Here is a 45,859-nt window from a genome sequence, read left to right on the forward strand (position 1 = left end):
TAGCTAATCACTATGAGGGATAAGATACAAGCTAGTACACCTAATGAGGTTCCACAACTCTGTTGCTAGCTCATTAGTCTCCCTCATCCAACGCCATTCTGTTTCTTTAAGATGATAATCAAAATACTCTTTTGATATACCGTTGAACTTTGCTAGTCTTCTTTTACAAAAATTCCAGAATGATTCTATTCCATTTATATGACATTGTCCTCTGGCAAATTCATTCGCTCCATGATTTACTCTAAAATGCTTTGAGTAACCAACATCTACCAAACCATTGTATCCACGCCAACCATCACTATAAATTACACTTTCAAGTGCAACTTTACCTAAGATAACTTGTTGTAATGTAGTCTTTTTACAATCAGGGACTATTTCTGTACTCGACCATTCCTTTCAAATATTCCAAATACAGGTTGTTTTAAAGTACCTCGACCTCGCTTCAACTTCCCATGAAAACCACGTTGTCTTTTTGCTCCAAAATAGCTCTCATCAACTTTAATAGAACCTACAAACTTTGCTCTTAAATCTGTCTGATGATCGTAGATTGCTTCTCTAAAAAGCATGTACCAATAGTTGATGGTCTTACGGTTCAAGTTAAGCAATAAGGCTGTTTTAGAAGCAGGAATATCAATGCAAAAGCACTGAATAATTTTTTTAATCTTATAGTTACTTAATTTGCTGTTTTCTATCATGATTCTGGACTAACATATCTATTCTGCTAGTCTAGAGCCTATTTTAAAATTAAAGGTTATTGCTCAAATCGACTTGAGTGTTCATTGGCTTATCTTGAGCATGCTTTCCCCAATTAAACTTCTGTGTACAGATGCCCAATCCAACAATAAACAGAGCAAGTAAACTGGTGTACGTCACTTCTTTGAAGTAGGTGCCTTCCACAAGCATGGTAATGAGCGCGCCAATAATAAATGCGATGGCAAGATAAGTGAGCCAAGGGAATAACCACATTTTAAAGTCAATCACTTGTCCTTCAGCTTCTAATTTTTTACGCATACGTAATTGTGAGAAGGCAATAGTCAAGTAGACATACAACGCTGCTGTACCTGTTGCTAACATGAAGATGTCATAGACATTCATACTTTCAGTAGCGGTAAGGTACGTCGCCACCAGAGCAAATAATGACGAGACCAGAACGCCCATCCATGGACTACCATTACGGTTGATTGAGCCGAAGCTTTTCGGTGCATCGCCACGTTTGGACAGTGAAAATAACATCCGTGAACAGGTATAAAGTGCCGAGTTAAAGCAGCTACATACCGAGGTCAGTACTACAAAATTTACAATGTGTTTTGCTTCTGGAATGCCAAGTGCTGACAAAGTCACACTATAGGTTCCCCACGTTGGATCTTTTAATAGTGGATTGTTATGTGGAATTAAGCATACGGTAATAAACATTGAACCGACATAGAACAACATAATTCGCCAAACCACAGAGTTAGACGCTTTACGGATTTCACGGGCAGGATTTTCTGATTCTGCCGCCGCAACCGTAACAATTTCAGCACCGATATAGGCAAACATAACCCCAAGTAAGGCGGTGATCACTGCCGAGAAACCGTTCGGCATGAAGCTGTCCGCAGTTAAATGCGTGATTCCTGATGCACTTGCTTGACCCCAAGGCCATAAATGCATGATAGCCAAGCTACCAATCACTAAGAAAATCATAATCGCGATTACTTTGATGAGTGCAAACCAAAACTCAAATTCACCATAGTTTTTAACATTTTGTAAGTTAACCAAAACTAAGGACACAATTACGACCAGCATGTAACCCCAGATCGGGATAAAGGGAAACCAACTGTTGAGAATTTTACCTGCGACATACGCTTCCCAACCCATCAGCAAAGCCCAAGAACACCAATACAACCAGCCAATGGTAAAACCAGCCCAACGGCCAATAGCACGATCTGCATAGGTTGAAAATGACCCACTGTCTGGATTGAGAACAGCCATTTCACCTAGCATGCGCATGATTAACAGAATGAGTAATCCACCAAACGCATAGGCCAAAACTGCAGCAGGGCCTGCCGAATAGATAACATTTCCCGAGCCGATGAACAGTGAACCACCAATGACACCCGCAATCGAGATCATGGTGAGATGACGCGACTTAAGTCCATTTTTTAAGCCTTGAGATGCATGCGGCACAGCGCTTTGTTTAGGTGCTTCCATATAATTTTCCTTAATCTTAAGGAAGTAGTTTCAAAATGGGCAAAGCCTTTTTCGGACTACTCATCCTTTAAAACTGTAACCGAATGATCAGAGGCTTTATCATTATTAAGGCAAAAATGAATAAATCTGATATTCCTGGCAAAGCGTGAAAAATCACACTTTGGCTACAAAACGGTTACATGTTGTTTATGTATGCACCTAATCTCTCTTTTTTGTTCTCAGTAAACGAGAGCCATTTTTTAGCATTTGGAAGGAGCCAATTGCAGCTAAAATGTGAAAAGCTGGGGAGCCAATGTTTACTCTCATCTCAATAATTTATAGAATGAAGCAGCAAAACTCAGCTTTGTAACTGCGGCTTTAGTCGCAAGTCGAAGGGTTGTAAGAAAACTTAAGTATCTAATTTATAAAAATAATCAACTCAGCGTACGAACTCCTGCATTTCGCAGACATTTGAGTAACACACCAAAAGCCACCAATATTTCCTGTTCACGGACACAGGCAAAGCCTAATAGTAGTCCTTTCTGCCGTGTTGAATAATGCTTGGTATAGTATTGTGACAGCGCTCGAACTTTTACGCCTTGATCAAGTGCATTGCTGGCAATCAACACATCATCCATGTTGCTCGGCAGCTTTAAAATCAAATGTAAACCAGCAGCTGTATTGTATTCATGCAGGAAGTCTGCCCCAAGATGACGTGTAATCAGATCGATTAAAAAGGCGTGACGCTTGCTATAGAGTAAACGCATACGACGAATATGTGCTTCATAATGGCCCTCACGGATAAACTCTGCCAAGACTTTTTGATCCAGTAAATGCCCACCTCGATACAACTCCGATGCCACAATACGCAGTGGTGAAAATAACTTTTTAGGGACCACCAAATAGCCAATCCGCAAAGCAGGATAGATGGTTTTACTGAAGGTTCCCATATAAATGACAGGTGCATCAGGTTCCAAACCTTGCAAAGAAGGGAAGGGCTGACCCGAGAAGCGGAACTCACTGTCATAGTCATCTTCCACAATCCAGCTTTTATGCTGGCGTGCGATGGCAATTAGTTGTTTACGTCGTTCTAAACTTAAGTGCGAGCCTAAAGGGTATTGATGTGAAGGCGTCACAAAAATCAGTTTAGGCGGGGTTTTTGGGTCTAGGTCAGGAATAATGCCTTCTTGATCGACAGGTAAGGAGCGTAGATTCACGCCATTAATGCGTAAAATATTACGTGCTCCCCAATAAGCAGGATCTTCAATCCAAACTTCATCGCCTGGGTCACTTAAGGTCCGTGAAACCAAATCGATCGCCTGATGTGTCCCTTCGGTAATAATGATTTGGTCTGCATCGCATTGCACCGAACGCGCAATTTTGAGGTATTCCGCTAGTTCTTGGCGCAGCTCTAAACAACCGCCTGCATTGCTATAAATAAGACTATTAATTTCAGGTTCACGGCTGAGGCGGGTCTGAATACGGCTAAAAATATGGTGTGGAAATTCTGTGACATCAGGTGCCCCGGGCACAAACGCACCCCATTGATAAGGCGATGCAGCTGAATAGCCGATGAGATAGGAACCTCGCTGCGACAAATTATAATTTTGCTGGGTCTTTTTTTCTTGAGCTTGATTATTGGTATTTTCAGCTTTTACCAAAAAGGATTCAGGCAGTTTTTCAGCCACCCACGTGCCTTGGCCTGTACGTGCTTGAACATAGCCTTGCGCTTGTAATTGTTCGTACGCACTGAGTACGGTATTGCGTGAGACTTTAATTTCTTTGGCTAAGTCACGTGATGCAGGTAAGCGGGTTCTGGGTGCGAGTACACTGTCAATAATGGCGTTGCGTAGGCAGCGAAACAACCGCAATTGTAGGGTTCCGTCAATATCTTGCTGTAATCGTTGCAGTAAATAATCTCCAAGCAAGCTACGCAATTGGCTCTCTCCTACAATATTTAAATGGCTTTTCGTGAGCGATTACCATAAATGCAAAATTATCTCGTCAGGCAGCCGTTGTAAAGCATTTCGCTTGTAGACGTTGGAAGCAAATAAATGCCCGCGACTAAGGGGCTGGAAATATACACAAGTCGCATCCAAAGCAAAAGTTTTTTTAGATGATTTACATAATCGAATACAACGGCTTGAAAATACAATTAGAAAAGCCTAAAGAAGGACATAAATGTTTTCTAGGTTAGCCTAGTCATTTGCTGAATTTTGGGCTTCTTTAGCATTTTGGGTGATTCGATTGAATACCGTAATGGCCCTCTTGAATAAGTATGCTTTTTAAAAATTTATATTTTTTAAATTATTAATTTTTAATAAATAAATATTTATTGTGGAGAATAATTATAAAGGGGGCGGGTGAATTGGCTCCATCTATCTGATGAAAAGTGGCTCTCGTCTAGTGCCAATAAAAGCGCAAAATGCAATAAACCCTACGTCCTTTGTATATCAGCAAAAAGCATGATCGGGACGCTGAAATTTTATAAATGTATGAATCAAGAATGAGGATACAAAATGGACAGTAAACACTCTGCACTGAACGCACGTAAACTAAAAGCGACTCCTCGTGGCGTTGGTGTCATGTGTCAATGGTATGCGGAGAAAGCAGAAAATTCCACCATTTGGGATGCTGAAGGGAATCAATATACTGACTTCGCGGGGGGTATTGCAGTACTGAACACAGGTCACCGTCATCCTAAAATTATTGCTGCTGTTACTGAACAATTGACTAAATTCACCCATACAGCGTACCAAGTTGTACCGTATGAAAGCTATGTTTCTTTAGCTGAACGTATTAATGCACGTGCACCAATTGCTGGTGAAGCGAAAACAACATTTTTCTCTACTGGTGCTGAAGCTGTAGAAAATGCAGTGAAAATTGCACGTTCTTACACAGGTCGTCACGGTATTGTGACTTTTGGTAACGGTTTCCACGGTCGTTCATTTATGACTATGGCAATGACGGGTAAAACTGCACCGTACAAACGTGACTTTGGTGTGATGCCTTCAGGTGTTTTCCATGCGCGCTACCCAGTAGAGTCAAAAGGCATTACTGTAGATGTTGCAATTGAAAGCATTGAAGACATTTTCGCAGAAGATATTGCGGCACATGATGTAGCAGCTATTGTGCTTGAACCTGTTCAAGGTGAAGGCGGTTTCAACGTTGTTCCTGCTGAATTCTTAAAGCGTTTACGTGCTTTGTGTGACCAACATGGTATTTTGATTATTGCAGATGAAGTACAGACAGGCTTTGCCCGTACTGGTAAGTTGTTTGCCATGGATCATTATGAAACCAAAGCCGATTTAATCACGATGGCGAAAAGTCTTGGTGGTGGTTTCCCAATCTCTGGCGTGGTTGGTCGTGCTAAAGTGATGGATGCACCAAACCCAGGTGGTCTAGGTGGTACTTATGCAGGTAACCCAGTGGCTGTGGCTTCTGCACATGCGGTACTGGACGTGATTGAAGAAGAAGGTCTTTGTGAACGTGCAAATGTATTGGGCGCAGAGTTGGTTGAAGTTCTAAACGAACTCAAACAATCTTCTTCTATTGTTCAAGATATTCGTGCTTTAGGCTCAATGGTTGCTGTTGAATTGGAAACGGCAGATCAAGCGAAAGCGATTCAAAACTATGCAATGCAAAATGGCTTGCTTATTTTGACCTGTGGTCGTTATGGTAATGTGATCCGTTTCTTATATCCTTTAACGATTCCTGCAGAACAATTCCGTGCTGGCTTAAACATTTTAAAACAAGGTTTTGCACTTTCTGCAGCAGCATAATTGAAGAGTAATGACTATGCTTCAAGCGCAATATAAAGATTTATTACAGCATCCAGATATTCGTTTTGATATGCCCGAAAATGGCGGTTACATCGAAGTCAAAGATGCCGCAACACTTGACACTTTGGCATGGGTGAAATCCCATGACCGCGCGTCAGTTGAGCAGGTGATTGCTCGTTCTCAAAAGGCACAAACTGCGTGGAAAGCGCAAACAGCGCTACAACGTGCTGATGTGCTTTGGGCTTGGTTTGATTTGATGCAGGAAAATAAAGAGTCATTGGCTCAAATTTTGACTGCTGAACAAGGTAAGCCTTTAGCAGAAGCACGTGGTGAAATTGGCTATGCTGCTTCATTTATTCGTTGGTTTGCAGAACAAGCACGTCGTATCGATGGTGATGTTTTAACACCAACACTGCCGAACCAGCGTTTGCTGGTAATCAAACAGGCGATTGGGGTTACGGCCGCAATTACGCCGTGGAACTTCCCCGCAGCAATGATCACACGTAAGGCCGCACCTGCCATTGCCGCAGGGTGCTCGATGATTGTGAAACCTGCTGAGCAAACGCCTTTAACGGCTTATGCTTTGGAAGTATTAGCGCTACGTGCAGGTTTGCCACAAGATGTGTTATTACACATCAGTGGTGATTCAAGCGAAGTGGGTAAAACATTGTGTGAAAGCGACACTGTGAAGAAGTTAAGCTTCACGGGTTCAACGCAAGTTGGCCGTATCTTAATGCAACAATGTGCGCCAACCATCAAAAAACTGTCTTTAGAGTTGGGCGGTAATGCACCTGTGTTGGTGTTTGACGATGCTAATCTTGAGCAAGCAGTACAAGGCATTATGGCCAGCAAATTCCGCAATAGCGGACAGACCTGTGTATGTGCTAACCGTATTTATGTGCAAGACGGTATTTATGATGCATTGGTTGAAAAGTTGACAGTTGCTGTTGCGAATTTAAAAGTCGGTGATGGCCGAGTTGAGACTTCAACTCAAGGCCCGCTGATTGATGAAGCTGCGATTGAAAAAGTACAGTCGCATATTGCCGATGCCATCAGTAAAGGTGCGCAGGTTAAAATTGGCGGTCAACGCTCAAGCCTAGGCGGTACTTTCTTTGAACCGACACTTTTAACAGAAGTGACACAAGAGATGAAAGTGGCGAAAGAGGAAACCTTTGGCCCATTGGCACCGCTGTTCCGTTTTAAAACGGAAGAAGAAGCGATTCAAATGGCGAATGACACTGAATTTGGTCTGGCAACCTACCTATTTACCCAAAACACAGCACGTCAGTGGCGTGTTGGTGAGGCGCTTGAGTACGGTATGGTCGGCATCAACACAGGTGCGATTTCAAATGAAGTAGCTCCCTTTGGTGGTGTGAAGCAGTCTGGCTTAGGTCGTGAAGGCTCTAAATTTGGTATCGATGAATATCTCGAAATGAAATATTTGTGTGTGGACTTATCTGTATAAGTCAGTCCAGTAACCATCAGTTAAAGAAATCAGTCTTGCCCATTCAAGGCTGATTTTTTTATGGGCGTATAAGGGGAGAGTCGATTTATTTTAAAATATTGTAAGGTCTAACAATGATCTGAAGTTATCTCTTGTTTCTACGAGAAATGATGTTTGATTTCAATTGCTCAACTATTCAATCGAAGGCTAGCCATAGGATACTTTCATACTGAATATCCTGTTTATATTTTAAGAGAAAATTCTATTTTTAGACCCTTTTATTTTTTAGAGGGATTACCAATGTTCTAATCCCATGAGGTTGAGATCAGAAATTTTTCCACCTAAAGAAAGATATATAAGAATTAAAAATATCAGTATGACTAAAACATATGCTCCCCGATGGTGTAGTATTTTTATCCTGCCATTTTCCTTATTTTCCTTGTAATTAAAAAAATAAATAATCTGTAAATATATTGCTATTAGAAAAGAAAGGTAAAAAAATGAATCAGAATAATTAGTGCAATAGAAAACATTGGTAGCCTTTACATAAAAAATAAGGATTTTTAACTCCAAATTTACTTAAATTTTTGTAAAAAAATTACATTATAGAGAGTATTTATTGTCTAGATGTAAATAAGAATTATCTATTTTTTTATTAATAATTTATAGACCTCATTCATAACTCATTTTTACGAAACCTAAATTGTAAACGCTAGCAGTTAAATTGAATCTCAAACCGAGTCTTTTCACTCTATGCCAATCTCGGTTATTCTTTTATGGATTTCTCGATTATACATTTTTAGTTCAGGATCCAATTTACAGTGTCTTTTGACTTTGAAGGCAATAGGCTAGATATACACAGTATAAATTTCCCTGATTACCTTTATTGACTTTACACTTTATAGGTAGAAAGCAAAATACTGGTTTCAGTGTTATAAATGCCTGAAATATTTCGAATTCTTTCTAAAATCCGATCAAAATTTTCTAAGCTGTCAGACTTCAATTCGACCAATAAATCCCACTTGCCATTGGTACTATGCAAGGTATGCACAGCAGGGTCGATTCTGAGCTCTTTGACCACTCCACTGGTCTTGGTGCCTTCCACCATAATATTCATCCAAGCACGGATACTATTTTTCTCAGCACCCGGTTTAATCCGTACGGTATAGCCTGTAATCAAACCACTGGTTTCCAGATATTCAATACGCTTTTGCACGGTATTTCGAGAGATATGGAGCTTGTTCGCAATCTCGGTAATCGAGATACGGGCATTGTCTTGTAGTAAGCCGAGAATTTGACTGTCCGTATCGTTCATTTTGATTTTTCCTGTTATCAATTTGATGAAATTTATTTCATTTTAATCAAATTTACAACTTTTTGGGCGCAATTTGATTTTTCATACTATGCGTATTGAGAAGCACTCTAGTGAGCGTTACATCGAGCTGAGGCGATGTGTTCTACAGGAGGTGTCTCATATCTATTTAATGGATTTGATTCAGCAAATTTTAAAGGGAAATATCATGTCTTTGTCATATGAAATGGACAATAGTGGCGCTTGGCAGACCTATCTTGCACAGATTAACCGTGTTGCGCCATATCTGGAAGACGACTTAATTCCATTCATCAACACTTTAAAGCGTCCAAAGCGCGCTTTGATTGTTGATGTGCCAATTGTGATGGACGATGGTTCAATTCAGCACTTCGAAGGCTATCGTGTACAGCACAATTTGTCACGTGGACCTGGTAAAGGCGGTATTCGTTACCATCCAGATGTTGAACTCAACGAAGTCATGGCACTCTCAGCGTGGATGACAATTAAAACTGCGGTTTTAAACTTACCGTATGGCGGTGCTAAAGGTGGTATCCGTGTAGACCCTCGCAAGTTGTCTCCACGAGAACTTGAACGTCTGACTCGTCGTTTTACCAGCGAAATTAGCCCAATCATCGGCCCACAAACCGATATTCCTGCTCCAGATGTAGGCACCAATGCAGACATTATGGGTTGGATGATGGACACCTATTCAAGCATTAAAGGTCATACCGTAACAGGTGTAGTAACAGGTAAGCCTGTGCACTTAGGTGGCTCTTTAGGTCGTGTCCGTGCGACGGGCCGTGGTGTGTTTGTGACAGGTTTAGAAGTGGCTAAGAAAATCAATCTTGCACTTGAAGGTAGCCGTGTAGCGATCCAAGGTTTCGGTAACGTGGGTAGTGAGGCTGCATACTTATTCTACAAAGCCAATGCGAAAGTGGTGTGTGTACAAGACCACACAGGTACGATCTTTAACGCAGAAGGCATGAATGTTAAGCAGTTACAGGACTATGTTGCGATTCATAAAGGTGTAGCAGGTTTCCCTGATGCCACTTTAATTGAAGACGAAGCATTCTGGACAGTGGACATGGATATTTTAATTCCTGCTGCTTTAGAAGGTCAGATTACCGCTGAACGTGCGCAGCACTTAACTGCGAAATTGGTCTTGGAAGGTGCGAACGGTCCAACCTATCCAGATGCAGAAGACATTCTGTTAGAGCGTCAAATCACGATAGTCCCGGATGTACTGTGTAACGCAGGCGGTGTAACTGTGAGTTACTTCGAATGGGTTCAAGACATGGCGAGCTATTTCTGGACAGAAGAAGAGATCAATCAGCGTTTAGACAAACTTATGGTGTCAGCAGTTGAAGACGTTTGGTTCACTTCGAGCGAAAAGCAGTGCAGCCTTCGTACAGCGGCATACATCTTGGCATGTCAACGTATCTTAAAAGCACGTAAAGAACGAGGAATTTTCCCAGGTTAAGGGGGAGTTTCGTGCCCTTCGGGGCACATTCAAGACAGAACAACATCAGATTTATTAAGGAAGAACAAACCATGAACCAGAATAGTCAACCTACTCGCCAAGATTTTAATCAGTATATGGTGCCAGTTTTTGCACCCGCTCAGTTTATTCCTGTGCGTGGCGAAGGTTCTCGTTTGTGGGATCAGCAAGGTAAAGAATATATTGATTTTGCAGGTGGTATTGCGGTCAATGCACTTGGGCATGCTCACCCTGTGGCGGTTAATGCTTTGGTTGAGCAAGGTCAAAAGCTCTGGCACATTGGCAATGGTTATACCAACGAACCCGTACTGGCACTTGCAAAACAATTGGTCGATAACACCTTTGCAGATAAAGTGTTCTTCTGTAACTCTGGTGCAGAAGCCAATGAAGCGGCTTTGAAACTTGCGCGCAAAGTGGGTCTACTTTCAGGCTCGGCGCGCAAAAATAAAATTATTGCATTCAAAAATGCTTTCCACGGTCGTACTTTATTTACGGTTACAGCTGGTGGTCAACCGAAATATTCACAAGACTTTGCACCGCTTCCAGAAGGTATTCAGCACTTACCATTCAATGACTTAGATGCAGTACGTGAAGCAATTGATGCAGACACTTGTGCAGTGATTGTTGAACCAATTCAAGGTGAAGGTGGTGTAATTACCGCAAATCCTGAATTCTTAAAAGGCTTACGTGAACTGTGTGACCAGCATGGTGCTGTACTGATTTTTGATGAAGTGCAAACAGGTGTGGGTCGTACAGGTGTTCTATATGCCTATATGAACACTGATGTGACTCCAGACATTTTAACCACAGCCAAAGCTCTCGGCGGTGGTTTCCCAATTGGTGCGATGATCACAACTGACAAATATGCCAACATGTTTGTGGTGGGTGACCATGGTACGACTTATGGCGGTAACCCCTTGGCATCTGCCGTAGCAAATGCTGTATTTGGTTTGATCAATACCCCAGAAGTGTTGAATGGTGTACGTACACGTGCGCAAATTTTTGCTGACGGCTTAAACCAGTTAAATGCACGCTATGGCTTATTTGAAGAAGTTCGTGGTCAAGGTTTATTAATTGGCTGTGTACTGAAAGCTGAATATGCAGGCAAAGCTAAAGACATCGTGACTTTGGCGGGTGAAGAAGGCTTATTGGCGCTGGTTGCAGGTCCAAACGTCGTTCGTTTTACACCATCATTAATTATTCCAGAAGCAGATATCGAAGCAGGTTTACAACGCTTTGAACGTGCGCTCGCGCGCTTTGCTGGCGCGTGATAGGCCACTGGTTATGATGATTGTTAGACATGCAGAGCATCGAGATTTAGATGATATCTACATTCTGGCGGGGAAGTCTGGCATTGGCCTGACTTCTTTACCCCAAAATAAAGAAATCTTATCGGCTCGTATTGCACGCACGCAAAAGACCTTAGCGGGTCAGGCAACACCGAGTGAACAGGGCTATTTATTTGTTTTAGAAGATACCTTGTTACAACGTGTGGTTGGCGTCAGTGCAATTGAAGTTTCAGTGGGTTTAACTGAGCCTTTTTATAACTACCATGTGGGCAAACAAGTCCATGCCTCACAAACTCTGAATGTTTATAAAACCTTAAATACGCTGTTTTTAAGCAATGACCATACTGGTTGTAGCGAACTCTGCACTCTGTTTTTAGACCCAGAGTACCGCAAAGACCAAAATGGAAAACTGCTGTCGAAGATCCGTTTTCTGTTTATCGCTGCTTTTAAACAGGCTTTTCAAAATAAGCTGATTGCGGAAATGCGTGGTTATTCCGATGAAAATGGTCGTTCGCCATTTTGGGATGCCTTAGGCCATCACTTTTTCAATATGGATTTCTCGACTGCGGATTACCTCAGTGGTATAGGGCAAAAAGTCTTTATTGCGGAGTTGATGCCACGTTTTCCTGTGTATATCGACTTGCTGCCGATGGCTGCGCAACAAGTAATTGCACAGGTGCATCCGCAGACGGTTCCAGCCTCTCGTGTGTTGGAGTCAGAAGGGCTGTGTTACCAAGGTTATGTCGATATTTTTGATGCAGGCCCGACACTTGAAGCCGAAGTCAGTAGCCTGCGTGCTGTCAAAGACAGTCACACTTGTGCAGTGAAAATCGTCGATAGCGTTCCAGATGATGCAGGGCGTTATTTGGTGGCAAATGATCGCTATCAAGACTATCGCGCGATTTTGATTCAGCATGCGGCTGAGTCAGACAGTTTAAGTTTAACGGTAGAACAAGCGCATGCCCTTGGTGTGCAAGCAGGGCAAAGCATTCGTATGTTGCCTTTAGATAAGATGGAGCAAAAATAATGTCACAAGGGAATCTATATATAAACGGGACATGGTCTCCAGCGCAAGGTGCGGCATGGTACAAACTCGATCCTGTTACGCAAGAAACAATTTGGCACGGTGCAGAAGCGACAGCTGAGCAAGTTGAACAAGCTTGTCAGTCTGCACGTGCTGCCTTTGCTGCTTGGGCACGTCGCCCTTTAGCTGAGCGTCTTGAAATTATTCAACGATTTGCCAGCTTGTTAGAACAAAACAAACAACAGCTTGCAACGATTATTAGTCGTGAAACCAGTAAGCCGATTTGGGAAACGTTGACTGAGGTTCAGTCGATGATTGGTAAGGTAGCGATTTCAGTGCGTGCTTATCACGAACGTACAGGTGAAAGTCTGACGGCAATGCCAGATGGTGCAGCGTCCTTACGTCACCGTCCGCATGGTGTGTTGGCTGTATTTGGCCCGTATAACTTCCCCGGTCACTTACCCAATGGTCACATCGTCCCTGCGCTGATTGCAGGCAACACTTTGGTCTTTAAACCAAGTGAATTGACGCCGTGGACTGCGGAAGAAACAGTCAAATTATGGCAAGAAGCGGGTTTACCTGCGGGTGTATTGAACTTGGTGCAAGGTGGCCGTAGCACAGGTGAGGCACTTGCACAATCGCATGAAATTGATGGTTTGTTATTCACAGGCAGTGCCAATACAGGTTATCACCTGCATAAACAATTGGCTGGTGCTCCAGAAAAAATTCTCGCTTTAGAAATGGGCGGTAATAACGCATTAATTATCGACGAGATTACCGACATTGATGCGGTGGTGAATTTAACCGTCCAATCTGCCTTTATTTCAGCAGGTCAGCGTTGTACCTGTGCACGCCGTTTAATCATTAAAAATGGCGCTGTAGGCGATGCCTTCATTCAACGTTTAGTTGAAGTCAGCCGTAACTTGGTGGTGGGTCAGTGGGATGCTCAGCCACAACCGTTTATGGGTGGTGTGATTTCATTGCATGCTGCGCAGCAAATTTTACAAGCACAACAACGCCTGATTGATTTAGGAGCGCAAGTTCTGCTCCCTGTGACTCAAGCGGATGCCAACAGTAGCTTGTTAAGTCCAGGTCTTTTAGATGTGACTCATGTGAGTGACGTACCTGACGAAGAATATTTTGGTCCATTGAGCTGTATCTATCGTTATGACCATTTCGATGAGGCTTTGGCACTAGCAAATGGCACTCGTTTTGGATTGTCGGTGGGTCTAGTTTCACCTGACCGTGCGCTGTTTGATCGTTTATTGATTGAAGCACGTGCAGGCATTGTGAACTGGAACAAACCATTAACAGGCGCATCAAGTGCTGCACCCTTTGGTGGTGTAGGTGCATCAGGAAACCATCGTGCCAGTGCTTTCTATGCCGCAGATTACTGCGCATGGCCAATGGCATCACTGGAAAGTCAGCAGGTAAGCCTACCTGAAAAATTATCGCCAGGCATTGTGCTGTAAGTCGACAAAAAGGGAGTTTAGAAATGTCAGGCTATGAAATTAATTTTGATGGTTTAGTCGGTCCAACACACCATTATGCGGGATTGTCATTCGGAAACGAGGCATCCACCAAAAACCAAAATAATATTTCCAACCCGAAGTTGGCTGCCAAGCAAGGTCTGTTAAAGATGAAAGCTTTGGCTGACATGGGTTTAAAGCAGGGTGTATTTGCACCGCAAGAACGCCCCCATGTCCCGACTCTACGAAAATTAGGTTTCCGTGAGGATGATCACAGTGTGATTGAACAAGCGATGCGTACTTCGCCTGCATTGTTATCCGCGTTGAGTTCTGCATCGTGCATGTGGACTGCCAATGCGGCAACGGTTTCACCGTCGGCGGACAGTGCAGATGGTCGTGTGCATTTTACTGCGGCGAATTTAAACAACAAATTCCACCGTTCGATTGAACATGACACCACATCGCGTGTTATGGCGGCGATGTTTAACGATGAACGTCACTTTGCCCATCACGAAGCTTTACCGCCAGTGGCATTGTTCGGTGATGAAGGCGCGGCGAATCATAACCGTTTAGGCGGTGCTTATGATCAAGCCAGCGTGCAAGTGTTTGTCTATGGTCAGCAGTTCCTCGGTGGAGGTATTGGACCGAAACACTATCCTGCGCGTCAATCTCTTGAGGCGAGTGAAGCAGTAGCACGTTTGCACCAGCTCAAAGCAGAACAAACGGTATTTATACAGCAGCATCCCGATGTGATTGACCAAGGCGTCTTCCACAACGACGTGATTGCGGTGAGTAACCAGAACGTCTTGTTCCACCATCAGCATGCATTTTTGAATCAGTCTAAAGCGTTGTCAGAAATTCGCGAAAAAATGGCATGCTTGGGTCACGAATTCGTGTCCATTGAAGTACCTGATCAGCGTGTTTCTGTGAAAGATGCGGTCAATACGTATTTGTTCAATAGTCAATTGCTCACGCGTGCCGATGGCGGGATGAGCATTGTGGTGCCTGAAGAATCACGTCAAAACCCAGCAGTGTGGGGTTATTTAAACGACATGATCCAAATGGGTACACCGATTGACGACATCAAGGTGTTTGACCTACGTGAAAGTATGCGCAATGGCGGTGGCCCTGCATGTTTACGTTTACGCGTGGCGGTGAATGAAGCAGAGCTAAATGCAATCAACCCAAACCTGTTCATGAATGATGCCTTGTTTACCCGTTTAAACACGTGGGTGGATCAGTACTACCGTGACCAGTTGGCGCAACAAGATTTGGCTGACCCGCAATTACTGATTGAAAGCCGTACTGCGTTAGATGAATTGACGCAAATTTTGAACTTAGGTTCGGTGTATCACTTCCAACGTTAAGCAATCGTGCAGGGAAAGCAGATGATAGATTTTCTAGGGGATGTTCTAGCACAACGTTTCCTGACAGTTACGCATGGCGTACAGCATGATTTTCGTTGGGAATGGTTGGCTGAAGGTGTTTTATCTTTTACGCCGAAACAGGCTTATGAAAAAGCAGTCGTGTTTTCCGCGGGTGTGCATGGCAATGAAACTGCGCCAATCGAGTTGTTGGCGCAGCTGAGTCAAGATTTGTTTGCAGGGGTATTAGAGCTCAAGGTTAAGTTATTGTTGATTTTAGGGAATCCTATCGCGATTCGCTCAGGGCAACGCTATGTTGAAAATGATATGAACCGCATGTTCTGCGGAGCCTATCAACAATTTACCGACACAGTTGAAGCGCAGCGGGTGGCGGTCTTAGAACAGATCGTCACCGCTTTTTTTAATGATAGTCCAGCTCAAGTACGACGCTATCATTACGATTTGCATACCGCGATTCGCCCATCTTTGTTGCCGACTTTTGCCTTATTTCCTTATCAAACCCATGACTATGATGCTGCGATGTTGGACAGCCTAAACGCTGCGGAATTGGATGCCTTAGTGTATCACAATGCCGTAGGTCGTACCTTTACACACTTTAGCAGCTCTCAGTTTCAAGCGGCCAGTTCGACGCTAGAACTTGGTCATGCAAAACCCTTTGGACAAAATGATTTGACAGCATTCGATGCGATTAATCATGTGCTTCGCGCTGTGGTGAGTGAGCAGTCCTTACCTGTGCGCCAAAAACAAGCAATTCAAATTTTTCGAGTCGTTGATTCGATCATCAAAACTGAAGAAGACTTCCAACTGAATTTGGCAGATGCTGCGCCTAATTTTTCTGTGTTTGAAACTGGTGCTGTCATTGCCTTACAACAGGGCAAACCGTATGTGACTGCACCAGAGCAGGTTCGGATTTTGTTTCCGAATACTCAAGTGAAAAAGGGATTAAGAGCAGGGCTGATCTTAACTGAGGTTTATTCAGGATGATTTTAATCAATTTATTAAATGTGCTGATGGTGGTTTATCGAACTTAAGTCGTTAAATTAATTTTCAATGGAATTGAATATATGGATATTGTTAAAAATATTAATTCAATATTTTTATCTACTGATTATAAGGTAACTTATGGTTGGTGGATTTTTTTGCGTTTATTATTTATTAAGTTATTATTTTTTAATAAAAAATATTTGAATTTGGCATAGGTTTTGCAAGTCGTGTAAACATTATTTAGTGGCTGATAAAGGATTAACTCTACTGGCTCTAAATAGTAAAAATTAATGTTATTGAAAGATAATATGTAGCTTAATTTGGACTGAAATGAAATAAGAAATTATTTTAAAAAAGTCCCATATTTACACCCGTTGGGCTGTAAATTGGAGTAAAAATATGATGAATGGAAAACAAGCCCATCAACAAAAAGAACCTTTAGAAGGTGATTTATTGGGTGGACATCATTACGAGTCAGTTGAGGAAGAACAACTGCAACGCTCACTAACCAATCGTCACATTCAGATGATTGCGATTGGTGGTGCGATTGGTACAGGTCTCTTTATGGGATCGGGTAAGACGTTGGCTGTGTCAGGTACATCCATTATTCTGACCTATTTAATTATTGGTTTCTTCTTCTTCTTCGTCATGCGTGCGATGGGGGAGTTACTGCTTTCCAATACCAACTATAAATCTTTTGCTGATTTTGCAACGGCATATTTGGGTCCATGGGCTGGCTTCTTTTTAGGGTGGTCGTACTGGCTTAGCTGGATTGTCACTGCAATTGCCGATGTGATTGTTATTGGGGGCTATGCACAGTTTTGGTTTCCTGATCTCCCCGCATGGATACCCGCTTTCACCTCCATTGCCATTTTGACTTTGTTGAATTTCGTTGCTGTAAAGTTATTTGGTGAAGTCGAGTTCTGGTTTGCTTTAATCAAGATTATCGCAATTATTTTATTCCTATGTGTTGGTATATATCTCATTACCATTGGATTTGTCTCTCCAGATGGTGTCAAAGCGTCGTTAGCTCATGTGGTTGAGAAAGAGTCTTTGTTCCCTTACGGTTTAACTGGCTTTTTAGCAGGGTTCCAAATTGCAGTATTTGCCTTTGTCGGCATTGAATTGGTGGGTACTACTGCGGCAGAAACCAAAGATCCGCATTATGCTTTACCACGTGCGATTAACTCGATTCCATTACGTATTTTATTGTTCTATATCGGTGCTTTGGTTTGTATTATTGCAGTCACTTCTTGGTCACAAATTTCTCCAGATAAAAGTCCATTTGTTGAAATGTTTACCTTAATTGGTTTGCCTGCGGCAGCCAGTATTGTCAACTTTGTGGTGGCAACCTCTGCCATGTCTTCTGCGAATAGTGGTGTGTTTGCGACCAGCCGTATGTTGTTTGGTTTGGCTGTAGAGAAAGATGCACCGAAAAGTTTTGCCAAACTGTCGAAAAGTAAAGTGCCTGTGCTGAGCCTTATATTTTCAATGTTCTGTGTAGTGGTAGGAACGTCGATTCTGTTTATTGTGCCGAATGTCATGACAGCATTCATTATCATTTCAGCCTTTACTTCTATTCTATGTATTTTTACTTTTACCATGATTATTTTGTCGTATCTGGCTTATCGTAAAAAAGACCCTGAATTACATGAGCAGTCAGCGTATAAAATGCCAGGTGGTCGATTCATGGCATGGTTTACCTTGTTATTCTTGATCTTTGTGGTGGCGATTTTAGCACTAGATCATGACACCATGATTTCATTGGCATTCTCCCCACTTTGGTTTATTGGCTTAGGTATTGCTTATTACTATAAAACGAAAAAATATGCAGAGCGCAGTTGGATTTTGACCCATGGTCGCCGCATTGAGCATGATGACATGCAAGAAAATAATTAGTGAAAAGTGAGAGAGGGTATTTACCCTCTCTTTTGTTATAACGATGAAGAGGGTTTTATTTTGAAAAAGTCGACATTATTTGCTTGTATGTTAGGTGCAGGCCTGTTGAACATCAATAGCAGTTTTGCAGCGCCTTTATTAACCACGCATATTTCAGCTAGCCAATCAGCCGCGCCTCAGGCCAATGCTTGGGTTGAAATTAATGTGCAGGCCTTTGAGCAAAATATTCAGACTTTGCAGCAGCAATTACAAGACAAAAGTCAAATTTGTGCGGTCATGAAAGCTGATGCGTATGGTCACGGGATTGAACTGTTGATGCCGAGTATTATGAAGCTGAATGTACCTTGTGTGGGGATTACCAGTAATGCCGAAGCGGCAATGGTACGTCAGTCTGGTTATCAGGGACGCCTATTAAGACTACGTGCAGCCACAGACCAAGAGATTCAAAATGCGGCTTCTTTAAATATGGAAGAGTTGTTGGGCAATTATGAGCAAGCACAACGTATGTCGCAATGGGCAAAACAACAGGGTCTAACCATTAAATACCATTTAGGTTTAAATGCAGGTGGTATGGACCGAAATGGTTTAGAGCTGAATAGTGAAATGGGCAAACAGCAAGCGCTACGTATGACCAAACTGCCAAATTTAAAGTTGGTGGGCATCATGACGCATTATGCGGTGGAAGATGAGCAATATGTGCGTGAGCATTTGGCGGCCTTTAACCAGCAAACGGACTGGTTGATTAAAAAAGCCAAATTAAAGCGAGAAGCGCTGATTTTACATACTGCAAATTCTTTTGCGACTTTAACGGTTCCAGAGTCACACTTAGATATGGTACGAGCAGGTGGCGTGATTTATGGTGACAGCCTTCCAGATCGGGTCGAATATAAAAAGCTGATGACCTTTAAAACTCAAGTGGCAACAGTCAATGCTTACTTGAAAGGCACAACAGTTGGCTATGACCAAACGTATACTTTGAAGCGTGATTCACTATTGGCGAACTTACCACTTGGTTATTCAGATGGTTATCGACGGGCTTTTAGTAACAAAGCTTATGTGTTGATTCGAGGGCATAAAGTACCTGTAGTTGGGCGTACCTCCATGAATACGACTATGGTGGATGTCACTGATTTTCCAGATATTCGTGCCAATGATGAAGTGGTCCTGTTCGGCGAACAAGGGGGTGCAACAGTGAAGCAAAGTGATTTGGAAGAATACAATGGCGCTTTGCTGGCAGATGTCTACACCATGTGGGGCAACTCTAATCCGAAGGTTGTGATGAAATAACCTTTTTAATTGAAAATGGTGTATTCACGGAAAGCTGTTCTAGTTCCTCTCGGCTGAATCATAGACCGATATATGATAAGAACTATGTAATTTTCTTTTGAGTATTAAAGAATATTACGTAGTTCGCGTGCGGTTTCTTGTAGTAAAGGCAGTATGTGTTGAATCAAATACTCTTTGGTTGTGCGCATGGTTGGCGAAACAATATTTGATCCTAGACAGTATCGTGGACAACAAATCCCTCTAAATTCTTGAAATATTTCTGTTCAAAGACTTCTGGGCTTAACCAGCCGTTTGCAGAATGTCTTCTGATTCGATTGTAATAAATCTCAATATAGTCAAACAAGACAGCATTCGCTTCTTTTCGAGTGGCAAATACACTGCCATGGACCACATGAACTTTCAATGTATGAAAGAAGCTTTCGGTCACTGCATTATCCCAGCAGTTTCCCCTGCGTGACATACTTTGAACGCAGTTATTCGTCAATAATAGCGCCCTAAAATCACGACTACAGTACTGTGAGCCTCGGTCCGAATGTACCATGACACCCATTGGATACCCCTGACGAGCCATTGCATAATGAAACGCATCACATACCAATTGACGGTCTATTCGATAGCTGGTTTGCCAACCGACAATACGACGGCTGAATAGATCCAGCATCACACATAAATACAGCCAACCTTGCTTAGTACGGATATAGGTAATATCTGTTGTCCAGATCTTATTGGGTTCATTGACCGTAAATTGACGATCTAACAAGTTAGGTGCTGTAGGCAAACGATGGTTTGAATAAGTCGTATGCTTATATTTACATGCAATCCTGCTACGTAAACCAAGCTTTTTAAGCATTCTTCCAACGGTTCGTTCGCTCATGCTGTAACCTAAATCATGCATGTCGTGCACCAATGAAGGTGCTCCTAAGCGGGCATGGTGTTGCCAATATACAGCTTTTAATTCAGTGTACTTCTGATTTACGTAAATCTGTCTCTTTCGCCAAGCATAGTAGCCCGAAGTGCTGACACCTAGGCATTTACAGGCAGAAGAAACCGTAATTTCAGTCACAGCTAGGCCTTGGATTACCGTATACTTTTCTTGGCATGATCTGTCAGGAAGTACACATGCGCCTTTTTTAAAATATCATTAGCTTCCCTGAGTTGTTTGACTTCTTTTTCTAAATCGAGAATACGCTGTTGTTCTGGCGAGAGCTGTCTTTTGCTGGAACCAGTGGGGTTGGTCTCACGAATCCATTTATCTAATGTTGAATAACCCACACCTAATTTCTGGGCGATAGCAGCCACAGATTCGTGCGAGTTTGAAAGTGCATAATCAATTGCTTGTTGTTTAAATTCTGGACTAAAGCGTTTAGCCATTTTTACATCTCCAAAGTTAACGTTACGTTATCTTTAGAGGGAATCATTAGACTTCTTGCGTTAGTCAAAATTTAAACAGCCCAAAGCTACATTTTATAAGGTTTTAGCCAATTCAAAAATTAGGTAAAACGATACTTTCGCAAGAGGTCTATTGTCCATTATTTTGGCTAGGATCAAGATTACAGTAGTAATCTTTAGTTCCTGAAATTTACTTGGGTGAAAAATGGGTTAAACATCTTTATTTTTATCAAAATAAAGATGAAGTTACCTTTGATTTCAACTTCTACCACCTCTTTTAAATAATTTTTATATTTTGGATTTATTTAACTTCAAGCACTAAAAATAATGAAAAACCGAATTTGTAAATTCGGTTTTTAAGCTTAAGCATGTAACACGGGCTGTGTATCTTGTTTTAAACTTTTTACAGCAGCTAAAAAATCTAGTTGCTGTGCTTGAATTTTCTCAACCCGATTAAACTGATGTTGAAACTTTTTTAAATATCTAACCCTAAGTTTTGATTTTGCATGAGATCTAACGCAGTTCTAACATCCTTTTGTAACAAATCCAAAGCAAAGGTTTGACTGCTACCATTCTCCTAGATAAATATCGTCTATTCTTTTTGTATACAGAGAACATTGAATAACTAAAATCCTTAACTAATTACATCTTAGATCAATTAGCAGCATTTTTTTGTGACAAAAAATGTCAATAAGTGAAAATTATTCCAATATAAGGACAACAAAATTACTCTTCACAAAAAAAATGTGACATATTTCATATTTTTATATATTTTTTTGTTTGTTAATGTGAAAATGCAATGACATTAGGTTTAAAAATGTATCAAAAAATGATTGAATCCGGAAAAAAATTGAGTTTGATTCCTCTATCCTTGCTCTTAATCTCAGGCTTTACAACCTACTCCTTCGCGAATAGCCAAGCTTTAATTGCTGATATGAAAGTGTTTCAGATAGAGGCAAACCAAAAAGTAAAAAAAGAATTAAGAGTAACCGATCAAGTAAAGCCGAAAGCATTGCTTGAGTACGAAGTTGAATATTCAAATATATCGAGTCAAAGTCTGAAAAATTTAAAGTTGAATCTTCCACTTCCTGCGGATGTAGCTTACACAGGGCAAAGCTTACCCAAAGATGCCTATGCGTCTGTAGATGGCAAAAGTTTTGCTAAGGTCCCATTAACCCGTATGGAAAATGGCAAAAAAGTAAATGTCCCACTGGCTGAATATCGCGTTTTGCAATGGAATGTGAGTGAGTTAAAACCGAAACAGAAAATTATTGTTTCTGCTCAAGTCCAAGTTAATACATCTAAATAAAATTTTTAATTGGTCAATATCGACTTTATTGTTGGGTTCTTTATGAAAAATAATTTTCAATTAAGTAAAATTGCTGCATCACTGGCAGTAATGGGTGGGGTATCGTTGCTTGGTAGCCAGGCTATGGCTGCTGCACCTTTAGCTGGTACGAATATTAGTAACGTTGCAACCGCAACGTATACAGATAATACGCAAACTGAGCGCGTAGTAACATCTAACGTGGTTAAAACGCTTGTAGCACAAGTGGGCAGCTTTACTCTTGTGCAGTCTAATGAGCGTCAAACCGCAGCTAACAGCAGTGTAAGTTTCCCGCATATTTTGACAAATACCGGTAATGGTACGGACTCCTTCACGCTTAGGATTACAAATGAGGCTGGTACTTTTGATTGGGCTAGCCATGATGTTTATATTGACCGCAATCAAGATGGCATAGCTGATAACGGCGCAGCCGCTTTAGCATCAACAACAGCGATTGAATTAGCTGCCGGTGAATCCATTGGCCTGGTTGTAGTGGCTAAAACGCCATTGGCAGCGACAGCAGGTCAAAATGACAGCCTGACTTTAACTGCAACATCAAACAAAACGGCTCTATATGATATTGGCAAAGATACAGTATCCAACACTGACAAAGCCACCATTATTACAGGTGCAGTCATTGAAATTAAAAAAGAAGCCAGTGTTAGTACAATTAGCGCCAATGGTTACATTACCTATACTTTGACTTTCCAAAATAAAGGTACAGCTGCAGCCACTTCAGATGTCATTATTTATGACGTACTCCCAAGCAATGTAACATTTGCTGATACAGCTGATAGCAAATTAACTGCCTATTATAATGGCAGCGCTTCAGCATTAACTCGTGATGCTACAGATAGTGATAAATTTGCTTATGTATCTAGTGGTCGTAGTGATGCAAAAGAGGTTTTTACCTTTAATGCAGGAAAACTTGCTGCGGGTTCAACCGGTAAATTAACTTTTACTGTTAAGGTTAAAAACGCTGCTGCAAATGGTGAAAAAATTACCAACACGGCATATGCGGATACTGATGGCTTCACACCAGGTACAAGTACGCCATTAACACCAGCGAATGTTCCATCTGTTCCACCGACAACTACGGATACGACATTAGTTCCATCTAACCCGAACAATGTTACTGTTGTAGGCATAACTGCCCATTCAATTAACGATGATAAAGACGTTTCTTGGATTGACAAGAATGTTCCAGTCGGCAGCGCTACGGGCATTGATGATGAAGTCCATGCAACAGCTTCGCAAGGTCAGGCCATTGTCTTTGGCAATAACACCTCGGGCGGCGATGTGATTTATGTCCACAACTCAGGCACAACGACTGACAACTATAGCCTTAGTGTTGCTGCAACGACTGGCGCTTTGCCAAACGGCAGCATCATTGAAATTCTGAAGGCTGACGGTAAAACACCAGTGACAGATAACAATACTGGTCCGATTGAAGCGGGTGGCAGCTTAAAATTTGTGGTACGGGTTACTTTGCCAACCAGCGGCACAGTTGCTGCAGGCACTAAATTGACTATGACCAGCACTTCAGTCAACAACAGTAGTAATAAAGATACCATTTCTTTGGTTGTTGATTCATTTACAAAGAGTGCTGTGGACTTGGTACATAATATAGGCACAACAGGATCGCCCGTTTATGTCGGTGATGGCTTGAATAGCAGCACAGGTGTTCCTGACACAGCTTTAGTTCCAGGTACACCTAAACAGCTGGATGTTACGATCAAAAATACAGGCGGTACGCCGGACAACTACAATATTGTAGTTACAGGCATTCCAACCGGCTGGACAGCGGAACTTTTTGGAAAAGACGCAGCTGGCAAATGTACAAACACGAAAGTAACCAACTCCGGTACAATCGCCAATGGCGGTACGGGCAGTTACTGCCTGGTGGTTACAACACCAGATGGCACGCCAGCAACGGATATTGCAAAAACTATTACAGTCAACATCAGCTCGCCCTCTACCGGCAGCAATGATAGCATTGGATTCAAACTGACCGTTGCAGCACAGCGCGCAATCAGCTTTACGCCAGACCGTCAAGGCCAGTTAGCCCCTGGTGGCAGCATTATTTACAGCCATACCTTAACCAACATTGGTAACGTTACTGAAGCAGCTGATGGTAAAACATTGAACTTTATTTTACCAACGCCAACAGCAGGTGAAACGGTAACTGTTTATGTGGACACAGATGGTAACGGTATTCTGGATGCTAATGAAGTTGTAACAGGTACAGGTGCTTTAAACAGCATTTTGCAAAATGCAAAATTTGATGTATCTAAGTTACCTGGTTTGCAGCAAGGCGAGTCCGTTACTGTTTATGTAAAAGTTGAAGCGGCAGCAACTGCAACGGCCGGCCAGTCTTATACATCTACAGTACAAATTCAGCCTGAAGCTAACGCTGTATTAGGTTCAAACAGCATTTTATCAATTACAGACCGCACAGTAATTAACCTGGGTTCAGTACGTTTAGAAAAATTCCAGTTTGCTGCAGACTGTACAGCAGCACCCGTTGATACTGACTATACTGCAAACTTACAGAATGCTAAACCTGGTCAATGCGTATTTTATAAAGTAAAGGCAACAAACCAGGGTAATGCTGATGCAACTGCTGTTGTAATCAATGATGCTGTGCCGGCATACACAAAGTACAAAACCGGTTCTGTAGCACGTGAGCCAGCAGCTCAAGGCACTGCACCAACAGAAGCTAACGGTAATATAAATTACAATGTCGGTACTTTAACTCCTGGCGCTTTTGCCACATTGAAGTTTGCTGTCACAGTTGATAAATCAACCACTCCATAATCTTTAAAAACTTTTCTCCCTCTTTTTTCGAAAAGGGGGACTCGATTCGTTTGTTCTAATTATTTGTATTTTCGTATTTTTGGTTTTGGGGTGTGGCAATGAAAAAAGCAATGAATAAGAAAGTGGAGACATTATCTTTGTCTGCACTTGCGTCTGCTTTGTTCTTTGCACATCACGGTCATGCTGCGATGCCTATGGCTGGACAAATGATTCAGAATATTGCTTATGCAAGTTTTGAAGTCAGTGATTTGAGCGGTGGACAATTACTGCGAACAACTCAATCCAATGCAGTCAATATCGAAATTGCAAAGTTTTATGGTCTTGAACTATTTCCAGATCAGCTCCAGCAAGTAGAAGCGGGTTCAAAAGTCATCTGGTTAAATCAGGTGACCAATACCAGTAATACAAATGCGTGGTTTGATTTTAAAACCGCGGCTATTAACCATTTATCCAATTTAAAAATCTATTTAGATGCCAATCAAGATGGTGTCCTGGATATTTCAGATACCCTGATTAAAGATGGATTAGAATTACAACCCAATCAAACTGTACACTTATGGGTCGTGGCAGATACCTCATTACAAACTCCCGATCAGTCCAACTTAGAACTTCCTTTAACCGCACAGATTCGTGAAGAACCGCAACAACAAAAAACAGTGCAAGACCCTGTACAGGTCTTTGAAGCAAAGTTAAAAATAGAAAAAGCCGTAGACCAACAACTGCTTAGCATAACTCAGCAGGCACAAACCCTAAATTATACTTTGACGGTAACCAACTCGGCATCATTACCGGTATCACCTGCAACAGTCACGGTGGATGGACAGGAACAATCATGGGTGATTGTTGAAGATCCTTTGCCGGCAAATACTGTTTTTGAAGATATTCAGGTTTCAGATCTGGCTTCTAATACACTGGTTTTGCATAAGTTGGCAGAAGGACAATATTCAAGTCATTTACCTCAGGATAAAAGCCAAATTGGCCATGCTGTAGTTGCTTATAAAAAACCATTTGCAGCCGGTCAAAAAAGCGAGATTAAGTTAAAGGTTAAAACTCAACCGACCATTAGCTATACCACATTGGTAAATGGAGCTTATGTTCTGCATCAAAAAGGACAAGTGAATCAAAAAACCTTGTCCAATAAAGTTGAAACCAAGGTTGTAGGTCAGCCAACTTTAGATAGCACCACAAATGATTTTAAAATCAGCTTGTATACCGGCAAAGTTAATGAACCGATTTATTTAAAAACCAATGCCGCGGTTTGTAATGCCAACCGTTTTAGCAAAGAGCAGGCACGCATTCGTATTCAGTCTAAATTGACGGGTGATATTGTTATTATTTCCGCCATGGAAAGTGGTGAAAATACTGGTCTGTTCCAATTTAGTTTAGATACTGAAGAAAATGCAGAAAAAAATCTGAATGATGCTGTTTTACAAACGCTTAAACGTGATGAGGTTACAGCGAGTCTGGTTGAATGCGTCGACGAGCAAGGTCAGGCCACTACACCGATTAATGATATTTCAACGCAGATATTGATTGATCCATACGGCATTATTTTCGATGCAAAAACGAAAAAGCCTGTGGCTGGGGCAACCGTTATACTGGTGGATGAAAATGATCAGCCGGTCGGTAATAATGTGGCTTTTGAAGTTGACCGTACCACGGGGGCGTTAAGTTCAATTCCTGCGAAACAGGTAACGTCTGCGACAGGTGAGTTTGTTTATCCACAAGTGATTCCGGGTAACTATAAATTGTTAGTCGATACCTCAACAATTGCTACTCATCAATATAGTTTTGTTAGTGATCAGGTGGTTTATCCGATCAGCTCATTTAACGGCATGGCGGTACATTCGCAATATTCTTATGGCGGCATATTTACCCTGACATCCAGCAGTCCGGCATTGAATATCGATATTCCGATTGACCCGCTATTAAGCCAATCGGGTTTGATGGTACAAAAAACTGCACGTGATAGCAGTATCGAATTGGGTGATTTCACCAATTACAGCATTACCGTGAGTAATAAAGGTGATGTACTTGCACGTGATGTTAAATTGCAAGACAGTTTACCGCGTGGTTTTAGCTATGTGCCAAATACCATGCGTATTGATGGCAAACCCGTGGCAGACCCTGAAGGTGGCAAAGGCCCTTATTTAACGCTGGGTTTGGGTGATCTTGCAGTCAATGCCAGCGCCAAAATTGAATACCGTGTTCTAGTCGGACCCAATGCTTTAAATGGAGATGGGATTAACCGGGCTCGTGCAGTAGATGGTTCTGGTCTCAGTTCAAATGAAGCACAGGCTAAAGTTAAAGTTCGTCCGGGTGCGTTTAGTGCCGATGCATTTGTGGTAGGTAAAGTTTATACCGACTGTAACCGTAATGGCATACAGGATAAAGGCGAGTTGGGTGTGCCGGGTGTCCGTCTCTACATGGAAGATGGCAGTTATGTCATCACGGACCGTGAAGGTAAATATGACTTTTACGGCGTGTCAGCAAAAACCCATGTGCTTAAAATTGACCGCACCACCTTACCTGCAGGCGTAGAGTTGCTGACTCAGTCCAACCGAAATGCTGGTGATCCATCCAGCCGCTTTGTCGATGTCAAACGTGGCGAATTGCATCGTGCTGATTTCGCCATGGCGAATCAGGTAGAGGCCTGTTCTGCACCCTTAACGGATGCAATCAAACAGCGTCAGGAAAAAATTAACAGCAGCAATTTAAATCTTGAAAAAGCGATTAACAAGCAACTTTCTATTGATGTACCGAGCTATCTGGAAAGCAGCACCCGTTCAGAAAACACCCAAGGCTGTTTGGCAAATGACAATGATCAGAATTGCTTATTGAATCGGGGTGATTTTGCTGCACAAAAACAACCGCAATTGTTGATTGATCCGGTAAAACCGCCTGTTTTAGTGAATCTTGAAGAATATTTAAAGCGTAGCGACAACAACGCTTTAGAAATTTTAAACTTAAAAGAAGGACAGGTTCTACCTCATGCACAAACGACGATTCAGGTTCAAGGTGCAGCAGGTGCGACACAGCGTGTTTTAGTCAATGACGTGGTGGTGGCAGATAAACAACGGGGTAAATTAGCCATCCTGGATGAGCATCGTAAGCAAGGCGTTGAATATGTCGGAGTGGCATTAAAAGCCGGTAAAAACAGCATTCGTGCTGAACAATTAGATTTTGCTGGTAATGTTCGTGAAAGCCACCACATTCAAGTCATTGTTCCAGATGAAATTCATCAGCTGAAATTACAGCAAGCGCCAATCCCGGTCATGGCCAATGGCCGTGATGTGATGCAGCTGCGCGTTCAGTTGCAAGACAAACAAGGCATCAAGGTGGCCACCCGTACCTCGATCACTCTAGAAAGTGATATTGGGATTATTGATCTTCCAGATTTAAATCCAAATGAACCGGGCATTCAAAGCTTCATTGATGGCGGCGAGATGATTATTCCGATTCTTGCACCGAATGCGCCTGCACGTGGAAAACTACGCGTTAGCAGTGGTTTAATCAAAGAAGAAATCGACATTCAGTTTCAGGCGGATTTACGTCCGCTGATTGCCGTAGGTTTAATTGAAGGTTCAATTAACTTTAATAATTTTGATAATACACAGTTGCATAGTGTGAATCGTAATGATGGTTTTGAAGATGAGCTGAATGAAATTGCCGAGTGGGGTGATGACACCTCATTGACCGGTCGCACTGCAATGTTCCTGAAAGGAAAAGTCCGAGGCGATTATCTGTTAACCCTGGCTTATGATTCTAATAAAAGTTCCAAGCAGCGCCTGTTCCGCGATATTCAACCTGATGAATATTATCCGGTATATGGTGATGCAGCGGCAAAAGGCTTTGAAGCCCAATCGACCAGCAAATTGTATGTACGCTTAGACAAAGGCCGTTCATATGCGATGTATGGCGACTATGTGACCCGTACAGAAAAAGATGAAGGTCTGGCTTTAGGGCAATATAACCGTTCATTGACTGGTCTGAAAGTGGGACATGAAGGAGATAAGTTTCAGGCATCAGCATTTGTGGCTGAAACCAAATCGCGTCAAGTGGTGACAGAAAATCGTGCACTGGGTATTTCTGGTCCCTACAGTCTGGGTTCAATTTCAAGTGAACTTATTTTAGACAATAGTGAAAAAGTCGAGATTCTGACCCGCGATCGTAATAATCCGGGGTTGATTATTGCCAAACAAAGCCTTACCCGTTTTAGCGATTATGAAGTCGACACCTATAGCAACAGTATTTACCTAAAACAGGCTATCGCCAGTGTCGATCAAGACCTGAATCCAAACTTTATCCGTATTACGGTGGAAGCGGATGAAATTGGTGAAGAATATCAAGTCGGCGGGATGAGTTTTAGTTATGCCATGAAGAGCCATCTGAAAATGGGTGGTTCATTTGTGCAAAGTAATGATCCATTAAATCAGGAACAGATTGCCAGTTTAAATACCGTGGTGAAAGTTGGGCAATACGGTAAATTCATTGCCGAAGTGGCACAGTCTAAAAATACCGACTCTACGGCAGATCAGAGTACTCAGATCAATAGTGATTCAAATCGTGACAAAGACCAAGGTACTGCTGCACGGGTCGAATTTGAATATGCACCGAGCTTTGCCCATGTTCGTGCCTATCACCAGCAAGCCGAAGAAGGTTTCCAGAATGATGCGGCAACCATTAGTGCAGGACGTAAAGAAAGTGGCATCAAGGCTTCAGCATCCATTGCAAAACTGGGCCTGGCTCGTATTGAAGCAATTCGTACTGAAGATCAAGAAAATAACGGCGTTCGTACCGGATTGTCTACAAGTCTGGAACGTAATTTCTTTAAAATTCTCGCGGTCGAATTAGGGCTGCGTCATTATGATGAAACCAGTGCTGCGGCAACTTTAGCGACAGAAAATCTGGGTCCATATAATGGCACGACTGGGCGTATCAAATTTACTGGTAATCTGCCTTGGAAAGGCGCATCGGCTTTTATTGAATACGAACAGGATTTATCCAATTCCGACAAACAGGTTTTATCGGTGGGGGGAACGGCAAAAGTTTTACCGAATACTGAAATTTATGCCCGCCACGAAGTAATTTCAGCAATTGATGGCCTGTATTCCATGAATAGCACGGAAGAAACCAACAGCACGGTGTTTGGTATTTCCAGCAACTATATGAAAGATGGTTCAGCATTCAGTGAATATCGTGTTGCGGATGGCATCAGTGACCGTGAAGCTGAAGCAGCATTGGGATTGCGTAACCGCTGGCAATTAAAACCGCGTGTCTATGTCAGTAGCAGTTTTGAGCGTATCCAGTCTTTATCTAAAAATGAAGACAATACCAAGAACGATGCCACTGCACTGAGTCTTGGGCTTGAATATTTAGTTCATGAGAATTGGAAAGCGACCACCCGTTTGGAAGGCCGCCGCTCTGACACTTCAGATACCCTGATCAATACCATTGGTTATGCCTATAAGCTCTCCGATGATGCCACCGTACTGACTAAAAACACGCTGAACTTTGTCGATAATAAAGCAGCAAATCAGGGTGATCACTTACGCAACCGTTTCCAGCTCGGTTATGCATGGCGCGATTATGATCAAAATAAACTCGATATCTTGTCGAAAATTGAATATTACTATGAAAATAATGCCACTGATTTAGAAGCAGAATACAAGCGTGAAGCCTATGTGACTTCTGTACATGCGAATTATCATCCACAGCGCCGTCTGACTTTATCGGGTCAATATGCCGCAAAATGGTCTGAGCTCGATGAAGATCATATTACTAGCAATGCTCTAACGCAATTGTTCAGCGGTCGGGTAATTTATGACATCAATGAACGTTGGGACATGAGCGTACAAGCGGGCACTTTGTGGGCTAACCGCGGTGCAGGTACACGCTATTTGGTCGGGGCAGAATTGGGCTATTTACTGGCAACCAATCTTTGGGTCTCGGCAGGTTATAACTTTATGGGGTATCAGGATGATGAACTGGCAAATACCAGTTCAACCGGTGAAGGTGCGTATTTAAGATTCAGATTCAAGTTTGATGAAGATCTGTTTGGTCGCCGTTCGGCAAACACAAACTTTGCTTTAGAGCCAGAACAGGGACGATAGAACATGAAACAACTTACTGGACTACTTGCAGCTTTATTTTTAGGGAACAGCTTGGTGTATGCTGAACCCTTTTCAGCTGCTGATGCTCAACGTCAAATAGATACCTTATCCATTACTTTACAACAATATACTGATGTTGATGGTGATGCACTGACGCGCTATCACGCTTACAAGGCAAAAATGTGGTTAAGTTATGCAGTCAATCAACAATCCGAACGCAGTTTAACCGTTGCAGGGCAGGAAGCTTTGCAACAGGCCCAAAGTATTGTCAGTGGATTGCAGTCCAAGCAAAATTTGAGTTTAACCACGCCAATCTTAAGCGTGTCACAAGTCATGCGTCGGGATTTATGGTGGCAAGTGGAGTACTTGAAACAGCAGGGTGCCATTGATAAAGCGCCCGAAAGTCTTGCACATGCAGAAGTAATGCTGGTTTGGGCTGCAGCAGAATATTGCGAGTTGGGCTGGAGACATTCCCAAGAACCTTTTAATGCGGTGCAACAGGCTTTATATCAGGTGGTTGAATCTACAGGTGTACAGCGCACCGATATCAGATGGCAGCCAGAGCAGTTGCCTTCAGTGCAGCAGCTCAATGAAGAGGGCTGTCAGGGGGTAAATTCTAAATTTTGGCCTCTAGCTAAAGTACAATTAAATCAACAGTCTAATAGTTTAAAGATCAATAATATTGTACATTTTGCCCGGGACAGTGCAGATTTAAGCCCAGCCAGTCAGACGATTCTGCAACAATGGGTAGCCCAATTGAAACAATATCCACAATTGTCTGTTGTTTTAAAGGGTTATACCGATCGGCATGCAAGCCCGAGCTATAACATACAGCTGGCACAGCGCCGTGTTCAGTCAGTGCAAGATTATCTTATAGTACAGGGTATGGATATTGCAAATATTACGACTGAAGCCAAGGGTACAGTTGATTTTCAAACTGATACAGAAATGAAAAAAGCTGAAGCTAAAAGCCGTCGGGTGGTTCTGCAGGTTGCAGATGCACATGGGGTTGAAATTAAATATCTACCGCAGTGGCAAGATTTACAAATAGTCAAGACAGCAAAAAGTGAAGGTGAAATAACAGTATGATCAAGCGATATTTACCTCATGTTTTGGCATCTACAGTTTTATTGCTCGGCGGTATGGCGCAAGTTTATGCAGCGGCGGATAAACAGCTAACAACAACCACAGATCCAAACCTAATTCAACGTAGTTTTTTAAATTTAGATTTCAGTCAGCCGAATATTTATGTTAATTATCAGCAAAATGGTAAGTCTGGTAGTGGTGCCAAAAATGTAGCGCTCCCAGAACAATTGGTTACAGGCTGGAAAACAACGCATAGAGTTATGACGGCTGATAATTTTTGGCAGGCAGGCCGATTGATTGAAATTTGGCGTGGTCAAGGAGCATATGCTAATTCAACATGGCAAGTTGCCAATGGAGGTGATTATACATCGAGTTCAGCAAATCAATATGCAGAACTCAATGCTGAAGAATCATCAACCTTATATCAAAATGTCTGTTTAATTCAGGATGAAAGTTTTAATTATTCTTTTAAGCATACTCGCCGTATTAGTACGAGTGAGCAGGCAAGTTTTTCGATAGGTATTGTCACGGATACAACCACAAATGCTGCGCGTAGCTATACAAGCAAACAGAATATAGCAACAACTTCAGGTAGTTCTTTATATTCATGGAAGCCATATTCGGGCACTATTAAAGTCAGCCAAGCCTCAGGTGTTTATTCTTTGGGTTTTCAGGCTCTCACATCTGGCACACAAGGAAACTTCCTTGATGATATTACGATTACAGGTTTAAAACCTGTGGTTGAATTTAGTGCTAATAATGGAAGTGCCTTTGAAAATGCAACTGGGACAGTGCCTTTATTGTTTAAAATGGTGGGGAATGTAACATCAACTGCAATGCCGACCTTGAAATTTAATATTGCCTATGCAGATAGTGTTCCTATGGTGGAACGAGCAATCTATAATGTTGATTATGTTCTAAAGAAGCGTAATGGTGCGACGGGGACGACTTTTACAGAACTGACTGTAGATGATGGACTAAATTATAATACAAGTACCGGGGAAGTTACTTTTTCTTATAAACCTGATTATAACTCAGGTTTAAATTATGAACAGGGTGTGGAATTTAATGGTTTGGTCCTAGAGTTTAAAGATAATAAGCAATCCTTAGGAAATAAAACTTTACCTATTAAATTTGCCACGATGGCAAGTGTCATCCCCGTTGCATTGGACACTTGTAGCCAGGCTTCTCTAAACAATTCTTTAAATTTTACTATTGAGGAGGATGATACCGATCTAGAAATAATTAAGAGCTTAACTTCAGAATCATTATCTAAAGTGTATAAAGACCAATATCTTGCTTACACGCTGGAATTAACCAACAAGACTAAAGTGGATGCTGATGAAGTTATTTTAAAAGATAATATTCTTGCTAATTTAGCTTATGAAACAGCGGGTGTAAATGCGGCAACTTTAAGCTGTGAAGCTATAACTAATGAAGGAACAACATCAACTTGCCCGACTTTACCTAATGATGCAGTAACTAAATTATTTTCATCTGGTGGATTAAATCTGGGTACTATCAAAGGGCTCGCCAAGTATAAATTTACTCTAAATAAGCTAAAAGCCAAGGAAGATGCAACAGGAGAATATACTGGTTATGTAGTGAATAATGCACTAGTGACAACCACTTCAACTGATATTGACTCGAGCAATAATACATCCACTGTAAAAACAATGATGGCTACCAAAACTGATCTGTCCAATAACAAAACAGGTGCACCCGTAACAGAAACAGGTATTGGCATGTTTGTAATTGGAAAAGAGGGTAGAACCGGTTCCACACCACTTTGGACTCAAAAATCAGACAGTAACACCAAAGTTTATTTCCCGCTCAATATTCAGAATTACGGCAATTTGGCACAGGATTATCAACTGTATGCCTCTAGTAGCAAAATTGAACCAACACTGGGGACGGGTGACTATTCAACCTTGGTTAAAAATAGTATTACTCCCTTTAGTTCTGGTTTAAAAATTGAATTTTATAAGGCAGATCTTGCACAGTGTAAAACGGGTATAAGTGCTCAGCAGATTACTCAACTGAATGTTGCCGCCAATAACACTACACAGCTCTGCGCAGTCGTGACCGTTTATTCTTCTGTGACAACGACCACCAATATCTGGTTTGCAATTGAGTCACTTCAATCGGGCTTGGCTGACATTATTCTGGATGCCGTGATTCCCCAGCCTAAGAAACGTGCATTGGAATTAAGCAATGATCAAAGTGCACAGGTGGGGATCGGGGGAAGCTATGTGTTCTTGCACCGTCTGACCAATTATGGCGTGGAAAATGAAACTAAAGTAAAAGTCAATCTTAACCCAGTCAATCGTGCCGATGGCTTTTTATACACCCTGTTTTTGGATCAAAATGGCAATGACACGCTAGATGCAGGTGATACTTTGCTATCCGGCACAGAGACAGAATTAAGCAATATCATTGAACCGAATAAATCGGTCACTTTATTGATTAAAGTTGAAGCCCCATCAACGGCCAACAATGGTATGAGTAGTCAAGTTAAGCTGATTGCCAAGCCGGATAATGTAGGGAAAGACATGACATTAGCTGATTTAAGTAATACGAACTTGATTACGGTCAGTCCGAATCAGTTAAAAATTATGAAATCGCAATTCAAAGTTGAAAATTGCAGTATGGCAAATGCCGCGGCAGTGATCAATGCAATGTATACCGTACAAAATGAAAACCTGAAACCGAATCAATGTCTGATTTACCGGATTATGGTGAAAAATACTGGCAGTATGGCATTAAGCAATGTAGTGATTAACGATATGTATCCCGCTTATACACAGCAATGGGCACTTTCAGGTATATTGCCAATTGTAGGAAGTAATGGTCAAAACATTACCGATAGTAGCAACAATACAATTCAAGATGATGGCAATGCTAAAATTAAGACGATCTTAAAAGAGCTGTTATCACAACAGGAAAAGTCTCTATATTTTGGCATCAAAATGCAATGAGAGGTTTAACATGATAATGATTGTCTAATTTATGATGTTCCTATCATGGTAGTGCCCTGTACCAACGTGATAACTATCTAAATCATTTCCATTCTGTAATTTCCAGTTGCCTGCAAAGGTAGAAGGTGATTTACCTTGCCAGGCTTTAAGCTCACCCGTTGGTGACTGCTCAGCCATTAAATCAAAAACGAGCTGATGATCTGGTGAAACGTGATTTCAGTGCAAAGCAACCAAACCACCTGTGGGTTACTGACTTCACATATATTCAGACGAATTCAGGTTGCGTCTATACTGCATTTTTTATTGATGTATTTTCACGGGCAATTGTAGGTTGGAAGGTATCGACACGGATGAATACAGATATGATTCTGGATGCACTTGAACTACGTAGATAGGTTTAACAAAAAACGGCTGCATAGTACGATTGGATATGTTTCGCTATTTAAGTTTGAAGCAACGTCAACGTATTATGAAAAGATGCAATCCTTAGATCAGGTTGCCTAACTTAAATAAACTGTCTCCGACAAACCCGGTACGGTTCATAGGTACAGGTAATACATATGCGTGATATCGATTCGAATTTGCTTGGTCTAAAAATTCATTATAAAAATCTTTTAGTAGGTAATAGATCATTCCAGGTAAAGGCGAAGAATATTTTGATCATTTCTTCTTAGTTGGCACTAAAGCAGATTCTGGTTCACTTTTTTATGATCTATTTCAAACTAGAAAGCAGCTTTCAAATTTCAATTTTATAGAGAAAATTTAAGGAATTTAAAAGCATTAAACTCTGGCTAGTAGTTAGCTACACTGTAATGATTCCGACAAAATTATTTGAACGAATTTATAGAAAGCCTGAATCTATCTTCAGTCTTTTTTCGAATCTCTCTAAGCCTGATATTGACTGAATCAGGCGTTATATAGCCTATAGAATAGTTTAAAGCTCAATTTCTTGTCTTATAAAAACCTTATTGATTAAAGATAACTTCTATAAATCAGTAACCTATGAAATGATGATGTTTGAATCGAAGAAAACTTTAAAAAGCAGATGAAGTGTATTTGACAGAATGTAAAAATATGTTAATAAATATAACATGATTTTTAAACCAAAATCATGGATGTTTCAGGAAGAAAGATCAGGAAGCTGATAAAAAATAATTACAGGAGTTTTAGCAATGCTTCGATTATTAAAAAAAATATTTTGTCTGCACATTTATGAATACCAGCAAATGGAGGAAATTGGGGCAGATTGGGAATGCCGCAAATGTGGTACCCAAAGAGATTAAAAAAATACTGCAAGAAAAAGTGAGCAATATGCTCACTTTTTTATATCCATTATATTTAATCTAAACTCATATCCGTTAAAATCATTACCAGTACCACATGATGAGAAGGCTTAAATGAGCAAAGATTTCCATGCCAAAACCTATATTGTAGATGAAAATCTGGCTAACACTTTGCACTGGTTAAGCCTGCATCAGGACTGTTATGACTCTTTCAGCTTTGATGCACTGACGCAGGAGCTGGTCGTACATCATGCCAATGGAACAGACCAGATCCGGATCGGTGATTTTCTGAATGCCAGTTATGGTATTTTAATTACTGCACATAACTTTTCAGCATCTTGAATTATTTCAATTAACTTGCCATTGCATCAGTCGCCAATGCGCGGATGCTTGGCTTAGGTTGTTCTGCTACCAGTCCCAATTTTTCAAAGAGCTGCTGGTCACGACCTTTGGCTGTATTTGGAGTCGTTAGCAGTTTTTCGCCTGAGAAAATTGAGTTGGCGCCTGCCATAAATGCCAATGCCTGATCTGAGTCAGTCAGTGATTCACGGCCTGCCGAAAGACGGATATAACTTTCGGGCATCAGAATGCGAGCCACTGCAATAGTTCGAATCCATTCAATCACATCCAGTTTTTCAACATCTGCCATCGGTGTGCCTTCAATTGGCACCAGCATATTGATAGGTACAGATTCTGGGTGAATCGGAAGTGTAGAAAGCTCAAACAATAAACCGATCCGGTCATTACGACTTTCACCTAAGCCTACAATGCCACCACTACACACTTTCAAGCCAGCTTGGCGCACATGATCCAGTGTATCTAGTCGGTCATCAAAGCTGCGGGTACTGATAATATGTGAATAGTATTCACGTGACGTGTCCAGATTGTGATTGTAATAATCCAGACCAGCATCTTTCAGGCGTTCTGCCTGTGAGGCATTCAGCATGCCTAAAGTCATACAGGTTTCGAGTCCCAGTGCTTTGACTTCACGTACCATGTCCAGCACATAAGGCATATCACGTTCATGCGGATTACGCCATGCTGCTCCCATGCAGAAGCGTGAACTGCCAGAAGCCAGAGCTTCTTTAGCTTCCTGAATTACTTTTTCTACTGCGATCCGTTTTTCCGCTTCGAGTTTGGAATCATAATGTGCGGACTGAGAACAGTATTTGCAATCTTCCGGGCATTTACCAGTTTTAATAGAGAGCAGGGTACTGACCTGAACGGTATTGGCATCAAAATATTGACGATGAACTTGTTGAGCCTGAAAGAGTAAGTCCATTAAAGGTTGTTGATACAGGGTCTCAATTTCTGCACGAGACCAATCATTACGTATTGGATCAATACTGTTCATCTGTCCATCCTTGTTCATATTTATTTATCAGGCTCCATCTTAAGTAAAAGTATCGCCGTCTTCATTAGCAAAATATGACGTTATAGAAAAAAACAAAACCCACACAAGGTGGGCTTTGTTGTTGAACACTTGATCAGACTTTATTCACGATGATTTCCGTGAATATTCTGGTTTTGTAAATCACTACGATGTTGCTTGTTTAATACACGTTCATCTTGTTCGTGCTGGTTATTTTTTGGAGAGCCAAGCGGGCCATGTTGTGACTGCTGCTGTTGCTGTTGTTGCTGCTTCTGGTGTTGATGTTGCAACTCTTCAAGCTGTTCCTGATTTTGATGTTGTGTATCAGATGACTTTTGCATATCCACCTCCGGCTTTATTTCCATTCTTTTTCCTTTATGCCATAGCTTGCACAGTAACTGTGTAAGGCTTTGACGAGAAAATGTGAACCGAAGTAAAAATTGAAATTTACCGGGATTTTGCCAATTGTTCTTGTATGGCCCAGTCAATATGAACTTGTACAATCTCATCATGTTGATTCTGCTGAGCTTGTAATGCCTGCACAATCTGTGGATCAAAAGGCGCATTACCTAAGCCAATCGCAATATTGCGCATAAAGCTTTGATAGCCGGTACGACGTAATGGACTGCCTTCAGTTGAGCTTAAAAATGTAGCCTCATCCCATTGCCAGAGATCCAGTAAACTCACTTGATCCAGTCCATGTCGGGGATGAAAATCTTCAATATTGGTTTTCTGGGCAAAACTGTTCCACGGACAAATCAACTGACAATCATCACAACCAAAAACCCGGTTACCAATCCCTCGACGTAACTCCTCTGGAATGATTCCTTTATATTCAATGGTTAAATAAGCAATACAGCGACGTGCATCCAGCATATACGGTTCAACAATAGCCTGTGTCGGGCAAATATCAATACAGGCTGTGCATGAACCACAATGTTTGCTTGCAGGCTCATCAAAGGGCAGTTCCAGTGAGCTAAACAGCTCACCTAAAACAAAGAAAGACCCGGATTTTTTATGGATTAATAAAGTATGTTTACCGGTCCAGCCCATGCCCGCACTTTCGGCCAGTGATTTTTCAAATACAGGAGCAGAGTCTGCAAAGGGGCGGGATTCAAATTCACCGACTTTTTCCCGAATTTTAGAAGCTAGCATTTTTAGGCGCCCGCGCATGGTTTTATGATAGTCACGACCACGGGCATAACGGGCAATAATCGCAGAATTTGGTGCATAGGGCACTAGACGCGGTTCTGGAAGATCGACCAGATAATCCATTCGTACACAGATCACGGATTTGGTATTGGGAATAAGCAGTGTGGGATCGGCACGTTTTTCCAGATTTTCTTCCAAAAACTTCATATCACCGTGATAGCCGCGGTCTAAATATTCCTGCAAACGTACTAATTCTGCTTGAGCATCCGGTTTGGCAATGACACAATCAGAAAAACCCAGCTCTCGTGCCTGCGCTTTGATCCACGCCTTCAGTTCATTCGGATCTTGTTGATAAACTTGAATTTGCGCTTGGGAATCGGGTGTTGTCATAAACCAGAAACAGGAAATAAGAAATGCAGCAGCAAGTTTATCATAGCCGCGATATACAAGCATGGGAGCAGCGCTGGTTTGGCAAGCAAAATAGTTCTTATGGTTTGATGCAACAGGTGGCATGGTCGATTGCGCAGCGACTCATCCCTTTATTGGAACAACAGCAATTGACTCAAATCGCTGTCTGTTGCGGTCAGGGTAATAATGCCGGTGATGGTTATCTGGTAGGAAAATATTTAAAACAGGTCGGTTTTGAAATAGATATTTATGCAGCAGAACCCGGTCCATCACAGGATCTGGCTCAAGCAATCGGGGAAGCTCAGCAAATCGGTATACCTACTTATTCAGGTTTTAATTTTCAGAAACAATATGATGTTTATATTGATGCCTTATTTGGGATCGGTTTGAACCGTGATCTGAATGAAAATTGGCAACAGATTATTCAAAGCGTTAATGCCCAGCAAGGTCTTAAAATTGCAATGGATATTCCAAGCGGACTGCATGCCAATACAGGCCAGCCTTTGCCGGTTGCCATTAAGGCAGATCATAGTTTTACTGTTTTAGGTTTAAAGGCGGGATTATTTACCGGACAAGGCAAAGAATATGCCGGCAAGGTAGAGGTCATCTCGGCTATTCCTTCCGATGCTGAACTTCTGCCGATGGCCCAACTTTCCTCGACTCAAATTCATCTGCCTAAACGTGAAGCTTTTGGACATAAGGGCAGTTATGGGCATGTGCTCGTAATTGGGGGGCATGCCGATATGGGCGGTGCGGTCATTATGGCAGCTGAGGCAGCCTTTGCTGCTGGTGCAGGTAAGGTCACTGTGGTTTGTGATGCCAAACATCATACTGCCATTTTGTCACGTGCTCCGAATATCATGCTGCGTGATATTAATGCGCTAGATGCTGAGCAACGCCAAGCTTTAGTTCGTCATGTGGATGCTGTCTGTTTTGGTATGGGGTTAGGACGCGATGCTTGGGCTGAGAAGCAATATAATTACTGGTTTGACCTGATTCAGCAATCAGAACTGGAGACAGTTCTCGATGCAGATGCCTTGTGGTTTCTGGCAAAAGCACCACAAAATTTGAATGCCCATACTTATGCAACACCGCATCCGGGTGAAGCGGCTACTTTGCTAGAAATGAAAGCATCAGGAGTCGAAGCAGATCGCATTCAGACAATTAAACAGCTCCAGCAAAAATATCAGGGACAATGGGTGCTCAAGGGTTCAGGTAGTCTGATTTTAGAGGATGATCTTTATATTTGTACCGCAGGCAATGCCGGTATGGGAACCGGAGGAATGGGAGATGTACTTGCTGGCATGATCGCCAGTTTGAAAGCCCAATTTAGAAATACTATCCATTTACACGAGATCGTAACTTTGCACGCACTTGCAGGTGATGTACTGGCGGAAAAGGGTGAACGCGGCTTACAGGCGCAAGATATGAAACATGCCATTTACCAGGTTGTGAACCACTAAGGAAAATAAAAATGCAGGCCATTCATTTAATCATTCAGGGCAAAGTGCAGGGTGTAGGCTACCGTCGCTGGTTCGAACAACAAGCAATTCAATTAGGTTTAAAGGGTTTTGTACGTAATCTGGAAACAGGCGAAGTTGAGGCTATCATTGTTGGGAAGGAAGCGATTGTTCGGAAAATGATCCAGCTCAGCAGAACTGGACCACAACGTGCAAAAGTCACTGCAATACATCAGCAGAGTTTGAATCTTCAAGACGCGGATTTTCAAGACTTTAAAGTATTAACCGAAGATTAACGGCGGCGGGTGCTGACCCGGCTGCGTCCGCGTGCCATACCGCCCAAGGCATTCAATACGGCCATTTTACTCATGCTGCCTGAAGCATGGGCATGACAAATCGCAGCAGCAAGTGCATCGGCAGCATCTTGTTGCGGCTTGATTGTCAGGTTCAGAATACGCATAACCATCATCTGAACCTGTTCTTTGTCTGCAGCGCCATAGCCCACAACAGACTGTTTGATCTGCCGCGCCGTATATTCGGCAACTTTCAGATCCAGATTCACCAAGGCAGCCACTGCCGCACCACGAGCCTGACCCAGTTTAAGAGCAGAATCCGGATTTTGTGCCATAAACACCTGTTCCACCGCAGCCTCGGTCGGGCCGTAAAATTTGACAATCCGTTCTACACCGGCAAAGATTCGTTTTAAACGTTCAGGCATTTCCGCTGTTTCAGTTCTAATCGTTCCCGCATCAACAAAAGTAAGTTTTGAACCTTCTTTCTGGATGATACCGTAACCTGTTAGACGCGAACCGGGATCAATCCCAATAATTAATGACATGCCTGCACTTTAAAAATAAAATAATGCCCATATTGTTACATAAGCGTATCAAAAAAGCTTGATCCTGATGAAGCAGTTGATTACAGCATCCTAATATTTATTTTACTGAGATTAGATTAATTTTCATGAAATTATTTCTTATTATCCTGGCCGGCTTAGTCCTCGAAGTATTTGTATGGATTGGCGTGGGTGACCTTGTCGGGAGCATGTGGTACGTATTTTTCTGGTTCGTGGCGGCCTTCTTTATCGGTATGAACCTAATCCGGAAATATTCGGCCGGCGTTATGCCGCAAATGCAGCAAATGCAGATGGGACAAATGAGTGCAGATCCGGCATTATCGAATAATTTACCTAAGATCTTAGCCGGCTTTTTCCTGCTGATTCCTGGTTTGATTAGTGATGTACTTGCGGTATTAATGCTGATTCCACCTGTACAACGTGCTTTCCAGGCAGCCATGATGAAAATGATGATGAAACGTCAGCAAGCCATGATGGAAAAAATGATGGGTGGCATGATGGGCGATGTCGGTGGCGGTGCAGGTCAAAACCCGTTTGCTGAAATGATGCGTCAAATGCAGGATATGCAGAACCAGCAGGGTGGTCATAGGGATTCAACCATTATTGATGGTGAAGCCCGTGAAGTGACCCCGGAACCCAAGAAAATTGAAATGAAAGATGTGAACAAGAAATAAAATCACGCTTTCAATAGACCTCTTGTGAAAGTATTGTTTTACCTAATTTTTGAATTAGCTAAAACCTTATAAAATGTAGCTTTGGGCTGTTTAAATTTTGACTAACGCAAGAAGTCTAATATAAATACTTCAAGCCGAATCTCATGATTCGGCTTTTTTATTGGAACTTTCTAATTTCGTTAAACAAAAGTTATAATAGTTTTTTTACCATTTGATCTTTTTTAAATGTCTTTGCTTTTTACCATCTGTTTTCTACATTTTGTAGCTCAATTAAGCCCCGGTCCTGACATTTTACTTATCGCAAAAAGTGCAGCCTCTACGACACGTATGAATGCCTTAAAGGTGATTGCTGGAATTTCAGCGGGGATCGTAATTTGGGTGGTATTGACGCTAGCAGGCTTTACCGTATTGATCGACCAGTTTCCCTGGATTCAACAGGTATTGATGGTCATCGGTGGGTTATTTTTGGCCAAAATGGGCTGGGCCATGCTAAAAGGCGGATGGCAAAGTTTTCAGAACAGACATCAAACTCAAGATGATTTAAATACTGTAGAAGCACCAAAAAGTTATTTTATGCAGGGTTTATTGACTAATCTGTCGAATCCTAAAACTCTGATCTATTTCAGTAGCGTATTTTCACTTGCACTGAGTTCATCAGCTTCTGATTATTTAAAAGCGCAACTGGCAGTGATTATTCCGCTGCAAACCTTTATTACTTTTACTTTACTAATGCTATTAATTTCCCATCCTAAAATTAAAGAGGCTTACCAGCGATCAGGAAATTATATCGATATGATTTCAGGCGGGTTATTCCTGATTTTTGCAGTCTGGTTATGGTATGACGCGCTGGTTCTAATGAACTAAAAATCTAAATTCGATGGGGTAACAGAGGAGTTTTCGTTAAAAAGCTGCTGTGCAGCGGAAGCGTCAGAAACCAGATTATCCTGTTTCTGCACTGGAGACTGATAACGATTCGGTTTAAGGGTAGTCTCAGTATTTTCCGAACCCTGATAACTGCGACTGCGATTGGCACGCTCACGTAAGCCGCCTTTTTTAATTAACTGGACCATTTTCATCTCTCACTGCAAGATGACTTATTGTAATTCAAATTTTCTATTCTGGCAGCGTTTCATATTCAAGTTAAAATTGCATAAAAAAGACCTGATCCAAGTCAGGTCTTGCTGGAGGATAAGAAAATTAGCGCGGACGTTTATTATCTTGTTGTAGCACATCAAATAATGATGACTGAGCTGGCACTTCCTGCTGCTGTGACTGGATATAAACATGCATTACCTTGAACGCGATTGCAGTAACCAGACAGGCCACCAGACATAAAATCCAAAAACCATAAGGGCTGCGAATATTATGTGAGCCACAAGCATGACATTCTTTTTGGCCAGCTTCCACAACTTTATCGCAGCACGCACAGTGATATTGATAGTACATTGCTAAGCTCCATTACATTTCTGATATTTTTTTTGTTATCTTTCACGGACTTTTATTTTAGGCCTACATGTCATATTAATGATGCAATTAGACGCTGACAAGTCATATAACAAAAAGTTACCCAAGTCTTAGTGAGGAAAACAAGTAATAATTGGCTAAGTGCATAACATTATTAAGTTATTTCGAGAAATTTCTCTGGAATAATTAACTATGCTATCTATCAATTCATAAGCAATTTTTGAACCAGTTCGAGTGGAGCTTAAGAACAACAAGTATAAAATGGGAAATAGACAGGGCAAGAACTTAGATGAATTGATCTGCTCCACAAAATAGAATGATATGGAATATATTTTGCTTATTTTTTAACTATTCGTTGCACTGTATTAAGTCTATAAAAATGTTTAATTTCAATAATTTTTATTAAAGTGCACTATAAACTTAAGGAACAATACTGATCTCATGAAGAAAATATCACTGTTTTTATCATCCTTGCTCTGTATGAGCAGTCTTTATGCACAATCGGATATTGAAAGGGAAGTTATTACCCAGTTTCAGCAGGATTTTAATGCGCAAAATTATGCAGCAATTTTTGAAAAGTTTTCACCTGAAGCGAAAAAGGCGATTCCTTTAAATATGTTTGAAAAAGTCTCTAAAGACTTACAGCAGCAACTCGGCAAAATACAAAGTCTTGAGTATATAGAGTCTAAAGGTAAAGAGACTGCAGTCTATAAGGCCAACTTTGAAAAAGACCGTCTGAAACTCAGCATGAGTTTGAATAATGATCAACAGATTTCCGGCCTTTTATTTACGCCCTATATCGAATCTACTGCAGCAAATAATAAGACAGTCAATACCATTCAAGGCTATCCAAAAGAGATTGCAGAGAAAATTTATCATGCTACTCGTACTTTTCCAGAACAAACTCAAGTAGCGATAGCGGTATTAGATCAGGACAAACCCCATTACTATGGGGTACAGAAGCATAAGGACAAAATCCAGGCCAAGGCCAATCAGGACAAAGTCTTTGCGATTGGTTCTCTGGCCAAAGTGATGACATCAACCATATTGGCTGAACTGGTGACACAAAATAAACTTAAGCTAGATGGCAAGATTAATCCTTATTATACATTTCTATTTAAGGACAATATTCAGGTTCGCTTTCAGGATTTAGCCAATCATACGTCTGGACTGCCACGACTACCGAGTAATTTGGAAGTAGATGATGATACTGATCCATATAAGGAATATGATGCAGCTAAACTGGAAGAATATTTAAAAAATTCATTAGAGCTTGAACATGCAAATAACAGTAGAAAAGTGCCACATTATTCTAATTTGGCTGTGGCTTTATTGGGACAGAGTTTGAGTCAATCGCAAAATAAGGATTTTACTGAGTTACTCAATGAATATGTATTTAAAAAGTATGGGATGAAAAATAGCTATACCTCGCCTGATCAAGCAGCTAAGCAACTTGTGCCTGCATTTGATGCCCAAGGAAAAGAAATCACCACCTGGACATTTGATACCTTTTTACCCGCGGGCGGTGTACTCTCTACAGCTTCAGATTTAACCAGATTTGCACAAGCTCAGCTCGATGCAAAAAATGCGGCAGTACAATTAACTCAGCAAGCAACTACAGAAAAAGCAGGTAGCTACCAATTGGGATTGGGCTGGTTTGTGCGAGAACAGGACAATGGCACCAAAATCATTTGGCATGGGGGAAATACCGCAGGGCATTCTGCTATTTTGATGATTGATTTAAACAAGAGAAAGGCAGTTACGATTTTAGCTAATGTTGCTGCTGTACATCCTGAAATGGGAAATATTGAAAAACTGGCTGCTCAATTACTACAGGAATAAATCAGCTTTAAGATAGTAAAAAGCCCGCACAATGCGGGCTTTTTTTAATTCATGAATTTTGAGGATTACTGACCAGAACGGATGATGTAGTCGAAG

General features: G+C 41.6%; 31 protein-coding genes and 4 pseudogenes. 22 read left to right on the top strand and 13 right to left on the bottom strand.

The features are described 5' to 3' along the window. Positions 1-3: 3 nt before the first annotated feature. The 3 genes and pseudogenes from RJ01_RS12930 to RJ01_RS12940 all read right to left on the bottom strand — a co-directional run bounded on the left by RJ01_RS12930 (position 4) and on the right by RJ01_RS12940 (position 4,106). Positions 4-695: pseudogene (locus tag RJ01_RS12930) on the bottom strand (IS1595 family transposase). Positions 696-744: 49 nt separating this feature from the next. Then, positions 745-2,190 carry an amino acid permease gene (locus RJ01_RS12935; RefSeq protein ID WP_034171389.1) on the bottom strand — a complete coding sequence of 482 codons (1,446 nt, stop codon included), beginning with the start codon at positions 2,188-2,190 and terminating at the stop codon, positions 745-747. Between the two features lie 413 nt (positions 2,191-2,603). Continuing rightward, positions 2,604-4,106, bottom strand: a complete 1,503-nt coding sequence (locus RJ01_RS12940; protein WP_034171390.1) for a PLP-dependent aminotransferase family protein — start codon at positions 4,104-4,106, stop codon at positions 2,604-2,606. 582 nt (positions 4,107-4,688) lie between these two features. On the opposite strand from RJ01_RS12940, the gene gabT reads away from it, so the two are divergent. Continuing rightward, entirely contained in the window at positions 4,689-5,951 is a 1,263-nt protein-coding gene (gabT, locus tag RJ01_RS12945; RefSeq protein WP_034171391.1) for a 4-aminobutyrate--2-oxoglutarate transaminase, read from the top strand. Between the two features lie 16 nt (positions 5,952-5,967). Further along, on the top strand, positions 5,968-7,416 hold the full coding sequence (locus tag RJ01_RS12950) for an NAD-dependent succinate-semialdehyde dehydrogenase (RefSeq protein WP_034171411.1): 1,449 nt from the start codon (positions 5,968-5,970) through the stop codon (positions 7,414-7,416). Positions 7,417-8,287: 871 nt separating this feature from the next. On the opposite strand, the gene RJ01_RS12955 is transcribed toward RJ01_RS12950, so the two are convergent. Further along, positions 8,288-8,710, bottom strand: coding sequence for an Lrp/AsnC family transcriptional regulator (locus tag RJ01_RS12955; protein ID WP_034171392.1), 423 nt, complete (start codon positions 8,708-8,710; stop codon positions 8,288-8,290). Positions 8,711-8,912: 202 nt separating this feature from the next. Here RJ01_RS12955 and RJ01_RS12960 point away from each other — a divergent pair, with 202 nt between their 5' ends. From RJ01_RS12960 to alr, 8 genes are all read left to right on the top strand, one after another. Beyond that, on the top strand, positions 8,913-10,187 hold the full coding sequence (locus tag RJ01_RS12960; protein WP_171248480.1) for a Glu/Leu/Phe/Val dehydrogenase: 1,275 nt from the start codon (positions 8,913-8,915) through the stop codon (positions 10,185-10,187). Between the two features lie 71 nt (positions 10,188-10,258). Further along, positions 10,259-11,476: an aspartate aminotransferase family protein gene (locus RJ01_RS12965; RefSeq protein WP_034171393.1), complete on the top strand. Its 1,218-nt coding sequence runs from the start codon at positions 10,259-10,261 to the stop codon at positions 11,474-11,476. A 13-nt stretch (positions 11,477-11,489) separates the two neighbouring features. Then, positions 11,490-12,521, top strand: coding sequence for an arginine N-succinyltransferase (gene astA / locus RJ01_RS12970; protein ID WP_034171394.1), 1,032 nt, complete (start codon positions 11,490-11,492; stop codon positions 12,519-12,521). After that, entirely contained in the window at positions 12,521-13,990 is a 1,470-nt protein-coding gene (gene astD, locus RJ01_RS12975) for a succinylglutamate-semialdehyde dehydrogenase (protein WP_034171395.1), read from the top strand. The genes astA and astD overlap by 1 nt, the downstream gene beginning before the upstream one ends. Before the next feature lie 23 nt (positions 13,991-14,013). Continuing rightward, positions 14,014-15,354: an N-succinylarginine dihydrolase gene (astB, locus tag RJ01_RS12980; protein ID WP_034171396.1), complete on the top strand. Its 1,341-nt coding sequence runs from the start codon at positions 14,014-14,016 to the stop codon at positions 15,352-15,354. A gap of 21 nt (positions 15,355-15,375) precedes the next feature. After that, complete coding sequence (gene astE / locus RJ01_RS12985; RefSeq protein WP_034171397.1) at positions 15,376-16,356, top strand: succinylglutamate desuccinylase; 981 nt, start codon at positions 15,376-15,378, stop codon at positions 16,354-16,356. A 399-nt stretch (positions 16,357-16,755) separates the two neighbouring features. Next, positions 16,756-18,255 (top strand): amino acid permease, encoded by a 1,500-nt coding sequence (locus RJ01_RS12990; protein ID WP_034171398.1) that lies wholly within the window; start codon positions 16,756-16,758, stop codon positions 18,253-18,255. A gap of 60 nt (positions 18,256-18,315) precedes the next feature. After that, positions 18,316-19,542 (top strand): alanine racemase, encoded by a 1,227-nt coding sequence (gene alr, locus RJ01_RS12995; protein ID WP_034171399.1) that lies wholly within the window; start codon positions 18,316-18,318, stop codon positions 19,540-19,542. 104 nt (positions 19,543-19,646) lie between these two features. Here the strand turns inward: alr and RJ01_RS16165 are convergent. Next, positions 19,647-19,748 (bottom strand): annotated as a pseudogene (locus tag RJ01_RS16165) (IclR family transcriptional regulator); the annotation flags it as partial. Between the two features lie 5 nt (positions 19,749-19,753). Then, positions 19,754-20,913, bottom strand: a protein-coding gene (locus RJ01_RS13000; RefSeq protein WP_152606035.1) for an IS3 family transposase whose coding sequence is annotated in 2 segments (ribosomal slippage) — positions 19,754-20,667 and positions 20,667-20,913 — 1,161 coding nt in all. Because the reading frame shifts where the segments join, the coding sequence is not laid out codon by codon here. Positions 20,914-21,730: 817 nt separating this feature from the next. Between RJ01_RS13000 and RJ01_RS13010 the strand changes: the two genes are divergently transcribed. The 5 genes from RJ01_RS13010 (at position 21,731) to RJ01_RS13030 (ending at position 35,252) form a co-directional block, all read left to right on the top strand. Then, on the top strand, positions 21,731-22,240 hold the full coding sequence (locus tag RJ01_RS13010) for a hypothetical protein (RefSeq protein WP_227504436.1): 510 nt from the start codon (positions 21,731-21,733) through the stop codon (positions 22,238-22,240). Between the two features lie 42 nt (positions 22,241-22,282). Continuing rightward, on the top strand, positions 22,283-25,075 hold the full coding sequence (locus RJ01_RS13015) for a DUF11 domain-containing protein (protein ID WP_034171402.1): 2,793 nt from the start codon (positions 22,283-22,285) through the stop codon (positions 25,073-25,075). Between the two features lie 98 nt (positions 25,076-25,173). Continuing rightward, a complete protein-coding gene (locus RJ01_RS13020; RefSeq protein ID WP_034171403.1) occupies positions 25,174-31,188 on the top strand; it encodes an SdrD B-like domain-containing protein in 6,015 nt (2,004 codons plus the stop codon). A 3-nt stretch (positions 31,189-31,191) separates the two neighbouring features. Continuing rightward, positions 31,192-32,277 (top strand): OmpA family protein, encoded by a 1,086-nt coding sequence (locus tag RJ01_RS13025; RefSeq protein WP_052209100.1) that lies wholly within the window; start codon positions 31,192-31,194, stop codon positions 32,275-32,277. After that, positions 32,274-35,252 carry a hypothetical protein gene (locus RJ01_RS13030; RefSeq protein WP_034171404.1) on the top strand — a complete coding sequence of 993 codons (2,979 nt, stop codon included), beginning with the start codon at positions 32,274-32,276 and terminating at the stop codon, positions 35,250-35,252. Before RJ01_RS13025 ends, RJ01_RS13030 begins: the two co-directional genes overlap by 4 nt. A gap of 45 nt (positions 35,253-35,297) precedes the next feature. Here RJ01_RS13030 and RJ01_RS16615 read toward each other — a convergent pair. Next, positions 35,298-35,438: pseudogene (locus tag RJ01_RS16615) on the bottom strand (hypothetical protein); the annotation flags it as partial. On the opposite strand from RJ01_RS16615, the pseudogene RJ01_RS16870 reads away from it, so the two are divergent. Continuing rightward, positions 35,432-35,635 (top strand): annotated as a pseudogene (locus RJ01_RS16870) (DDE-type integrase/transposase/recombinase); the annotation flags it as partial. The pseudogenes RJ01_RS16615 and RJ01_RS16870 sit on opposite strands and share 7 nt — an antisense overlap. A 1,014-nt stretch (positions 35,636-36,649) precedes the next feature. Beyond that, on the top strand, positions 36,650-36,877 hold the full coding sequence (locus RJ01_RS13040; protein ID WP_034171405.1) for a hypothetical protein: 228 nt from the start codon (positions 36,650-36,652) through the stop codon (positions 36,875-36,877). Positions 36,878-36,887: 10 nt separating this feature from the next. On the opposite strand, the gene bioB is transcribed toward RJ01_RS13040, so the two are convergent. The 3 genes from bioB to queG all read right to left on the bottom strand — a co-directional run bounded on the left by bioB (position 36,888) and on the right by queG (position 39,449). Beyond that, entirely contained in the window at positions 36,888-37,889 is a 1,002-nt protein-coding gene (bioB, locus tag RJ01_RS13045; RefSeq protein ID WP_034171406.1) for a biotin synthase BioB, read from the bottom strand. Between the two features lie 140 nt (positions 37,890-38,029). Further along, positions 38,030-38,248 carry a hypothetical protein gene (locus RJ01_RS13050; protein ID WP_005236211.1) on the bottom strand — a complete coding sequence of 73 codons (219 nt, stop codon included), beginning with the start codon at positions 38,246-38,248 and terminating at the stop codon, positions 38,030-38,032. 106 nt (positions 38,249-38,354) lie between these two features. After that, the gene (gene queG / locus RJ01_RS13055; protein ID WP_034171407.1) at positions 38,355-39,449 is read right to left on the bottom strand and encodes a tRNA epoxyqueuosine(34) reductase QueG; all 1,095 of its coding nucleotides are present in this window, start codon (positions 39,447-39,449) and stop codon (positions 38,355-38,357) included. Between the two features lie 23 nt (positions 39,450-39,472). Between queG and RJ01_RS13060 the strand changes: the two genes are divergently transcribed. Together RJ01_RS13060 and RJ01_RS13065 are read left to right on the top strand one after the other, a co-directional pair. Continuing rightward, on the top strand, positions 39,473-40,930 hold the full coding sequence (locus RJ01_RS13060) for a bifunctional ADP-dependent NAD(P)H-hydrate dehydratase/NAD(P)H-hydrate epimerase (protein WP_034171408.1): 1,458 nt from the start codon (positions 39,473-39,475) through the stop codon (positions 40,928-40,930). 11 nt (positions 40,931-40,941) lie between these two features. After that, a complete protein-coding gene (locus tag RJ01_RS13065; protein ID WP_004784063.1) occupies positions 40,942-41,223 on the top strand; it encodes an acylphosphatase in 282 nt (93 codons plus the stop codon). Here RJ01_RS13065 and ruvC read toward each other — a convergent pair. Next, entirely contained in the window at positions 41,220-41,765 is a 546-nt protein-coding gene (gene ruvC, locus RJ01_RS13070; protein WP_004784062.1) for a crossover junction endodeoxyribonuclease RuvC, read from the bottom strand. The genes RJ01_RS13065 and ruvC overlap by 4 nt on opposite strands. A 125-nt stretch (positions 41,766-41,890) precedes the next feature. Between ruvC and RJ01_RS13075 the strand changes: the two genes are divergently transcribed. Then, a complete protein-coding gene (locus RJ01_RS13075) occupies positions 41,891-42,457 on the top strand; it encodes an FxsA family protein (RefSeq protein ID WP_004784060.1) in 567 nt (188 codons plus the stop codon). A gap of 225 nt (positions 42,458-42,682) precedes the next feature. Beyond that, the gene (locus RJ01_RS13080; protein ID WP_034171409.1) at positions 42,683-43,321 is read left to right on the top strand and encodes a LysE family transporter; all 639 of its coding nucleotides are present in this window, start codon (positions 42,683-42,685) and stop codon (positions 43,319-43,321) included. Here RJ01_RS13080 and RJ01_RS13085 read toward each other — a convergent pair. Together RJ01_RS13085 and RJ01_RS13090 are read right to left on the bottom strand one after the other, a co-directional pair. Continuing rightward, a complete protein-coding gene (locus RJ01_RS13085) occupies positions 43,318-43,527 on the bottom strand; it encodes a hypothetical protein (protein WP_034171414.1) in 210 nt (69 codons plus the stop codon). The genes RJ01_RS13080 and RJ01_RS13085 overlap by 4 nt on opposite strands. Positions 43,528-43,654: 127 nt before the next feature. Then, positions 43,655-43,903 carry a hypothetical protein gene (locus RJ01_RS13090; RefSeq protein ID WP_004784054.1) on the bottom strand — a complete coding sequence of 83 codons (249 nt, stop codon included), beginning with the start codon at positions 43,901-43,903 and terminating at the stop codon, positions 43,655-43,657. A gap of 459 nt (positions 43,904-44,362) precedes the next feature. Between RJ01_RS13090 and RJ01_RS13095 the strand changes: the two genes are divergently transcribed. Then, entirely contained in the window at positions 44,363-45,763 is a 1,401-nt protein-coding gene (locus tag RJ01_RS13095) for a serine hydrolase (protein ID WP_034171410.1), read from the top strand. Positions 45,764-45,859 lie beyond the last annotated feature (96 nt).

It is taken from the genome of Acinetobacter sp. YZS-X1-1, assembly GCF_000804305.1.
Lineage (GTDB): Bacteria > Pseudomonadota > Gammaproteobacteria > Pseudomonadales > Moraxellaceae > Acinetobacter > Acinetobacter variabilis.

Coding starts and splice junctions, on each gene's coding strand:
- RJ01_RS12935 (WP_034171389.1), bottom strand. CDS start 2,190: ATGGAAGCACCTAAACAAAGCGCTGTGCCGCATGCATCTCAAGGCTTA.
- astB (WP_034171396.1), top strand. CDS start 14,014: ATGTCAGGCTATGAAATTAATTTTGATGGTTTAGTCGGTCCAACACAC.
- gabT (WP_034171391.1), top strand. CDS start 4,689: ATGGACAGTAAACACTCTGCACTGAACGCACGTAAACTAAAAGCGACT.
- RJ01_RS13050 (WP_005236211.1), bottom strand. CDS start 38,248: ATGCAAAAGTCATCTGATACACAACATCAAAATCAGGAACAGCTTGAA.
- RJ01_RS12950 (WP_034171411.1), top strand. CDS start 5,968: ATGCTTCAAGCGCAATATAAAGATTTATTACAGCATCCAGATATTCGT.
- RJ01_RS12965 (WP_034171393.1), top strand. CDS start 10,259: ATGAACCAGAATAGTCAACCTACTCGCCAAGATTTTAATCAGTATATG.
- RJ01_RS13075 (WP_004784060.1), top strand. CDS start 41,891: ATGAAATTATTTCTTATTATCCTGGCCGGCTTAGTCCTCGAAGTATTT.
- RJ01_RS12955 (WP_034171392.1), bottom strand. CDS start 8,710: ATGAACGATACGGACAGTCAAATTCTCGGCTTACTACAAGACAATGCC.
- ruvC (WP_004784062.1), bottom strand. CDS start 41,765: ATGTCATTAATTATTGGGATTGATCCCGGTTCGCGTCTAACAGGTTAC.
- RJ01_RS13040 (WP_034171405.1), top strand. CDS start 36,650: ATGAGCAAAGATTTCCATGCCAAAACCTATATTGTAGATGAAAATCTG.
- bioB (WP_034171406.1), bottom strand. CDS start 37,889: ATGAACAGTATTGATCCAATACGTAATGATTGGTCTCGTGCAGAAATT.
- astD (WP_034171395.1), top strand. CDS start 12,521: ATGTCACAAGGGAATCTATATATAAACGGGACATGGTCTCCAGCGCAA.
- RJ01_RS13095 (WP_034171410.1), top strand. CDS start 44,363: ATGAAGAAAATATCACTGTTTTTATCATCCTTGCTCTGTATGAGCAGT.
- RJ01_RS13085 (WP_034171414.1), bottom strand. CDS start 43,527: ATGGTCCAGTTAATTAAAAAAGGCGGCTTACGTGAGCGTGCCAATCGC.
- RJ01_RS13080 (WP_034171409.1), top strand. CDS start 42,683: ATGTCTTTGCTTTTTACCATCTGTTTTCTACATTTTGTAGCTCAATTA.
- RJ01_RS13030 (WP_034171404.1), top strand. CDS start 32,274: ATGATCAAGCGATATTTACCTCATGTTTTGGCATCTACAGTTTTATTG.
- queG (WP_034171407.1), bottom strand. CDS start 39,449: ATGACAACACCCGATTCCCAAGCGCAAATTCAAGTTTATCAACAAGAT.
- RJ01_RS12990 (WP_034171398.1), top strand. CDS start 16,756: ATGATGAATGGAAAACAAGCCCATCAACAAAAAGAACCTTTAGAAGGT.
- RJ01_RS13025 (WP_052209100.1), top strand. CDS start 31,192: ATGAAACAACTTACTGGACTACTTGCAGCTTTATTTTTAGGGAACAGC.
- RJ01_RS13020 (WP_034171403.1), top strand. CDS start 25,174: ATGAAAAAAGCAATGAATAAGAAAGTGGAGACATTATCTTTGTCTGCA.
- RJ01_RS13090 (WP_004784054.1), bottom strand. CDS start 43,903: ATGTACTATCAATATCACTGTGCGTGCTGCGATAAAGTTGTGGAAGCT.
- RJ01_RS13015 (WP_034171402.1), top strand. CDS start 22,283: ATGAAAAATAATTTTCAATTAAGTAAAATTGCTGCATCACTGGCAGTA.
- RJ01_RS13060 (WP_034171408.1), top strand. CDS start 39,473: ATGCAGCAGCAAGTTTATCATAGCCGCGATATACAAGCATGGGAGCAG.
- RJ01_RS13010 (WP_227504436.1), top strand. CDS start 21,731: ATGACATTAGGTTTAAAAATGTATCAAAAAATGATTGAATCCGGAAAA.
- astA (WP_034171394.1), top strand. CDS start 11,490: ATGATGATTGTTAGACATGCAGAGCATCGAGATTTAGATGATATCTAC.
- RJ01_RS13065 (WP_004784063.1), top strand. CDS start 40,942: ATGCAGGCCATTCATTTAATCATTCAGGGCAAAGTGCAGGGTGTAGGC.
- astE (WP_034171397.1), top strand. CDS start 15,376: ATGATAGATTTTCTAGGGGATGTTCTAGCACAACGTTTCCTGACAGTT.